Annotated in this window: 54 protein-coding genes and 4 pseudogenes (1 of these 58 running past the window's edge); 24 read left to right on the plus strand and 34 right to left on the minus strand. The window is 63.5% G+C overall.

Annotation, left to right across the window (positions count from 1 at the left end):
• Nucleotides 1-121, plus strand: a pseudogene (locus NKH91_RS19565) (Gfo/Idh/MocA family protein); the annotation flags it as partial.
• 103 nt (nt 122-224) lie between these two features.
• Here the strand turns inward: NKH91_RS19565 and NKH91_RS19570 are convergent.
• A complete protein-coding gene (locus NKH91_RS19570) occupies nt 225-923 on the minus strand; it encodes a TetR/AcrR family transcriptional regulator (RefSeq protein ID WP_352639466.1) in 699 nt (232 codons plus the stop codon).
• 183 nt (nt 924-1,106) lie between these two features.
• On the opposite strand from NKH91_RS19570, the gene NKH91_RS19575 reads away from it, so the two are divergent.
• Together NKH91_RS19575 and NKH91_RS19580 are read left to right on the plus strand one after the other, a co-directional pair.
• Nucleotides 1,107-1,583: a RidA family protein gene (locus tag NKH91_RS19575; RefSeq protein WP_352494445.1), complete on the plus strand. Its 477-nt coding sequence runs from the start codon at nt 1,107-1,109 to the stop codon at nt 1,581-1,583.
• Nucleotides 1,584-1,889: 306 nt separating this feature from the next.
• The gene (locus tag NKH91_RS19580) at nt 1,890-2,321 is read left to right on the plus strand and encodes a DUF6841 family protein (protein WP_023720614.1); all 432 of its coding nucleotides are present in this window, start codon (nt 1,890-1,892) and stop codon (nt 2,319-2,321) included.
• A 24-nt stretch (nt 2,322-2,345) separates the two neighbouring features.
• Here NKH91_RS19580 and NKH91_RS19585 read toward each other — a convergent pair.
• A pseudogene (locus NKH91_RS19585) lies at nt 2,346-2,543 on the minus strand (polar amino acid ABC transporter ATP-binding protein); the annotation flags it as partial.
• Between NKH91_RS19585 and NKH91_RS19590 the strand changes: the two are divergent.
• Both NKH91_RS19590 and NKH91_RS19595 read left to right on the plus strand, forming a co-directional pair.
• A pseudogene (locus NKH91_RS19590) lies at nt 2,517-2,732 on the plus strand (Gfo/Idh/MocA family protein); the annotation flags it as partial. The pseudogenes NKH91_RS19585 and NKH91_RS19590 sit on opposite strands and share 27 nt — an antisense overlap.
• A gap of 302 nt (nt 2,733-3,034) precedes the next feature.
• On the plus strand, nt 3,035-3,457 hold the full coding sequence (locus NKH91_RS19595) for a hypothetical protein (RefSeq protein WP_023720612.1): 423 nt from the start codon (nt 3,035-3,037) through the stop codon (nt 3,455-3,457).
• A 143-nt stretch (nt 3,458-3,600) separates the two neighbouring features.
• Here NKH91_RS19595 and NKH91_RS19600 read toward each other — a convergent pair whose 3' ends face one another.
• The 6 genes from NKH91_RS19600 to NKH91_RS19625 form a co-directional block, all read right to left on the minus strand.
• Nucleotides 3,601-4,329, minus strand: coding sequence for an amino acid ABC transporter ATP-binding protein (locus NKH91_RS19600; RefSeq protein ID WP_376703691.1), 729 nt, complete (start codon nt 4,327-4,329; stop codon nt 3,601-3,603).
• A 29-nt stretch (nt 4,330-4,358) separates the two neighbouring features.
• Entirely contained in the window at nt 4,359-5,033 is a 675-nt protein-coding gene (locus NKH91_RS19605) for an amino acid ABC transporter permease (RefSeq protein WP_023720610.1), read from the minus strand.
• Complete coding sequence (locus NKH91_RS19610; protein ID WP_352844651.1) at nt 5,030-5,701, minus strand: amino acid ABC transporter permease; 672 nt, start codon at nt 5,699-5,701, stop codon at nt 5,030-5,032. Before NKH91_RS19610 ends, NKH91_RS19605 begins: the two co-directional genes overlap by 4 nt.
• 162 nt (nt 5,702-5,863) lie before the next feature.
• Nucleotides 5,864-6,652 (minus strand): ABC transporter substrate-binding protein, encoded by a 789-nt coding sequence (locus NKH91_RS19615; RefSeq protein WP_023720608.1) that lies wholly within the window; start codon nt 6,650-6,652, stop codon nt 5,864-5,866.
• A gap of 110 nt (nt 6,653-6,762) precedes the next feature.
• Nucleotides 6,763-7,926, minus strand: a complete 1,164-nt coding sequence (locus tag NKH91_RS19620) for a saccharopine dehydrogenase family protein (RefSeq protein WP_352844649.1) — start codon at nt 7,924-7,926, stop codon at nt 6,763-6,765.
• Complete coding sequence (locus NKH91_RS19625) at nt 7,923-8,426, minus strand: Lrp/AsnC family transcriptional regulator (protein ID WP_023677254.1); 504 nt, start codon at nt 8,424-8,426, stop codon at nt 7,923-7,925. Before NKH91_RS19625 ends, NKH91_RS19620 begins: the two co-directional genes overlap by 4 nt.
• 385 nt (nt 8,427-8,811) lie before the next feature.
• On the opposite strand from NKH91_RS19625, the gene NKH91_RS19630 reads away from it, so the two are divergent.
• A complete protein-coding gene (locus NKH91_RS19630; RefSeq protein ID WP_352816449.1) occupies nt 8,812-9,666 on the plus strand; it encodes a hypothetical protein in 855 nt (284 codons plus the stop codon).
• 162 nt (nt 9,667-9,828) lie between these two features.
• Here the strand turns inward: NKH91_RS19630 and NKH91_RS19635 are convergent, their stop codons facing one another.
• Both NKH91_RS19635 and NKH91_RS19640 read right to left on the minus strand, forming a co-directional pair.
• The gene (locus NKH91_RS19635; protein ID WP_352844647.1) at nt 9,829-10,632 is read right to left on the minus strand and encodes an acyltransferase family protein; all 804 of its coding nucleotides are present in this window, start codon (nt 10,630-10,632) and stop codon (nt 9,829-9,831) included.
• A gap of 26 nt (nt 10,633-10,658) precedes the next feature.
• Nucleotides 10,659-11,384 carry a 3-keto-5-aminohexanoate cleavage protein gene (locus NKH91_RS19640; protein WP_352494438.1) on the minus strand — a complete coding sequence of 242 codons (726 nt, stop codon included), beginning with the start codon at nt 11,382-11,384 and terminating at the stop codon, nt 10,659-10,661.
• Nucleotides 11,385-11,540: 156 nt separating this feature from the next.
• Between NKH91_RS19640 and NKH91_RS19645 the strand changes: the two genes are divergently transcribed.
• Nucleotides 11,541-12,284 (plus strand): 2OG-Fe(II) oxygenase, encoded by a 744-nt coding sequence (locus tag NKH91_RS19645; protein WP_352481701.1) that lies wholly within the window; start codon nt 11,541-11,543, stop codon nt 12,282-12,284.
• Nucleotides 12,285-12,308: 24 nt separating this feature from the next.
• On the opposite strand, the gene NKH91_RS19650 is transcribed toward NKH91_RS19645, so the two are convergent.
• Nucleotides 12,309-13,664, minus strand: a complete 1,356-nt coding sequence (locus tag NKH91_RS19650) for a sigma-54-dependent transcriptional regulator (RefSeq protein WP_352494437.1) — start codon at nt 13,662-13,664, stop codon at nt 12,309-12,311.
• A gap of 6 nt (nt 13,665-13,670) precedes the next feature.
• The gene (locus tag NKH91_RS19655) at nt 13,671-15,530 is read right to left on the minus strand and encodes a sensor histidine kinase (RefSeq protein ID WP_352589578.1); all 1,860 of its coding nucleotides are present in this window, start codon (nt 15,528-15,530) and stop codon (nt 13,671-13,673) included.
• A 236-nt stretch (nt 15,531-15,766) separates the two neighbouring features.
• Between NKH91_RS19655 and NKH91_RS19660 the strand changes: the two genes are divergently transcribed.
• The 3 genes from NKH91_RS19660 to NKH91_RS19670 all read left to right on the plus strand — a co-directional run bounded on the left by NKH91_RS19660 (nt 15,767) and on the right by NKH91_RS19670 (nt 19,062).
• Nucleotides 15,767-17,098, plus strand: coding sequence for a dicarboxylate/amino acid:cation symporter (locus NKH91_RS19660; RefSeq protein WP_292659748.1), 1,332 nt, complete (start codon nt 15,767-15,769; stop codon nt 17,096-17,098).
• Nucleotides 17,099-17,572: 474 nt separating this feature from the next.
• The gene (locus NKH91_RS19665; protein WP_352494435.1) at nt 17,573-18,637 is read left to right on the plus strand and encodes a glycosyltransferase family 2 protein; all 1,065 of its coding nucleotides are present in this window, start codon (nt 17,573-17,575) and stop codon (nt 18,635-18,637) included.
• 116 nt (nt 18,638-18,753) lie between these two features.
• Nucleotides 18,754-19,062: a HigA family addiction module antitoxin gene (locus NKH91_RS19670; protein WP_031194464.1), complete on the plus strand. Its 309-nt coding sequence runs from the start codon at nt 18,754-18,756 to the stop codon at nt 19,060-19,062.
• Between the two features lie 41 nt (nt 19,063-19,103).
• On the opposite strand, the gene NKH91_RS19675 is transcribed toward NKH91_RS19670, so the two are convergent.
• From NKH91_RS19675 to NKH91_RS19700, 6 genes are all read right to left on the minus strand, one after another.
• Entirely contained in the window at nt 19,104-19,391 is a 288-nt protein-coding gene (locus NKH91_RS19675; protein ID WP_352481695.1) for a DUF982 domain-containing protein, read from the minus strand.
• Nucleotides 19,392-19,481: 90 nt separating this feature from the next.
• Entirely contained in the window at nt 19,482-20,288 is an 807-nt protein-coding gene (locus NKH91_RS19680; RefSeq protein WP_352844644.1) for an ABC transporter permease, read from the minus strand.
• Nucleotides 20,289-20,292: 4 nt separating this feature from the next.
• Nucleotides 20,293-21,126, minus strand: coding sequence for an ABC transporter permease (locus NKH91_RS19685; protein WP_031194462.1), 834 nt, complete (start codon nt 21,124-21,126; stop codon nt 20,293-20,295).
• A gap of 17 nt (nt 21,127-21,143) precedes the next feature.
• Complete coding sequence (locus tag NKH91_RS19690) at nt 21,144-22,259, minus strand: ABC transporter substrate-binding protein (protein WP_352844640.1); 1,116 nt, start codon at nt 22,257-22,259, stop codon at nt 21,144-21,146.
• Between the two features lie 67 nt (nt 22,260-22,326).
• Entirely contained in the window at nt 22,327-23,421 is a 1,095-nt protein-coding gene (locus NKH91_RS19695) for an ABC transporter ATP-binding protein (protein WP_352844638.1), read from the minus strand.
• Between the two features lie 123 nt (nt 23,422-23,544).
• Complete coding sequence (locus tag NKH91_RS19700; RefSeq protein WP_352641004.1) at nt 23,545-24,435, minus strand: LysR substrate-binding domain-containing protein; 891 nt, start codon at nt 24,433-24,435, stop codon at nt 23,545-23,547.
• A gap of 75 nt (nt 24,436-24,510) precedes the next feature.
• Between NKH91_RS19700 and NKH91_RS19705 the strand changes: the two genes are divergently transcribed.
• Together NKH91_RS19705 and NKH91_RS19710 are read left to right on the plus strand one after the other, a co-directional pair.
• Nucleotides 24,511-26,103 (plus strand): zinc-binding metallopeptidase family protein, encoded by a 1,593-nt coding sequence (locus NKH91_RS19705; protein ID WP_352844865.1) that lies wholly within the window; start codon nt 24,511-24,513, stop codon nt 26,101-26,103.
• Nucleotides 26,104-26,136: 33 nt separating this feature from the next.
• Nucleotides 26,137-27,069 (plus strand): dimethylarginine dimethylaminohydrolase family protein, encoded by a 933-nt coding sequence (locus NKH91_RS19710; protein ID WP_023720586.1) that lies wholly within the window; start codon nt 26,137-26,139, stop codon nt 27,067-27,069.
• Nucleotides 27,070-27,149: 80 nt separating this feature from the next.
• Here the strand turns inward: NKH91_RS19710 and NKH91_RS19715 are convergent, their stop codons facing one another.
• Nucleotides 27,150-28,157, minus strand: a complete 1,008-nt coding sequence (locus NKH91_RS19715) for an ornithine cyclodeaminase family protein (protein ID WP_023720585.1) — start codon at nt 28,155-28,157, stop codon at nt 27,150-27,152.
• Between the two features lie 158 nt (nt 28,158-28,315).
• On the opposite strand from NKH91_RS19715, the gene NKH91_RS19720 reads away from it, so the two are divergent.
• On the plus strand, nt 28,316-28,777 hold the full coding sequence (locus NKH91_RS19720; RefSeq protein WP_023720584.1) for an Lrp/AsnC family transcriptional regulator: 462 nt from the start codon (nt 28,316-28,318) through the stop codon (nt 28,775-28,777).
• A gap of 106 nt (nt 28,778-28,883) precedes the next feature.
• Here NKH91_RS19720 and NKH91_RS19725 read toward each other — a convergent pair whose 3' ends face one another.
• Together NKH91_RS19725 and NKH91_RS19730 are read right to left on the minus strand one after the other, a co-directional pair.
• Nucleotides 28,884-29,267: a YybH family protein gene (locus tag NKH91_RS19725; RefSeq protein WP_352844636.1), complete on the minus strand. Its 384-nt coding sequence runs from the start codon at nt 29,265-29,267 to the stop codon at nt 28,884-28,886.
• 160 nt (nt 29,268-29,427) lie between these two features.
• Nucleotides 29,428-30,177: an SDR family NAD(P)-dependent oxidoreductase gene (locus NKH91_RS19730; RefSeq protein WP_352481692.1), complete on the minus strand. Its 750-nt coding sequence runs from the start codon at nt 30,175-30,177 to the stop codon at nt 29,428-29,430.
• Nucleotides 30,178-30,274: 97 nt separating this feature from the next.
• Here NKH91_RS19730 and NKH91_RS19735 point away from each other — a divergent pair, with 97 nt between their 5' ends.
• A complete protein-coding gene (locus NKH91_RS19735; RefSeq protein ID WP_352589594.1) occupies nt 30,275-31,168 on the plus strand; it encodes a LysR family transcriptional regulator in 894 nt (297 codons plus the stop codon).
• A gap of 72 nt (nt 31,169-31,240) precedes the next feature.
• Here NKH91_RS19735 and NKH91_RS19740 read toward each other — a convergent pair whose 3' ends face one another.
• Nucleotides 31,241-31,663, minus strand: a complete 423-nt coding sequence (locus NKH91_RS19740) for a VOC family protein (protein ID WP_023722388.1) — start codon at nt 31,661-31,663, stop codon at nt 31,241-31,243.
• A gap of 217 nt (nt 31,664-31,880) precedes the next feature.
• Between NKH91_RS19740 and NKH91_RS19745 the strand changes: the two genes are divergently transcribed.
• On the plus strand, nt 31,881-33,083 hold the full coding sequence (locus NKH91_RS19745; protein ID WP_352844633.1) for an MFS transporter: 1,203 nt from the start codon (nt 31,881-31,883) through the stop codon (nt 33,081-33,083).
• Nucleotides 33,084-33,170: 87 nt separating this feature from the next.
• Here the strand turns inward: NKH91_RS19745 and NKH91_RS19750 are convergent, their stop codons facing one another.
• Nucleotides 33,171-34,073: a sigma-70 family RNA polymerase sigma factor gene (locus NKH91_RS19750; protein WP_352884850.1), complete on the minus strand. Its 903-nt coding sequence runs from the start codon at nt 34,071-34,073 to the stop codon at nt 33,171-33,173.
• 207 nt (nt 34,074-34,280) lie between these two features.
• Between NKH91_RS19750 and NKH91_RS19755 the strand changes: the two genes are divergently transcribed.
• Entirely contained in the window at nt 34,281-35,687 is a 1,407-nt protein-coding gene (locus tag NKH91_RS19755; RefSeq protein ID WP_352589600.1) for a DHA2 family efflux MFS transporter permease subunit, read from the plus strand.
• 56 nt (nt 35,688-35,743) lie between these two features.
• Here the strand turns inward: NKH91_RS19755 and NKH91_RS19760 are convergent, their stop codons facing one another.
• Nucleotides 35,744-36,043: a P-loop NTPase family protein gene (locus NKH91_RS19760; RefSeq protein ID WP_156948281.1), complete on the minus strand. Its 300-nt coding sequence runs from the start codon at nt 36,041-36,043 to the stop codon at nt 35,744-35,746.
• A gap of 205 nt (nt 36,044-36,248) precedes the next feature.
• Between NKH91_RS19760 and NKH91_RS19765 the strand changes: the two genes are divergently transcribed.
• From NKH91_RS19765 to NKH91_RS19790, 6 genes and pseudogenes are all read left to right on the plus strand, one after another.
• Nucleotides 36,249-37,442: an acyltransferase family protein gene (locus tag NKH91_RS19765; RefSeq protein ID WP_352481688.1), complete on the plus strand. Its 1,194-nt coding sequence runs from the start codon at nt 36,249-36,251 to the stop codon at nt 37,440-37,442.
• A gap of 3 nt (nt 37,443-37,445) precedes the next feature.
• A complete protein-coding gene (locus NKH91_RS19770) occupies nt 37,446-38,549 on the plus strand; it encodes a glycosyltransferase family 2 protein (RefSeq protein WP_023722381.1) in 1,104 nt (367 codons plus the stop codon).
• Nucleotides 38,550-38,612: 63 nt separating this feature from the next.
• Nucleotides 38,613-39,584, plus strand: coding sequence for a glycosyltransferase family 2 protein (locus NKH91_RS19775; RefSeq protein ID WP_031195092.1), 972 nt, complete (start codon nt 38,613-38,615; stop codon nt 39,582-39,584).
• Nucleotides 39,585-39,593: 9 nt separating this feature from the next.
• Nucleotides 39,594-41,378 (plus strand): ABC transporter ATP-binding protein, encoded by a 1,785-nt coding sequence (locus NKH91_RS19780; RefSeq protein ID WP_502899006.1) that lies wholly within the window; start codon nt 39,594-39,596, stop codon nt 41,376-41,378.
• Nucleotides 41,379-42,449: 1,071 nt separating this feature from the next.
• Nucleotides 42,450-42,668: a hypothetical protein gene (locus NKH91_RS19785; RefSeq protein ID WP_051409764.1), complete on the plus strand. Its 219-nt coding sequence runs from the start codon at nt 42,450-42,452 to the stop codon at nt 42,666-42,668.
• Nucleotides 42,669-42,780: 112 nt separating this feature from the next.
• Nucleotides 42,781-42,936 (plus strand): annotated as a pseudogene (locus NKH91_RS19790) (SOS response-associated peptidase); the annotation flags it as partial.
• 326 nt (nt 42,937-43,262) lie between these two features.
• Here the strand turns inward: NKH91_RS19790 and NKH91_RS19795 are convergent.
• The 9 genes from NKH91_RS19795 to NKH91_RS19835 form a co-directional block, all read right to left on the minus strand.
• Nucleotides 43,263-43,412, minus strand: coding sequence for a hypothetical protein (locus tag NKH91_RS19795; RefSeq protein WP_023722376.1), 150 nt, complete (start codon nt 43,410-43,412; stop codon nt 43,263-43,265).
• A 3-nt stretch (nt 43,413-43,415) separates the two neighbouring features.
• A complete protein-coding gene (locus NKH91_RS19800; RefSeq protein WP_023722375.1) occupies nt 43,416-43,745 on the minus strand; it encodes a DUF2934 domain-containing protein in 330 nt (109 codons plus the stop codon).
• Nucleotides 43,746-43,894: 149 nt separating this feature from the next.
• Nucleotides 43,895-44,524 (minus strand): BA14K family protein, encoded by a 630-nt coding sequence (locus tag NKH91_RS19805; RefSeq protein ID WP_023722374.1) that lies wholly within the window; start codon nt 44,522-44,524, stop codon nt 43,895-43,897.
• Nucleotides 44,525-44,698: 174 nt separating this feature from the next.
• Nucleotides 44,699-45,460: an ABC transporter ATP-binding protein gene (locus NKH91_RS19810; protein WP_023722373.1), complete on the minus strand. Its 762-nt coding sequence runs from the start codon at nt 45,458-45,460 to the stop codon at nt 44,699-44,701.
• Nucleotides 45,461-45,492: 32 nt separating this feature from the next.
• Nucleotides 45,493-46,491 (minus strand): ABC transporter substrate-binding protein, encoded by a 999-nt coding sequence (locus NKH91_RS19815; protein WP_023722372.1) that lies wholly within the window; start codon nt 46,489-46,491, stop codon nt 45,493-45,495.
• A 60-nt stretch (nt 46,492-46,551) separates the two neighbouring features.
• Complete coding sequence (locus tag NKH91_RS19820; RefSeq protein ID WP_023722371.1) at nt 46,552-47,400, minus strand: ABC transporter permease; 849 nt, start codon at nt 47,398-47,400, stop codon at nt 46,552-46,554.
• Between the two features lie 40 nt (nt 47,401-47,440).
• Complete coding sequence (locus NKH91_RS19825) at nt 47,441-48,805, minus strand: LLM class flavin-dependent oxidoreductase (RefSeq protein ID WP_352481683.1); 1,365 nt, start codon at nt 48,803-48,805, stop codon at nt 47,441-47,443.
• A gap of 52 nt (nt 48,806-48,857) precedes the next feature.
• Entirely contained in the window at nt 48,858-49,415 is a 558-nt protein-coding gene (msuE, locus tag NKH91_RS19830; RefSeq protein WP_023722369.1) for an FMN reductase, read from the minus strand.
• 735 nt (nt 49,416-50,150) lie between these two features.
• Complete coding sequence (locus NKH91_RS19835; RefSeq protein ID WP_352844631.1) at nt 50,151-51,443, minus strand: Nramp family divalent metal transporter; 1,293 nt, start codon at nt 51,441-51,443, stop codon at nt 50,151-50,153.
• 236 nt (nt 51,444-51,679) lie between these two features.
• Between NKH91_RS19835 and NKH91_RS19840 the strand changes: the two genes are divergently transcribed.
• Nucleotides 51,680-51,985: a hypothetical protein gene (locus NKH91_RS19840; RefSeq protein ID WP_023722367.1), complete on the plus strand. Its 306-nt coding sequence runs from the start codon at nt 51,680-51,682 to the stop codon at nt 51,983-51,985.
• 324 nt (nt 51,986-52,309) lie between these two features.
• Entirely contained in the window at nt 52,310-54,565 is a 2,256-nt protein-coding gene (locus NKH91_RS19845; protein ID WP_352481681.1) for an alpha/beta fold hydrolase, read from the plus strand.
• 120 nt (nt 54,566-54,685) lie between these two features.
• Here the strand turns inward: NKH91_RS19845 and NKH91_RS19850 are convergent, their stop codons facing one another.
• Nucleotides 54,686-55,412, minus strand: the 3' portion of a protein-coding gene (locus NKH91_RS19850) for an aldo/keto reductase (RefSeq protein ID WP_352451452.1). The gene runs 128 nt beyond the window's last position; 727 of the gene's 855 nt are visible here — the last part of the coding sequence; the start codon falls outside the window, past its right edge — the gene reads right to left on this strand; its stop codon occupies nt 54,686-54,688.

Raw genomic sequence — 55,412 nt, forward strand, 5'->3', positions numbered from 1 at the left:
CAACGGCGTCCAGGCCGAACCGTCGTTCCGGCATGCTGCCGAATTGCAGAAGGTCCTCGACCTCGCCGTCGTCTCGGATGAGAAGCGGGCTGAATTGAGCACGCACGCGGATGCGCAATAGGCCTGGGTTCCTCGCGGCGGGGCGGGGGCGGTCAGGGTCAAAACAAAACCGAGTTTGCATCTCGGCCATTCACGGCAGGAAGTCACGACTCTGAAAGCAGAGTTCATTGTCTTGGAGAGAGGCCATCGAGCAGGAAGCCGAGGCCTTTCCGGAAAGCACCATCCCAATCGTTATCCAACAGCAGACGAGAGCGTTCGATCGTCGGATAGCGTTGGCTGAGCCCTGTAAGGCGCTGCTGCGTGTCGGCTCTGCCGTCGTACGAGAGGTCGAAGTTCGCCCGGCTGATGGTGGCGCCCATCACATAGTTCCACAGCGACCATATCGCGACGTTCAAATCTGCGTCCGCCACACCGGCCCTGGACAAGGTCTTGCTCAGCAGTTCAAGGCGACTGAGGATGTTCGCGCCGAGCGCCCGGCGCGGCAACAGCGATGCCGACCAAGGATGGCGCAGCATGCTGGCGCGCCAGTCTTCGAGCATATGGACGACTTCTCCGCGCCAGTCTCGAGGCTCAACCAGTTGCGGCGGTCCGCCATATTCGAGCACCGAATCGAGCGCCAGATCAAAGACATCCTCTTTGTTGTCGACGTGCCAATATAGGCTCATCACGCCCGAGCCGAGGCGATCGGCCAGCCGACGCATCGTCAATCCGTCGACCCCTTGAGCGTCCAGCAGTTCTACCGCGGTCGCCACGATACGTTCCCGCGAGAGAGGCGGTTCACTGCGCGGCTCCTGCACGGGCTGGAGCGACCCGCTTGTCCGCTGAGATCGCGTGCTCCGGGCGCCGCTACGTTTGGCTGCCATCCGTCTTCCTCGCTGTTCGGGCCGTCGATTTTGACCGGCAACGCGACGAATGTCGATCCTGAACGATTGACTCGTACGACGTACTATGCGACTGGCTCGTGCGGCGTACGAGTCGATCGCCGATATCAATCATGCCGGCCGCGAGGGTGTCTTGCTCGCAGTCGGCAGAGCCAAGAGAAAATCATGCCACGCGCCAAGCGCCTGCTTATCGGAGGGTTAATCGTGATGACCATGGGCGTTTCCACTGCCACAGCGAATGATCTCAAGCTGACCATCGTCAATCCACAAAACCTCTATGACCCATCGCCGAATGGCTACAGCACGGCGGTGATCACGCCCCGCGGAGCCCGGCTGGCCTACATCTCCGGACAGGGCGGCCAGGACAGCACGGGAGCCTTGTCGCCCGACTTCGCTGTCCAGGTTGCGCAGGCCTACGCAAATTTGCGCACCGCCCTCGATGCGCTCGGTGCCAGGCCGGATCAGGTCGCCAAGCTCACGGTCTTTGTGGTCGATCACGATATGTCCAAGCTTGGGGTCTTGACCAGGAACGTCAAGGAGATGTTCGGCGAGGCGCTGCCGGCGCAGACTCTAATTCCCGTTCCCAAGCTTGCAATCGACCCGATGCTCTTCGAGGTGGAGGCCGTGGTCGTGCTTGACTAGGGGCGCGGCTATAGCTCCGATCGCCCAAATCGAATGGGTCGAGCGCGCCGCTAGCCGCGCGCTCGCCATCACGAAGGCCGAGCAACAGGGCTTCGCTTGTTGCGTCTGCGGCGACAAGGGTGGCATCGAAGTCGTGCACAATCGGGTCGCACCACGCATTCGTCATCCCAGGGTCTGCGCCGCGTCGCTTCGCTCCTTGCTCCACCCCCGGGACGAAGTCATCATGGCTGAGGCCATTGCGGATGTCGGAGATCGGCGGAGCGTTTCCTGCTCCCACCCAACATAGCCTCACCTGGAGATGAAATGATGGAAACCAGCGTAAGGAAGCTATTCGAGAGATATGAGCGCTTTTTCAACCAGTCCCTCGGCGGCGACATGGACATGGATGAAGTCGCATCGCTGTATGCTTCGGACTTCATAGCGGCTTCGCCCGCCGGGGTCATGACTGGAAAGAACGATGGGCAACTCAAGCAGGTCATGGCGCAAGGCTATGCGCACTATCGCGCGATAGGTACGAAGGAAATGCGGATACGCAACCTCAGGCTCTCGCCGATAGACGAACATCATTGCGTGGCCCATGTCGCCTGGACGGCAACCTATGCCCGCAGGGATCAATCGAAGGTGGCGATAGATTTTGACGTCCACTACCTCGTGCAGAAATTGGACGCGGAGCCGAAGGTTTTCGGCTGGATATCAGACGACGAGCAGGCGCTGTTGAGAAAGCACGGCATCGTCTGAGGTCCGCTTTGTCCTAATGCCCTCCTAATGCCGCAGGATCTTGCTCAGGAAAGCGCGGCTGCGGTCGGTCTTCGGGTTGGAGAAGAACTCGTCCGGGGTGCCGCTCTCGACGATGGCGCCGGCGTCCATGAACACGACGCGCTGGGCGACCTTGCGGGCAAAGCCCATCCCGTGCGTCACCACCATCATGGTCATGCCTTCCTCGGCGAAGACGTCGAGAACGCTAAATGGCAAGTTCTGGACGCCGGAACGGTGCCCACCAACTACCAGCGCTTCATCGATGCAGTCCGCAACGGCGTCCAGGCCGAACCGTCGTTCCGGCATGCTGCCGAATTGCAGAAGGTCCTCGACCTCGCCGTCGTCTCGGATGAGAAGAGGGCCGAATTGAGCACCCACGCCGATATGCAATAGGTTTGGCTTCCTCGCCCCCGCCAAGCGGGGGGAGATGTGGCCGCAAAGCGGCCGGAGAGGGGTCTTTGGCAGCGAGGGCCTTCGCAAGAACGAAATGTCTTTAATGTCGGGACAAGGTCGCACGCAATGACATGGTCAGCGCAATTTCCCCTCTCCGTCTCGGCGACCCGAGTGGTTTGTGAAACTCGCTAGCCGCGAGCGAGACTGAACTAACTCGGAAGGTCAGTTGACTCTTCGCCGCAACGGCCCATCGTTGATTGTTGGCCTGCCTTTCCGACCAACTTTTGAACAGGGAGGAAACAATGGAAGCCGTCAATCGTAGATCCACACTTGCACTCGGTCTTACACTGGCCGCAACGCCTCTGATCGCTTGGGGGACACCAGCAGCCGCCCAGACTTACGGCCCCGATGAGGGCAAGGAGGTCTCACCCGGCGTCAGAGTTGTAGCGCTTGGCGAGCGCAAGTCGGTCATACCAGCCTATGCAACGGTGAAGCTGCGCGATGTTGTCATTCAGCCCGGAGCGAAGACGGCTGACAACATGATGAAGAACGACATGCTCTGCCACATGACTGAGGGAGAACTTTCGGTCGTTCACAACAAACAAAAGTTCACAGTCAAGAAGGGCGATGTTTGGGCCTGCGCTAATGGCGCTACGACAGAAGGCACCCAGAACACGAGCAGTGCGGTCGCGATCATGCGGGTCATCGATTTGATGCCCGCATAAGGGAAGCGGCTGGTGGAAGTGCGGCAATGGCCGCCCTAAGAGGAAGCCCGGCGCGCATCTGTCGTATTAGGGAACGTCCAGCGAAGGGCCGCTTTCCATCCATCTCGGCCATCGACGACAGCCAGCTGAGTTGAGTTTGAACCCTAATGCCGCAGGATCTTGCTCAGGAAGGCGCGGCTGCGGTCGGTCTTTGGGTTGGAGAAGAACTCGTCCGGCGTGCCGCTCTCGACGATGGCGCCTGCGTCCATGAACACGACGCGCTGGGCGACCTTGCGGGCAAAGCCCATCTCGTGCGTCACCACCATCATCGTCATGCCTTCCTCGGCCACCGCAACCATGACGTCGAGGACTTCCGAGATCATCTCGGGGTCGAGCGCCGAGGTCGGCTCGTCGAACAGCATGATCTTGGGGCGCATGCCGAGGCAGCGCGCGATCGCCACGCGCTGCTGCTGGCCGCCTGAGAGCTGCGCCGGATAGGCATCAACCTTGTCGGCGAGGCCGACCTTGGCGAGCAGCTCGCGCCCGGCCTTCTCGGCCTCAGTCCGCGGGATCTTGCGCACATGGATCGGCGCCAGGGTGACGTTCTCGAGCGCCGTCTTGTGCGGATAGAGGTTGAACGACTGGAAGACGAAGCCGATCTCGGTACGCAGTCGCGTCATGTTGGTGGCGGGGTCGCCGAGGCGCTGGCCGTCGACCGTCAGGTCGCCGTCGCGGATCGTCTCCAGCCCGTTGATGCAGCGGATCAAGGTGCTCTTGCCCGAGCCGCTCGGGCCGCAGACGACGACCACTTCGCGCGGCTCGACGCTCAGCGTAATATCCCTCAGCACGTTGAGCTGGCCGAACCATTTGTTGACGCCGCGAAATTCGATCATGCCGGCACCATTCTTGCTGCTGAGGTTCGTCATAGCTGCACCTCGCCATGGGCTGCGCCCATGCGCTGTTCCAGCCGTCGGGCCAGCATGATCAGGGGGTAGCAGACGATGAAATAACCGACGCCGACGAGGAAGAAGACGAGCAGGCCGTTCGGCACACGCTGCACCACCAGCCACCCGACGCGGGTGAGATCGGTGAGCCCGATCGCCGAAACGACCGAGGAATCCTTGATCAGCAGCACATATTGCCCGACCAGCGGCGGCAGCACGATGCGCATCGCTTGCGGCAGCACCACCTGGCGCATGCGCTGCCAGCGCGACAGGCCGGACGCCAGCGCCGCCTCGACCTGGCCGGTCGGCACCGAGCGGATGCCGGCGACGACGATCTCGCAGATGAAGCAGGCGGCCAGATTGGTCAGCGCGATGATGCCGGCGGTGAAGGCGTCGAGCTCGATGCCGAGTTCCGGCAGGATGAAGAAGATCAGGAAAATCTGCACCAGGAACGGAGTGCCGCGGATCAGGTCGACCCAGCCGCCGATCGCGCTGCTGATCAGCCGGTTGCCGCCTGTGCGCAGGATGCCGAGGCCGAAGCCGAGCAAGGTGCCCAGCACCAGGCTGATCAACGACAGCACCACGGTCATGCCGAGGCCGCGCAAGGCGAGGGGATAGCTGCCGGCGATGCTTTGCAGTTGCTGCCAGATCATGTCCGTGCCCCCGCCAGGCCGAGCCAGCGCCCGGAGAGTGCCGCCAGTCCCTTCAGCCCGTAATAGAGCAGCAGGTAGAAGGCGGCGATGGTGATAAAACCTTCGGCCGGCATGAAGCGGTCGGAAGCGAGCAATTGTCCGGCGCGCGTCAGTTCGGCGACCGAGATCAGCGACAACAGCGCGGAATCCTTGACCAGCACGATCGCCTGGCCGAGCAGCGGCGGGATCGCCACCTTAAACGCCTGCGGCAGGATGACGAGGCGCATGCGCTGGACATAGGTCATGCCCGAAGCGACGCCGGCCTCCACCTGGCCGCGCGGGATCGACAGGATGCCGGCGCGGATGATCTCGGCGACATAGGCGCCGCTGTTCAGCGACAGGGCCAGGATGCCGACGACGAGCTCGGGCAGGACGAAGCCGAGCCGCGGCAGGCCGAAATAGAGGAAGTAAAGCTGCGCCAGCAGCGGCGTGGCGCGCACTGCATCGATATAGGCCTTGGCCGGGACGCGGAACAGCCGGCCGCGCTGCAGGTTCATCGCGGCGAGTACGATGCCGACGGCGAGCGCGCCGGCAAAGGAGAGGACAGACAGCCACACGGTCGTGACGAGGCCCTGCCCGAACAGGGGCAGATATTCGACGATGGTGCGGAAGCTGAAGTTTTCGAGCATGGTGAGGCGGTGACTGGTGACTGGTGACTGGTGAATGGCGAGTAGCGAGTAGCGAGTAGCGAGTAGCGAGTAGCGAGTAGCGAGTAGCGAGTAGCGAGTAGCGAGTAGCGAGTAGCGAGTAGCGTTCCCTACTCCCTACTCCCTACTCCCTACTCCCTCTACTCAGTGATCCTTCTTCCAGGCGTCGGAATTGACCCAGTAATCGAGGTTCTTCTGCAGGCGGCCGTCGAGGCTGACCTGGTCGAGGAACAGGTTCATCCAGGTCAGCAGGTCCTGCTCGTCATAGCGCGTGGCGAAGGCCAGTGGCTCCTTCGACAGCATGTCCGGCATGATGATGAAGCTGCCGGCCGGATAAGCGGTTGACTGGCCCTTGACCGCCGAGACGTCGTTGACGCCGCAATCGGCCTGGCCGTTGTTGACGGCGTCGAGCAGCAGCGGGCCGCCGCCCTTGTAGCTCTTGATGTCGGCATCGGGGAAGGCGGCCTTGGCTTCCTTCTCGCCGGTGGCGCCGAGCAGCACCGCGATCTTGGTGCCCTTGGCCTTGCAGTCCTCGGTGGACTTGAAGGCGGTCCCAGCCTTGGTGAAGACGGTGCTGCCCGTGTACATGTAAGGCTTGGTGAAGGCGACCTTCATGCCACGCGCCAGTGTCGGCGTCATGTCGGCAACCAGAAGATCGGCCTTGCCCGACAGCAGCGCCGGGATCAGGCCGTCCCAGTCGAAGTCGAGGAAGGTGATCTTGACGCCCATTTCCTTGGCCATCAGTTCGGCGAGTTCGACCGAACTGCCGGTGCGTTCGCCGGCGGCGCCGACCAGCGAGAAGGGCGGTCCCTGCGTCTGCACGGCGACGCGCAACTCACCGCGCTTGGTAATCTCGTCGAGCGTTCCGGCACTGGCGGCAGCGGTGAGGCCGGCGAGCGCAAGTCCGGCGATGAAAAGCTTGGCAATCTTCATTTGGGCATTCCTCCTTGTTGTCGTTTGTTGTTCCACTTGTTGTTTCACCCCATCGGGGCGCCTTTTGAGCGGCGGCGCCGTTGCCGGCGGCAACCACCGTTCGAAAATCTTCAATCCCAGCTCACCGTTTCGGCGACCTTGATGCCGCGCCTGGCCAGCTCGTCGAGGAAGCGGCCATCGGGCACATGCAGCAGCGGGTTGAGCAGGCCGGGCGTGGCGATCTCGCGCCGTGCCAGCATCTGCGCCACGATACTGGCGGGATAGCCGACGCCAAGGCTCATGCCGAACAGGCCGGAGGCGAGGTCGCGTTCGATGACCAGCTCCGAGGTCACCGTCTTGCGGCGGCCGCCTTCGCTGCCGACAAAGACGTTGCGCATCACGCAAAGGTCCTTTTCGTCGGCGCCATATTGCAGTTGCGGACCGAGCAGCCGGCCGAGGAATTCGCGTGGGCTGACGCCGGTGCCGGGTACCTTGTCCTCGGACAGGAGGCCAAGCTGCTTCAGCGGCGCCCAGAACGCCGACCAGCCGGGCCAGCGCAGCGAATAGCGGCCGGAGCGCTGCAGCCCCTTGGCGGCGGCGAGCATGTCGGCATAATGCGGCGCGTCGCCATTGGGAAAGGCCTCGAGCCGCCCCAGCCCGGCGATCTCGATGTCGTGGATGAAACGATTGTCGTGCTGGCGGGCGGCCGGCACGTCGACCCGTTTGCCGTCCTCGACCAGCACGCTGTCGCGGTTCTGGCTGACCAGAACCATGTCGAAATTCCAGCTCACCTTGTAGCGCAGCGGCTCGACCACCGCCTTCGGCTCGGGAATACCGCCGCAATAGGAATCGATCGCGGTGATGGTGTCGAACTGGCTTGCGGCGCGCGCGTAGAGCACCAGGTCGATGCCGGGGTCGAGCCCGCATTCGGTGACGATCGAGACGCCGGCCTTTTCGGCCTCGGGAGCGAGATCGGCGATGGCCTTGCCGTAATTGGTGGTGACCAGCGGCGTGCGCGTCGCGATCGCCGCCTGCACCGCCTCGCGCATCAGCGGCTGCGGCAACAGGTCGATGACCGCGTCGACGTCCTTCATCACATCGGCCAGCACCCGACCGATCGCGCCCTCCGGCACGACAAAACGCACCCGGGCAAGGTCGGTCAGGCCGCCAAGCCGCGCCGCGCCGTCGGTTGCGGTGTCGAGGCAGACCACTTGCTCGACGCCGTCGCTGGCGACGAGATCGGCGATCGCTGCCCGGCCTTGCAGGCCGAGGCCGCCGAGAACCGCGATCTTCATGCCATTTCCTTTCGCGTCTCGTCCGACCAGCAGCCTTCAGGCAGGCTGACCCATTTGTTGCAGGACGCCATGACGACGAAGGTCTCGCTGCGCACGACTTCGCCCGGCTCACCGGCGCCGGGGATCAGCTCGCTGGTGACGCGGTAGAGATCGGCGACATCGCCGGCCACCGTTACGTCGACGATGATGTCGAAGCGTCCGGTGACGACGGCGGCCGAGTTCACGAAAGGCAGTTCGGAGATGCGCTGCGCCAGTTCACGCGCCCGGCCGCGCCCTTGCGCGTTGATGCCGACGATGGCCGAGATCAGCTCGGGGCGTTCGGTCAGGTTAAGCAGTCCGACGATCTTGAGCAGGTTGCGGTCGAGCAGGTTGCGCAGCCGCATGCGCACCGTCGGCACCGAGATCGCCATCTTCTCCGCGAGGCGGTTGACGCCAAGCTGCGCATCCTGCGACAGCAGCTTGACCAGTCGCCGGTCGGTCTGATCGAGATGTTCCCGCAAACGCTCAGGCTTTCATAAAAGGAAATAAACGGTCGAATTTTCTTTCTGATATGAAAATACCTTATGAGAGATTTTTAACAACGGCAAGAGCCACGTCATCCGCGGTGCCCCTGTGCCTGTCGGCAGTTTCGTCGCAGATGCCACATTTTGTTCTTGCTTTGTGCCGGCAGCTATGCTACTAATTTGGGTATGGTGCTAATCGCGCCGCCGACCCGCCCTCCCGAGGCGGGTTTTTTGTTTTCCGGATACCCTTTGAAGGTTCAGCGCCGCCGGCTTGAGTTGGCGGTACAGCGCCGTTCGGGACGCGCTGTGTTCGAGGGTGAAAGAAGCAAGTGACGCAAGAGGTGCCTGGAATCCATAGCTTAGAAAGGAACGGTAGATCGACATGAAGAAGATTTCTCATCTGTTGGTGCTGACGGCAATCTGCACCATTACCGCCGTTATGCCGCCAGTTGGCGCCGCATATGCCCAGAACGCGCCTTACTGGCGAGCGGACTGGGAGGAGGGGCCTTGCACCGGAGCCTCGTGCTATACCGACTGGTCTTTCGTCCAGGCGGAGAATCCGGCGGAAGCCGATCCCAGCCTGAACGCAATTGTCAGCGGCCTGGTCTCGACCGGGGCAGGGAATGTATCCTCGCACGGTGGCAACAGCTTCGGAAAGTTCGAAACGACGCTGGCTGCCATCAATGCCGGGAAGCCCCACTCCAAAGTCTACAAGGAGTGGCTCTTTGCGGGCGGCCTGGCCAAGAACGACGCTTTCGGACGTCCGCTCCAGGCGATGTCGCCGTCAGGGATCGATGGAACTTATGTCGCGTGGTTTTTCATTCCCTCCGATTACCAATACGCGGGAAACGGCTGGACGAATATCTTCCAGTTCAAGGTGACCGAGCAATCGCCTTTCAAGCAGGATCCAACGTGGTGGGTCAACCTGACCGACAATCCGACTGACGATGTGGTGATGCTGCATGTGGAAAATGCGGCGGCCGGAGTCCACAATCCGGCTAACGATGTTCCCGCCCCGAAGGGCCGCTGGTTTCAGCTGCGCGCGGATCTCTATGAAGGGGTAGGCATCGATTGGTATCTGGATGGGGTGTTTTGGCAATCGTCGTCGAACGCAACCTGGCCGGTCGGGCGAGATTCCGACGGATCAGGTACACCTCAGTCATTCGTGTTTGGGGTGGGTCACTATGGTGGAGTTGGCAAACTCTACACTGATGATGCCTACATGATTGCAAAGTAGCCACTGACACATTGCCGAAGTGCATAAAATAACAAGCTGCTTCGGGTCCAACCGGGCGGCTATTTTTGCACCTAGAGCGCGTCGCATTGAACGGATCCTGCGACGCGCTTTAAGTTTTTGTTTTATGCATGTCGCAAAATCGCTGCGAGGCGCAACCTCAACTTATTGTGCCTTCACCTGATAGGCGGAGAGGCTCATCCGAGATATCGCCAAAAGCGGCTTCTCAATAAAACTATAGCTGGCCAGGGAGACGGCGATGCAAGCGGCGACAAGAACCGTGCCTGCGAGCCATGGTGATACATTGGCGCTTGCAACGACAGGAGCGGTCGCAAGCAGCACGATAGGATGTGTCAGATAGAGAGAGTAGGAAGCATCACCCAACCTTGCCAGCACGCGAGGAGCAAGAAGCCGGAAGTAGCTTTCCAGGCTTATGCAAGCCGCGACAAGGATCAACGCCGGGATTCCCTGAGCAAGGGTTCGCGGCAAGTTGAAGCCAAGGCCCATCACCAGCATGGACACGATGGCGAACACGAGTGCCGAGACACCCAGGACGGCAGGCAAACGCGCCAGCCTGCCGACCAGGTGGCCGAGAGCCATGCCGGCAAGGAACTCAAACAGGATTGGCGTGGTATAGAAAAACAGCACAGTATCGGCGGCGGGTTTGAAGATGATGCGCGCCGCTACGGCGATTGCAAAGACAACGCCGACCATGGCCATTTGCGTCAAGGTGCCAAGACCCATAGTCGCCGCGAACAGAATGTAAAACAGGATTTCCAGATTGAGCGTCCAACCCACGCCAAGCACTGGTTGGACATAACCTGTAACAGAGTCGAGATAGGGAATGAAAAGCAGGTTATTGGTGAGCTGCTCAAGAGACACTGCACGACCGGCAAACAACCAAAGTGCGGCGACCATGACGAAGGTCATAACCCAATAGAACGGAACGACGCGCGTGAAGCGCTGCATCAAAGGAGATTGGCCGTTTCCCCGTCCTAACGGCTGGTCTCGAAGATAGCGACGGCTGCCGCTGTCAGTGCGGCGTTACCGGGTGCTACTGTTCCATCAGGAAGCTCCTTGCCGTCTTCCAGTCCGATGCGCGTCGACCAACGGCGTTCCGCCGCCCGGTGCACGAAAGGCCAGACCGTGGCGTCGGCGCCGTGCAGCAGGATCGCCCGGCGCATCCCGGCGCCGTCGAGCACGGCGGCGATATCGTCACTGACCTCCAGCGCCGCGTCCAGGGGCTGCTCGGAGATTTCGATCAGGATGCGCAGCACCCGTTTGCCATGGTCGAGGCTCACCAGGCGTTCGGCGTCGGCGACGGAGGCAAGCCCCGCCTCGATGCCGATGCCGCGCTGGCGCAGACTCTCCATGACGGCGGGCGCGGCGTCTTCGCTCAGATTGACCGAGGCATAGTCGGGCAGCTCGCTCCAACCGGCGATCGCGGCCAGCGTCCGCTCGTCGTCGTTTTCGATCCAGGCGCCGGTCGACACGCCGATCAGCGTTCCCGGACAGGCACGGCGGAGCGCCATCACAGTCCGGTCCATAGCCGCAGACGCGATGCTTTCGCGGCCGTCGAGTCCGCGCGCATGGACATGCAGCTCGGCCGCACCGGCGGCAATCGAGGCCGCACCGTCGCCCGCCATGGCCTCCGCGTCGAGCGGCAGTCGCGGGTGGAAATCGGCGCTGCGCGCGCCATTGATGCAGGTCTGGACAATCATTGAGATGGCGGTCCCGTTGAAGTGGAACAAGTTTAGCGCACGACAACGAAATCGGAAATCGGATGATATCCATCCCGCGAAGCTCACCCGGCAAGAAACGGGTGGTCTGCGCGCGCTGTCTCACCCATCTCTGGTCGTAGAGAAGGAGGCGAAGCCATGACCATCCATTCGATAGGCGCGAAAGCGGCGATCAAATCGGCGGAGGCGCGCGTCGCCGCCTATGATTGGCCGAAACTCGCCGGCGAGCTGAGCGGCTATGGCTGCGCGGTGATGGAAAAGCTGCTGACGCCGCAGGAGTGCCGGCAGATCGCCGGGCTCTATCCGGACGAGAGCCATTTCCGCAGCCATGTCCACATGGCGCGGCACGGCTTCGGCAAGGGCGAGTACCGCTATTTCCGCTATCCCTTACCCGACTTGATCGGCGGCTTGCGCACCGCGCTCTTTCCGCGCCTGGCCGCGGTCGCCAACGACTGGAACGCGCGCATGGGTATCGCCCAGCGCTATCCCGACGAACACGCCGCATTCCTCGAGCAATGCCACGAGCAGGGCCAAACGCGGCCGACGCCGCTCCTGCTGCAATATGTCCCCGGCGATTTCAACTGCCTGCACCAGGATCTCTACGGCGATCTGGCGTTCCCGCTGCAGGTGGCGATCCTGTTGTCCGAGCCCGGCAAGGATTTCACCGGCGGCGAGTTCGTGCTGACCGAGCAGCGTCCGCGCATGCAAAGCCGCGTCGAGGTGGTGCCGCTGCGCCAGGGCGACGCGGTCGCCTTCGCGGTCCACAATCGTCCGGTCCAGGGCACGCGGGGCAATTACCGGGTCAATCTCAGGCACGGCGTCAGCCGGCTTCGCTCCGGCATGCGCCACACCGTCGGTATCATCTTCCACGACGCCAAGTAGCCGAGCCTCTCGGCCCGGCGGCGATTACCTGGAAAAATCGCTGCGCACGATGCCGTGGCGCTGGAGCTTGTCGTAGAAGGTCTTGCGCGGAATCCCCAGCGCTTCGATCGTGCGCCTGACATCGCCCTCGTTGCGGCCAAGCGCCTCGCGGATGATGTCGGCCTCGTAGCGCTCCAGCCGCTCCGGCAGCTTCATGGCGGCGTTCGATTCAGTTGGGGCAGGGGGTTGTGCTTCGGCGCCTTCCTCCAATCCAAGCACGAACCGCTCGGCGAAATGCGCCAGTTCGCGCACATTGCCCGGCCAGTCATGGTCGCTCAGATGGCGATGTACCGTCGCCGGCACTGCCGGCACCGGACGATGGAAGCGGGCGGCGGCGCGCTCGGCGAAATAGAAGAACAGCAGGGCGACGTCGTCGCGGCGCTCGCGCAGCGGCGGAATGGAGATCGTCACCACGTTGAGCCGATAGTAGAGATCCTCGCGGAAAGCGCCGCGCTGGCGCGGATCACCGAGATCGACCTTGGCGGCGGCGACGACGCGCAGATCCACCGGCCGCACCTCGTTGGTGCCGAGCGGGGTGACCTCGCGCATTTCCAGCACGCGCAGCATCTGCACCTGTGTCGAGACCGGCATGCTTTCGATCTCGTCGAGGAACAGCGTGCCGCCGCTGGCGTGCTCGATGCGGCCGATCCGTTTCTTCTGAGCGCCGGTGAAGGCGCCGGCCTCATGGCCGAACAATTCGCTTTCGATAACGGTCTCCGGCAGCGTGCCGCAATTCAGCGCAACGAAGTTGCCCTTGGCGCGGCGGCTCCAGCGATGCAGAAGGCTTGCCACCACCTCCTTGCCGGAGCCGGTCTCGCCGGTCACCAGCACGTCGACGTCGGTGTCGGCGATCTGGCGTAGCGTGCGGCGCAGCCTGTCCATCGCCGGCGTCTGGCCGATCAGCGGCAGGCCGTCCTGCGCCTCTCCGGCCGCCTCGCGCAAGGCCCGGTTCTCCATCACCAGGCGGCGCTTTTCCGCTGCGCGGCGCACGCTCTGTACCAGCCGGTCGGCGGCGAAGGGCTTTGTGATGAAGTCGTAGGCGCCGTCCTTGATCGCCTTGACGGCCATGGCGATGTCGCCATGGCCGGTGACGAGGATGACGGGAATGTCGGCATCCAGCCGCAGGATGCGGTTGAAAAGCTGCAAGCCGTCGATCTGAGGCATGCGGATGTCCGACACCACGACACCGGTAAAACCGGCGTCGAGCCCGGCCAGCGCCTCAGCCGCCACCGCAAAGGCCGAGACCGAAAAGCCGGCAAGCTCCAGCGTCTGCGCGGTGGCCTTGAGGAGATCGCGGTCGTCGTCGATCAGGATCACCGGCGCGGCATTGTCGTTCGTCATGATGGCTTACGCTGCTTTCATGAGATGGATGGTGAAGCGGGTGCCGCTGTCGTTGCTTGAAACCTCGATGCGGCCGCCATAATCGGCGACGATGTCCTTCGAGATGACGAGGCCAAGGCCGAGGCCTTTTTCCTTGGAGGTGTTGAACGGCGTGAACAGCGACTTGAGAATCCCGGGCGGAATGCCAGGTCCGTTATCGGACACGCCGACCGTCACGCCGTCCGCGGTCTCCTCGACCGATACCTGCACATAAGCGTCGTCGCGGCCGTCGAGTGCTTCGAGCGCGTTCTGGAAGAGGTTGATCAGCACCTGTTCGAGCCGGACCCGATTGCCCATGACTTTGAGGCTCGGCGGCGGCAGGTCGATGGCCAATGCGTCGAGCCGACCGGCAAAGCGGCTTCTCAACAGCATGACCGCGCCCTCGACAACACCACGTAATTCAACAGGCTCGGCGGCGGTGCGGCCCTTGCGGGCAAATGCCTTCAACTCCTCGGTGATTGAGCCGATGCGTTCGGTAAGTGCTGCAATGGCGCCGAGGTTTTCCTCGGCCGGCCCGGTCTGCTTGCGGTCGAGGAAGGTGCGGGCATTGTCGGCATAGGCGCGGATGGTGGCGACCGGCTGGTTGATCTCATGGGCGACACCGGCGGCGACCTGGCCGAGGATGGCGAGGCGGTTGGCCTGGACCAGATCCTGCTGCACGATTTGGAGCTTGGCTTCGGTGCTGCGGTGGCCTGCTATCTCGGCCTGCAGCCGGTCGCGGGCTTGGCTCAGATCCTCGGTGCGTTCGACGACGCGGCGTTCGAGTTCGGTGCGCGCCGCCTGTTCGGCGGCAATCCGCATCTGCGCCGACTGCCGCCGCCACAACAGATACGCGGCCAGGCCGAGCAGCGGGACGACGGCACCCAGTGCCAGAAGCCGCATTTCGCGGACGGCAGCGGCGATCGGCGCTTCGGCCGGGATCAGATAGTCGAGCTGCCATGGGGTCGAAGGGACCGGCGTGGAAAGGCTGAGATACTCCGCCTCACTGCCGCCGGGCGTCACCGCGTGGACGATCGACACATCCGGGCTGAGCGCCTGCCGGTGCATGATCGGCAGCGGAACCAGCGGCGCGTCGCCGAACTGTTGGCTGTCGCGGATCGCGGCTTGCTCAGGTCCGGCCAGCGGCGCGGTTGTCATGAAGCGCCAGGACGGCACGCTGGTGATCAGCACGACGCCGTTCTCGTCGCTGACATAGGCCGGGCGGTTGGCCTCGCGCCAGTCGGCTTCGAGCTGGTCGAACTCCATCTTGACGACGACGACGCCGAGCGGTGCGGCGGCATCGCCGACGCGTCGCGAAATGTAGAGGCCGGGACGCTTGCTGACATTGCCGAGCGCAAAGTACTCGGCGGTTCCGGCCTGCATCGCGCCGGAGAAATAATCGCGAAAACGGTAGTCATTGCCGACGAAGCTGATCGGCTCGCGCCAGTTGCTGGAGGCGATCGCCAGTCCGTCGGTGCCGACGACATAGAGCACCGAGGCCTTGGTGCCGGAGACCAGCCCCTCGAGCTTGCGGTTCAGAACATCGATTGCCGCGGCGTTTTTCTGCGACAGCGCGTCACGCACTTGCTGGTCCGCGGACAAAAGCAGCGGCAGGGCGCGCGGGCTTTCGAGCACGGCGCGCAGCAGCGCGACCTTCAGATTGGCGTCGGTACGCCCCTGCGCCGCCAAGGTCCCGACCTCGGCGGTGCGGCCGTAAAGGCCGGCGCCGTAGAGCGTTGCGGTGAGGATCAGCAGGGCGACGGCCGCAAACACCAGCCAGGCTCGGCGTGCCCGCCTGGCGAGTTGCTCGGGCGTCGAAGACAAGGCACCGGCGGGGCGTTGCAGCATCGCCCATTTGTGCATGAACTCGCACAAAACACAATTCGACCTATGCGGAGATTCGCACTTGTCTGTGTGTCCAGCAGTGCGGACGTTTGTGAATGCTCAACAAAATCAATGATGAAAGGCTCTTCTGCGTATCTGGCACGGCTGTTGCAAACACGAATTCAGCAGTCGCGAGGCTGCTGGTCAAAACAACTGCCCCGGGGAGTCGAGCTTTCGATCGGGGCGCCATGGAGGACGTCATGCAGACAGCAATCGCTGCCGCCGAGCCGCGCGGCAAACTTCCCTTATACCGGCATCTTTATGTGCAGGTGCTGGCGGCGATCGCCGCCGGCGTGCTGCTCGGACATTTCTATCCGGAAACCGGCGAGGCGATGAAGCCGTTCGGCGATGCCTTCATCAAGCTGGTGAAGATGGTGATCGCGCCGGTGATCTTCCTGACGGTGGCGACCGGCATCGCCGGTGTTTCCGACCTGCAGAAGGTCGGCCGCGTCGCCGGCAAGGCGATGATCTATTTCCTGGTGTTCTCGACGCTGGCGCTTGTCGTCGGCCTGGTCGTCTCCAATGTCGTCCAGCCCGGCGCCGGCATGCACATCAATCCGGCCACGCTCGATACCACCAAGGTGACGGCCTATGCCGAGAAGGCGCACGACACAACCATCGTCGGCTTCCTGATGAACATCATCCCCGACACCATCACCGGCGCCTTCGCGCAGGGCGACATCCTGCAGGTGTTGTTCTTCTCGGTGCTGTTCGGTGTCGCCCTGGCACTGGTCGGCGATCGCGGCCGTCCGGTCGTCGATTTCCTGCAGGCACTGACCACGCCGATCTTCCGCCTCGTCGCCATCCTGATGAAGGCCGCACCGATCGGCGCCTTCGGCGCCATGGCCTTCACAATCGGCAAATACGGCATCGGCTCGATCGCCAACCTCGCCATGCTGATCGGCACATTCTACCTGACCGCGCTGCTGTTCGTGCTGGTGGTGCTCGGCGCGGTTGCCCGCTACAATGGCTTCTCGATCCTGGCGCTGATCCGCTACATCAAGGAAGAGCTGCTGCTGGTGCTCGGCACCTCGTCCTCGGAAGCGGCATTGCCGGGCCTCATGGCCAAGATGGAGCGCGCCGGCTGCAACCGCTCGGTGGTCGGCCTGGTCATCCCGACCGGCTATTCCTTCAATCTGGACGGCACCAACATCTACATGACGCTGGCGGCGCTGTTCATCGCGCAGGCGACCGACACGCCACTCACCTACGGCGACCAGATCCTGTTGCTCGCCGTCGCCATGCTGAGCTCCAAGGGTGCCGCCGGCATCACCGGCGCCGGCTTCATCACGCTGGCGGCAACGCTTTCGGTCGTCCCCACCGTGCCGGTCGCCGGCATGGCGCTGATCCTCGGCGTCGACCGCTTCATGTCGGAATGCCGGGCGCTGACCAACTTCATCGGCAATGCGGTGGCGACAGTGGTGGTGGCACGCTGGGAGGGAGAACTCGACCAGACCAAGTTTGCCGCCGCCATGGCCGGCGACTTGCCGGAGGAAGTCGACCTGTCGCTGCCGGGTTTGCAGGCCGCCTGACTGTCTAGGCCACGTGACCATAAGCCCCGGAGGCGGTTCGCCGGCTCTGGGGCAAAAGCACCGGCCCGTCGCGGCATGCCGCCTGTAACGCAACCTGAAGTGGCCCTATTTTCGATGCGGGGCTTGTTCCAGCCGCATTTGAAGGCCAGTATCCGCCATGCCTTCAAGGCACCCGTCCGCTTCACTCCCGACCTGATCGCGAGGCGAGACATTTCCGTCGGGCTCGGTTGCGACATCACCTTGGCCGAACCGTCTGGGCTTTTGCTGCCGCCGACCCCCTGACCATGGCAGCAGCCCTCGAAGGCAATGGCGGCCTCAGTACGAAGTCGCAAAGCGAAACGTGACCCGTCTCCTGATAGAAAGCGCAGGCTTTCTCCCAGGGAACTCGTTGCGCGCCAAGAGGGCGCTTGAAGAGGGGGGCAGGCCCATGAGCGGGCCTTTGCCGAACCAAAGCAAGATGCGAGGTCAAACGCGATGCAGACTGTCCCGAGAATTCCGGTATCCATCATCATCCCGAACTACAACTACGCGCGGTTCCTCAAACGCAGCATCGACAGCGCCCTCGAGCAGGACTACGCGGATGTCGAAGTCATCGTCGTCGACGATGCATCGCAGGACAATTCCACGACAATCATGGAATCGTATCGCGACGAGATCCTCGCATGTCCGCGAGCGCAAAATGGCGGACACGCCGCGGCATTCAACACTGGCTTTGCAGCGAGCTCGGGCAAGATCGTCCTGTTCCTCGACGCCGACGATTATCTTTATCCGACCGCCGTCTCCACCATCGTCGACACCTGGGACGAGGCAACCGCCCAGGTCCAGTCCAGACTGCATATCGTCGACGAAGGGCAACGCATCAAGGATGTCTTTCCGCCGCCCGAACTGCCTTTCGACAGCGGCGATGTCATGCCGAAACTCCTGCACAAGGGCCGCTACCAGACCACCGTGACCAGCGGGCTGGCGTTCGACCGCGCAACGCTGGAGTCGATCATGCCCATACCGGAGCCGGAGTTCCGCCAGGGCGCCGATGGCTATCTTGCCACGCTGGCGCCGATGTACGGGCACGTCCAATCGATCGACGAATGCCTCGGCGCCTACCGGATCCACGGCGCCAACCATTCGGTCTTCGGCGAAAAGCTCGCCGAGCGGGCACGCTGGCGGGTAACCCACGATTTCCGCCGCATGCAGGCACTGTCGGACCAGGCCTCCGGGATCGGCCTGACCATCGTGCCGTCGGATGCCGTCCGCCACGATCCGGTCCACCTGGAAGAGCGGCTGGCGTCGCTCTGCGCCGACAGAGACCGACACCCCGTGGCCGACGATTCCCGGCTGGCGCTCGGGGCGGCCGGCGCCGTCGCCAGCCTCGAAATGACCGCATCCCTGCGGCGGCGCGCAATCCTTGCCGCCTGGTTCCTGTCGGTCGGGGTGTTGCCGCGGAAAATGGCAACGGCGGTGCTGTCGTGGAAGCTTGATGCGTCGTCGAGGCCGGCATTTTTGAGCCGCCTGTCCAAGAGAATCCGCCATGCCATGGGTTAGCGGATAGCGGCACTGTGACACAGCTCCGCCAGGTTTTCGGGAGGTCTGGCAACCCGGGTAGATTTCGAACAATATCACTATGGCACGTGGCGACCCAACCGAAGGATAACCAGGCCATGACCTGTTATAAGCCGATGCGTCCGATGGAGCGCTGCCCATCCCACCCTGGGGCGCTGCTCGACGACATTATCCCGGCAACCGGAAAGACCAAGGTGGAAATCGCCAATCTGCTCGGAATCTCGCGCCAGCAGCTTTACGACATCATCCGCGAAAAGAAGCCGGTGTCGCCGGCTGTCGCGGCGCGTCTTGGAAAGATGTTCGGCGACGGCGCCGCGATCTGGCTCAGGATGCAGGCCGCTTACGATGCGTGGCACGCGGAGCGCGAGGTTGACGTCAGTGCCATTCCAAGGCTGCATGCTGCCTGAGATGCAATAGATCGGCCGAACCACCGAGGCTCACAAATCGATCACGGTCCCGCCTGCCTGGACCGGTCCTGCGGTTCAACGGCTCGCTCGACCAGGACATGCGCTTCCCGCGCGGCCTCGATGAACGCGTCCCTGGCGGCTTCGGTCCAGCGGTCGTCGCTCATAGCGCGGCGGCATGTGCGCCGTGCCAAGCCGTGTTTGGCGCTGCCAGCGTCGCGCCAGTGGGCTTCCAGCAATTCGACAGCCTGCCGTGCGTTGGAAATGTTGCGGATATCTCCCACGATGCCGACCGCAACCGCAACCGGCTTGGAAAACCATCCTTGATTCATGGCGAAGCCTTCGACGTGTTGAACTACCTATAACGAAAATCGTGGCGCAAGGTTTCATTCGCGCCAGTCACCGCGGCAGTGAGGCGGCCCTCACTGCGCCGCGCGCAGCCTGACCACGACGCTGCGCGCCACAAGCACCAGCACCGTGATGACGATCAGGATCACCGAGAGTGCGGCGATCGCCGGGTCGATGTTGTCGCGCAGGCCCATCCACATCAAGCGCGGCAGCGTGATGGCGTTGACCGAGGTGATGAACAGGGTGACGCCGATCTCTTCCCAGGACAGCACGAAGGACAACAACGCCGCGGTGACGATGCCGAACTTGATGTTGGGCATGATGATGCGGGTGGCGCGCTCCCACACGGTGGCGCCGAGGCCGCGCGCGGCAAGATCGATGCGGCGGTCGAGCTGGCTGAGCGACACCAGGATCAGCACCGTGGCGAAGGGCACCGTCATCACCGCATGCGCCATGGCGACACCCAGCCAGGTGTCATAGCCGAAGAACGACGAGAAACCCGAGATCGAGGTCAGCAGGAAATAGAGCGTGATTGCCGAGACCACCGGCGGTACCACCATCGGCAGCAGCACGAAGCCGACCAATGCTGCGGTGAAGCGCGGCTGGAACATCCAGACGCCGAGGCCGAAGCACAGCGCGAGCACGGTGGAAAAGGCGCTGCTGACGACGCCGATCCTGATCGAGAGCAGGGTCGAGTTGATCCAGCGCGGATCCTCGATCAACGCCCGGTAATGGCGCAGCGACAATTCGCCCGACGGCATCGCCAGCATGCGGCTCGGCGTCAGCGACACCGGAATGACGGCGAGCAGCGGCAACAGCAGAAACAGCGCGACCAGGGCGGCGAGGACCAGCGAGACGGGACCGGGGCGATAGGTCGGCATCGCGCTACACCAACTGCTTTGGTCTGATATAGCGGAACAGCAGCGCCATCAGCGCGCCGACGAACAGCACCAGCACCACGCTGATCGCAGCGCCCAGGCCCCAGTCCGGGCTCTGGAAGATACGGAGGTAGATCAACTCGGCGATCATCACGCTGCGGCCGCCGCCGAGGATCGCCGGCGTCACGAAGAAGCCGAGCGAAAAGACGAAGACGATCAGCGCCGAGCCGATGATGCCGGAGCGGGTCATCGGCACGAACACCGACCAGAAGGTGCGCATGCGGCTGGAGCCGAGGCCGCGCGCCGCCAGCAGCACGCGGTCGTCGAGACTGCGCATCGAAGAGGCCAGCGGAAACACGGCGAAGGGGATGAGGAAATGCGTCATGCCGACGATGACGCCGAACTCGTTGCGCACCAGCGCCAGCGGCTCCGAGATGAAGCCGACCGCCTGCAGCCAGGTGTTGATCAGGCCGCGATTGGACAAAAGCGCCACCCAGCCGAAGGCGCGGGTCAGCACCGAGATCCAGAACGGCACCAGGATGCAGAATTCGGCCACGACGCGCTGCACCGGCGTGCCGCGCACCCAGACGACGGTGATGGCGTAGGCGGCGGCAACCGAAACGATCGTCACGATCGCGGCGATGCGCAGCGTGCGGATGAAGACCGACTGCACCAACTGATCCGTGAGCAGTGCATTGTACTGCCCCAGCCCCGGCGTGGGCAGCGTAAAACTCCATTTGACCACGCCAAGGAATGGCCAGGCGTAGGCCAGCACAAGAAAGAGGAGCAGCGGCGCCATCAACAGCGCCGCGCCCATCCTGTCGGAGAGGTATGCTCTCATCCGGTTATCCCGGCTTGTCAGGCGGAGATGATCTTCGTGTATTCGTCGAGTGCTGCCCCATAGTTCTTGGCGTACCAATCCATGTCGAGCGGGATCTGCTTTTTCATGTTCTCGGGATCGACCGGGTTGATGCGCTTCTTGTCGGCGGGGATCAGCGCATCGGTGGCCGGATTGGCCGGACCCTGGCCGAGCTTGTCGAACATGATGAGTTCCTTCTCCGGGTCCTGGGTGCTGGCGATGAACTTCATCGCCGCGTCCTTGCCGCCGGGATTGCCCTTGAGCACGGCGAGCGCGCCGGGCGAGATCAGGCCCTGGTCCCAGATGAACTTGATCTTGCCGCCGGAATCCTGCTCGATGAGCGAAGCCCGGGTCGACCAGACGATCGCCATCGAGGCCTCGCCATTGAGCAGCACGCTCTGGCTTTCGGCGCCGCCACCCCAATAGGCGACGACGTTTTCCTTGAAGGCAGCGATCTTCTCATGCGCGCGCTTGAGGTCGAGCGGATAGAGCGAGGCCGGCGCGATGCCGTCGGCAAGCAGGACCGCTTCCCAGCTCGACACGCCCCATTTGTAGAGCGAGCGCTTGCCGGGGAATTTTGCCACGTCGAAGAAGTCGGCCATGCCGGTCGGTGCCTGGCTGCCGTATTTCTCGGCATCGTAGGCGATGACGTAGGAGAAGAAATAGGTCGAGGCGGCGTGTTCCCAACCGAACCCCTCGCGCATCTTCTTCTTGTCGACGATCGTATAGTCGATCGGCTCGAGCATGCCCTGCGCGCCGAGCGTGATGGCCGAGAACGGATCGACGTCGACCAGGTCCCAGGTCGGGGCGCCGCTCTTGAACTGCGCCGCGATTGCGCCTTCGGTCGGGCCGGAGCCATCCATCTTAACGACGATGCCGGTCTCCTTGGTGAAGGCCTGGCCGTAAGCCGCGTCATAGGCGGTGATGGCGTCGCCGCCCCAGTTGACCAGCACCAGTTCCTTCGCCGCGGCAAAGGCGCCGGTCGAGCGCAGCAGCATCGGCGTGCCGGCCAGCACCAGCGCGGCCAGCTGCGTGAACTGCCGGCGCGAGATCTCTCCGCGCACGGCCCTGGCGGACAGCGCCTCGATGGAATGTTTCTTGGTTTGGTTTGTCATGTCAGTTCCCCTTTTTTGTCGTTGGTATTTCCTGAAAGTCAGCTTGGCGAATTCGCCACGCCGATCGTCATTGTCCTCCATCCGGAAGGAGGAAACCTTTCTCCGCCGGCCAGGTCAGCCAGACGGAATTGCCTTGGCTGAGCGCGGAAGCGGCAACCTCGTTCGGCACCGAGACCGTCATCTTGGCGCCTTGGCGCGTCGTCAGATCGAGCCGCGTTGCAGCGCCGAGATAGGTCGAGGCGACGGCAGTCGCGGCAATGCCGTTCTCGCCTGCGGCGGCTTCGCGGGCGATCGACATGTATTCGGGCCGGATCGCCAGGATGGCGTCGCCCCGGACCTTCTCGGCCTTGCAGCGCATGCTGATCGCGCGGTCTTCGCAGAGGCCCGTCGAGCCATTGTCGGCCGGGCGCACGCCCTTCAGCGGCAGCATGTTGATCTCGCCCAGGAACTCGGCGACGAAGCGGTTGTCCGGCCGATCATAGACCTCGTCCGGCGCGCCGACCTGCAGCAGTTTGCCATGGTTGAAGATGGCGACGCGAGACGACAACGCCAGCGCCTCGCTCTGATCATGGGTGACGAAGACGAAGGTGGTGCCGGTCTCCTGGTGCAACCGCTTCATCTCGGCCTGCATCTGGCCGCGCAGGCCCTTGTCGAGTGCCGAAAACGGCTCATCGAGCAAAAGTACGCCCGGCTCGAACACCAGCGCCCGCGCCAACGCCACGCGCTGCTGCTGGCCGCCGGACAATTGCGACGGCAGTTTCTTCTCGTGGCCCTCGAGCCCGACGCGCTCGATCATTTCGCCGACGCGGCGTTTGATCTCGGCCGCCGGTTTCTTGCGCACCTTGAGCGGGAAGGCGATGTTGGCCTCGACGCTCATATGCGGGAACAATGCGTAGCCCTGGAAAACCATGCCGGCGGCACGCTGCTCGGCCGGCCGCTCGGTGATGTCGACGCCGTCGCTGTAAAGGCGGCCGTCAGTCGGCTGAATGAAGCCGGCAAGGATCATCAGGAAGGTGGTCTTGCCGGAACCGGAGGGGCCGAGCAGGGTGAGGAACTCGCCACGGCCGATATCGAGCGTCAGATCATCCAGCGCACGGAACGAGCCGAAGCTCTTGCCGATCCCGATTGCCTTGATCTCTGCGGCCCGGCCGGGTTGCTGCATCCTGCCCTTTCCTTAGCGTAGGCGAAATCGTAGGCAGGGCGGCGGCTCACCGCAACCGAATAGTTTTCGCCTGATCGGCAAATTTGATTCATCTATGCGCCAATCTCCTCCTCAAGGGGGAGATTAGCGCTCCTTGTTCTCCGACAGCTTCGACCTCAGCCATCGCCCAAACGCCTCCAGCACCGGATGCGCTGCCTTGGCGTGCTCGGAGACCAGAAAATACGAGCGCGGCGAATTGATCGCTATGTCGAAGGGGCGGACCAGCCGGCCTTCGCTCAGCGCCCGGCGACTGGTCAGCTCGTCGCCCATGGCGATGCCCTGGCCGGCAATCGCCGCCGAAAAGACCAGGTTCATGTCGGAAAAGAAGATGCCGCCTTCCGGGTCGGGGTTCTCGACCTTGGACAGGGCCAGCCAGCGCGCCCAGTCCTCGGTGTCACCGAGATGCAGGAGATTGGCGCGCAGCACGTCTGCCGGCTTGGAGAAGCCGCCGATCTTGTTGAGCAGCGTCGGGCTGCACAGCGGCGTGAAGGAGATTTCGCACAATGGTTCGACCACGCGGTTCGGCCAGTTGCCGACGCCGAAGGCGATGAAGGCGTCGGCCTCGGCATTGCTGACGTCGTCGAGGCGCCGCGGCGTCAGGATGCGCAGTGCGACATCGGGGTACATCTGCCGGAACTCGCCGATATGGGTGCACAGGAACAGCGAGGCGAAACCCGGCGTACAACTGACACTGAACGAGCCGCCGATGCCGGTGCCGGCATGGCGTGTCACCGCGTCGCCTAGCACCGTCAGCGCCTTGCGCACGTCGCTGGCATAGCGTTGGCCGCGTGGCGTCAGCGCCACGCCCTTGCCGATGCGCGCGAGAAGGTCGAACCCGAGATCGCGTTCGAGCAGGCGCAATTGATGACTGACCGCACTGCGGGTCAGATGCAGTTCGTCGGCGGCGCGCCAGACGCTGCCGTGGCGGGCAAAACTGTCGAGCGCGCGCAGCGCCTGCGTCGAGGGAATTCTCAAGAGGTGAACCGAATTTGCATGAGCCGGGAAAACATATCACTTTTTGGCGAGGCGCTTCACTGCTTTCTTTCCGCCATGGAGAAACCGGTGACCTCGGCGCAAGCGACCGCGCTTGCCTGTCTGGACGACATCCAGCCGTCGCTGTCGGCGTGGACGCGGACCATCTTCGACTTCGGCGAGACCGCTTGGCGCGAATACCAGTCGGCCGCCTGGTATGTCGAGCGCCTGAAGCACGAAGGCTTTACCGTTGAAGAGGGCTCTGGCGGCATGCCGACCGCCTTCTGCGCCCACTGGACCAACGGGACCGGCCCGACAATCGGCATGTATGCCGAGTACGACGCGGTGCCTGGCAATTGCCAGGATGCGGCGACGGTGAAGCGACCGCGTCCGGGCCTCGGCGAACAGGCCGGCGGCCACACCGATCCGCATTCCGGGCTCGGCATTGCCAGCCTCGGCGGGCTGCTGGCGACCAAGGCGGCGATGCAGCGCCACGGCATATCGGGCACGCTGCGCTTCACCGGAGAGCCGGCGGAGAAGGTGAGGGGATCGAAGCCGATCCATGCCGCGAAGGGCTATTACGATGGGCTGGCGGGCATGATCTCCTTCCATCCTTTTTACATGCTGCCGCTGTGCAACACGGCGCGCTGGGACACGCATTGCGGTGCGGCCTATGCGATGATCTACCGCTTCATCTGCGACGAGCCGGAACATTGGGCGAGGGCGGCAGGCAACGCGGCGCCGATCCCGCAGGCGCATTCGGCGGTCCGGGCGCCGGGCGCCAACGACGCGCTCATGATGATGTACATGGCCTCGAAGGCGCTACGCGATTCCGTGCTGCCGCATCAGGGCGGCTGGTCGATCAGCGAGGCGATCCTGACGGCGGGGCAGGCGACCGCCGACAATCTGCCGGCCGGGCTGGCCGAGATCCAGTACATGATCCGCGTGCCGACGCTGGCGATGGCCGAGCAGGTCACCGCCGTGCTTGACCGCAATGCGGAAGCCGTCGCGGTGATGGGCGGCTGCCGCTATGAGCGGCACTGGGTGTCGAAGTCGCGGCCGGGGCTCGCCAATCACGTAATGGCTGGCATTGCCTTCGACGCGCTGGCGGCGGTCGGGCCGCCGCGCTGGGACGAGACGGCTAAGGCGATCGCCCGCGAAATCCAGATCAATGCCGGCGGGGTGGCGAGCGAGGAACCATTCATCGACGAATTGGAGCGGCTGATTGCACCACAGGCGGCCGAGGCGATCCTGCGCCGCGACCTGGCGCCGTCGCAGGTGAATTCGACGTCCGACGACTACACCGACATGTCATGGCATACGCCGACGGCGCGGTTCTATGTCGCTCGCCCGGCATTGCGCTCGGAGAACGGTCACGCCTTTCCGTCCTGGGCGATGAATGCGCTGGGCGGCATTTCTGCCACCATCGACCCGATGGTCATCTGCGCCGCAAAGACGGTCGCGCTGGCAGCACTTCGCCTGTTGGAAGACGAGGCCGCGCGCGACGCGGCGATGGACGAATTCGTCGCCCGCACCGGTGGCGGCATCGGCGGCTCGAACTGGATCGCGCCGCTCTGCGACTACGAGCCGCCAATTGGATTTCGCTGGCCGGAATACATCACCACCCCGCGCGGACGGGACTGGTGGATACCGAGCAACCAAGCCGCATGACTCAACCAAGCCGCCCCTTCACGAGGAGAACCCATGACCGTCCATGACCGCATCGTCACCGAGCCGTTTTCGCTGCAGCGCCGCAACCCGGCCGGCGGCACCAAGAAGCTGACCGCCTGGGGCTTCGCCAACGAGACCGACGTGCTGACCGACGTGCTGCTCGGCTCGCCCAATTTCCTGCGCCATCTCTCGACCAGCTCGCTATCGCGAAAACATCTGCGCGAGGCGCCTTGCAATGTCCAGATCGCGCAGGCGCAGCACAAGGACCTTGTCGCCGCCTATGAGCATTTCGGCGTCAACATCCACTGGCATGAGCCGACGCCGGAACTGCCGATGCAGGTCTATTCACGCGATTCCAGCGTGATGACGCCATATGGCGTCATCATCACCGCGATGGCCAACTGGTGGCGGCGCGGCGAGAACTACGCGGCGATCCGCACCTATGAGAAGCTCGGCATCCCGATCTATGACATGGTCACCGCCGGCACATTCGAAGGCGGCGACTTCAACGTCATCGAGGACGGCGTGGTGCTGATCGGGTGCGGCGGCGCCCGCACGCAGGAGGAGGGCGCCCGCCAGGTGCAGGCCTGGTTCGACAAGGAGGGCTGGGAGACCCGCATCGCGTTCATCGACGAATATTACGTCCATATCGACCTGATGGTGGTGCCGATCGCCGAGAAGCTGACCGCCGTCTGCCTCGCCTGCACGGAGCCGGGCATCGTCGACTGGCTGAAGGGCAAGGGCCACGAGATCATCGACGTGCCGTTCCAGGACACGATGGCGCTCGGCTGCAACTTCATGTCGCTGGGCAAGGACAGGGTGATCGCGCCGACGTCCAGCCAGGCGCTGATCGGCCAGCTCAAGGCACGCGGCTTCGAGGTCGCGGCCATCGATATGAGCGAGATCTCGAAGACCGGCGGCGGCATCCACTGCATGGCACAGGCGCTGAAGCGCGAGCCGGCCTGAGGGGCCGGCCTTTAGCCCCAACGCTCCCACGAAAGCGCCATTGTCAGCAACGTCGAACCCGCCTGGCTCGCGGCACGCGCCTACAGCACGATGAGCTTTCCCTTGCGCAGACGCTTGGCGCAACGATAGGCGAGGTCGGCGGCGACCATGTCTTCCATCGCAATGCCCATCGCCTTGTAGGTGGTGATCTGTTGATTCGAAACGCGACCCGGCGCGCGGTCGAGCAGCATGGCGCCAAGCTCGGTGCCGAAATCCGGGTCGAAGCCGGCAAGCTCGCAAGAACCGACCGGGGTCGGTTTGAACGCATCCTTGGTTTCGACAAAAAGACTGGATTTGCCGATGAGCTCGATCGGCATTTCTCCGCCGGGCGGCGCCACCCCGACCGACGAGACATGCGTGCCCGGCTGGACCCAGCCTGCGTCGATCACCGGCTGGTAGGAGTGGGTCGCCAGGCACACCACGTCCGAACTGCGCACTGCCGCCTCGAGGTCGGCGACCGCCACCACCGACGGATGCAGCCGGGCAAGCGCTGCCGCATCGTCGAAGCTCTTCGAAGCGACCCGGATTTCGGCAAAGTCGCGCACCAGCGGCAACAGATGCAGGTGCTGGTTGGCCTGCACGCCGGCGCCGATCACTGTCGCTATCCTGGCATCCCGGCGGGCAAGCGCGCGCACCGACAGCACGGCGGAGCCGGAGGTTCGCACCGCGGTTATGAAGGTGCCGTCCATGATGCAGACCGGCAGGCCGGACAGCGGATCGAACAGGCTGATGGTGGCGAGATGGCTGGGCAGGTTCTTGGCCAGGTTGCCTTCGAAGACATTGACGATCTTGACGGTCAGGTTCATGTCCTCCATCCAGGCCGGCATGGCGAGGCTGTAGCCGGCTCCGGGGATGTCGAGCTGTGGTCGGGGTGGATTGACGACCTTACCTTGTGACAGCGCCTTGAAGCCGTCTTCCAGAACGTCGAGAAGCTGGCTGAGGTCGATGCACGCCATCACGTCGGCTTCGCTCAGCACCAGGATCTCGGTCGCTCCCTTGCTGATTTCCGCCGCACTCTTGCCGGCTGGGCTGCACGCTTCCTTGGTCATCCTGCACTCCTGTGTTCGTCGAAATCGGCTCACCACATCTGCTTTGAGTGGGTGAGGGAAGCGCAGGCTATTGCGAGGTTTTATGTGATGAAATACGTTGATTTTGGCATCTGTGCGTGAATTAAGCACACAAATCCCTGAGATAGAGTGGATTGTGAATGGACGATCTCGACCAGATAGACCGCAGCCTGCTCCGGCTGCTGCAGGAGGATGGGCGCCGGACGACGCTTGATCTTGCCGGGCGTGTCGGGCTGTCGCCGACCGGAACCAGCCAGCGGGTGAAGCGCCTGTTCCGCGACGGGTTCATCACCGCGGTCAGGGCTATGCTCGATCCGCGCAAGGTCGGCAGGGGAACGCTGGTGTTCATCGAGGTCAGGCTTGACCACACGGCGCCGCATGTCTTTGACCGCTTCGCCGAAGCCGTGGCGAAAGCTCCGGAGGTTCTGGAGTGCCATATGGTGGTTGGCGGTTTCGATTATCTGGTCAAGGCGCGGATCGCTGAAATGGCGGTGTTCCAGGATTTCCTGCAGCGGGTCATCCTGCCTCTGCCCGGCGTGCGCGAAACGCACACTTTCGCCTCCATCGCCGATGTCAAGCCGAACGCCCTCTTGCCGGTGTAATCAGATGGAGGAGGGGAATGCTGTTCAGGGCGACGTTGAACGCATCTTCGCCACCTTGTCGCTCCCCCTAGCGCGCCTCCTGGTGCAGAGATGCCGGAGACCGGCTCTAGCCTTGCAGGGTCAGCAGGTTAGCGTCGCGCGCGAGCCGCCACTCACCATCTGGCTCCTTGCGGAGGAGCGTCAGCGCATATCCCGATCGATGGACCGGCTCGCCATTCGGCGGGGTCGCGGTCATGTCGATGCGGCTGCGGATGAAGGCCCAATTGCCGAGAAGCTGTAGTTCCACGATATCGCTCGTGCCGTCGATATGAACGCCGGCCGTCTCCTGCGCGGCCGCCGCGAAGATCTCCTTGTCGAAGGGTTCCCGGCCGGGAACCATGAAGATCGCATCGTCCGTCATCAAGCTGAGGACAGTCGCGATGTCTCCACGCTTACTCGCATCCATCCACATCTCGACCAGCTTTCGGATTGCTGTTTCGTCGCCCGTCATCCGTTACCTCCCTGGCATCTCGCCGTCATCGATAGCGCACGGCGCTCCTCCGTCGCTGAAACATAGGGCTTAGATCGCTGTCGTCATCGATTGCGGTGGTCCTCGACGTCGCGCGGCGTGGGGCATGGTCCGCGAAACGGCAGGTCCTGGCCCTCGATGCCTATCGCCAGCCACCCGAGGCGGTGATGCGCTCGCCGGTCAGCCATGACGCCTCGTCGGAAGCGAGGTACACCGCGACGCGGGCGACGTCATCGGGCAGGCCGAAGCGACCGAGCGGGGTCATGGCGATAATCTGCTTCTCGAATTCGCTGCCGACGATGCCGATGCGCGCGAGGCCTTCGGTATCGATGCCGCCGGGCGCGATCGCGTTGACGCGGATGTTGCGTGCGCCGAGCTCCCGCGACATCGACAGCGTGATCGTGTCCACCGCTCCCTTGGTGGCGGCGTAGACGAGCGAGTTCGGCTGCGGATTGCGGCTGGCAACCGAGCTTATGTTGATGATGCTGCCGCCGCCCGGGCCAAAATGGCTCACTGCTGCTTGCGTGGTCAGAATGATGCCCAACACATTGGTGTCGAACTGACGGTGGAACTCGGCCTCGGTAACCGCTTCCAGCGGCTCGAACGCGAAGACGCCGGCATTGTTGACCAGGATGTCGAGCCCGCCAAACTCCGATTTCGCCGCCTCGAACAGGCGGCGCACGTCGGCCGCTTGCGACACGTCGCCCTGGACGGTGACGGCGCGGCCGCCACGGTCCTCGATCTCGGCGACGACGCGGTCGGCGCCTTCCTGTGACGAGGCGTAGTTGACGACCACCGCGGCGCCGGCCGTGGCAAGACCCTTGGCGATGGCAGCGCCGATACCCTTGGAGGCGCCGGTGACGATGGCGACCTTGCCGTTCAGCTTGCTCATCAAATCTCTCCTTTGTCGATGATGAGCGGTATTTAATGATGATCAAAAATCGTATTAGGATCATCATGATCCATTCTTTCGTGCCTGGAATTCCGGAATGACCACCATCCTCGAAAAGACCGCCGGTCTCGTCGCCTTCGTCCGCACGGTCGATGCCGGCTCGTTCCATGCCGCCAGCCGGCTGGTCGGCTCCAGCCCATCGGCGGTGTCGAAAAGCGTGGCGCGGCTCGAGCGGCGGCTGGGCGTCAGGCTGATCAAGCGCTCGACGCGCCGGCTCGGGCTGACCAGTGAGGGCATCGCTTATTACGAGCGCGTGGCGCCGCTGCTCAGGGCGCTGGACGATGCCGAAGACATCGTCCAGCTGGCCGATACAGCGCGCGGCCTGCTGCGCGTCACAGCGCCGGTCGAACTCGGCCGCGGCCTGATCGCGGCATGGGCGCAGGCGTTCCTTTCGCGGCATGGCGCAGTCAAACTAGAGCTCAGCGTCACCGACCGCCACGCCGACCTGATCCGCGAAGGCTATGACGTTGCGGTGCGCATGGGGCAGCTCTCGGACACCGGGCTCATCGCGCGCAAGATCGCCAATCTGCCGATCGTGCTGGTGGCCTCACCGGCCTATGTCGAGCGGCGCGGCCGTCCGGCATCGGTCGAGGATTTACCGAACCACGAATTCGTCCGCTACCAGATGGCCGGCCGGCCCTATCCCGTCACTTTTGCCGACGGTACGATGATCGTGCCGGACGGACGGCTCGATACCGATGATGGTGGTGCCATCCGCAATGCGGCACTTGCCGGCGCCGGCATCGCGCATCTGATGCGGTTTGCCGTGCAGGACGATCTCGACACGGGCCGCCTGGTCCGCATCCTGCCCGAGGTGGCGATGCCGACCATGCCGGTGTACATCGTCCATGCGTATGGGCGACAGCTACCCGTCCGGGCGCGGCTGTTCGTCGACTTCCTGGCGGGCCGGATGGCGGCGCTGATGCGATAGCGCAGGGCGGAATGACCTCCGCAGCCGATCCGACGCCGTCGCAAGCAAGATTCTTGCCCCATCACCCGATCTTCAGAACGCAATCTTCACTGACTCGGCGCTGCGGTTGGCCGGGCCGTGGTGGACGGCCTCGATATTGTTGCCGTCGGGATCGAGCAGGAAGGCGGCGTAGTAGCCGGGATGGTAGTGCTGCCGCTCGCCCGGTGCGCCATTGTCCGTGCCGCCGCCATCGAGGCCGGCCCTGTAGAAGGCGTCGACCATGGCGCGGTCCTTTGCCTGGAAGGCAAGGTGGTGGCGCCCCGTCAGCTTTCCCTGGGCTGCCGGGCTGTCGGGGCTGGAGATGAACAGCTCGTCGGCCCAGAAATAATCCTCGGCGCTGCCGCCGATCGGAATATCGAGCACCTTGAAAACCGCCTCGTAAAAGCGCCGGCTGGCCTTGAGATCCCTGACCACCAACTGGATGTGGTCGATGAGACGGCCGCGATGAAGTTCCATACCTGATAGCTCCTTATCGCCAGGCTGGAAATCTAGCTCAGCACTGTGCACGGTCAATGCAATGGAGCAATTGAGCGGCGCAATTTCTTGACTGGATAAAAAATGCAACCGGATTGTCGGATTCAAAACGTCTCCAACGTCCTTCGGACGCAAGCGGCTCGGCGAAGCTCGAAAAGGTCGTGCCGTATCAACGCTTCCGGCATGGGAGAAAAGTGAAATGAGCCTTCCCTATCGTTGGGTTATCGTCGCGGCTGGCGCGCTGATGACCTGTGTCGCCCTCGGGGCGATGTTCTCGCTGGCGATCTTCCTCGAACCGATGGCGCTCGACACACAATGGTCGCGCGCCGGCATATCGAGTGCGATGACGCTGAACTTCCTGGTAATGGGCCTCGGCGGCTTCGCCTGGGGCGCCATTTACGACCGCTTCGGCGCTCGCATCGTCGTCATGACCGGCGCCGTATTGCTTGGCCTGGCGCTGGTCCTGGCCAGCCGCACCGGCTCGCTGCTCGTTTTCCAGCTGACCTATGGCGTGCTCGTCGGCCTCGCGGCAAGCGCCTTCTTCGCGCCGATGATCGCGCTGACCTCCGCCTGGTTCGACACGAACCGCAGCCTCGCGGTCTCGCTGGTCTCGGCCGGCATGGGCGTAGCGCCAATGACCATCTCGCCCTTCGCGCGCTGGCTGATTTCGGCCTATGACTGGCGCACGGCGATGTTCGATATCGGCATAATCGCGTGGGTGCTGCTACTGCCGGCCGCGCTTCTGGTGCGCCAGCCGCCCCAGCCCGCTGCCGACGGCGCTGCCCCAACCGTTGCCGCCGAGGGTGCCGGCATGACGGTTCCGCAGGCGCTGCGCTCGCCGCAATTCATCGTGTTGGGACTGACCTTCTTTGCCTGCTGCGCAGCGCATTCGGGGCCGATCTTCCATATGGTGAGCTATGCGATGCTGTGCGGCATAGCGCCGATGGCGGCGGTCAGCATCTACAGCATCGAGGGCCTGGCAGGGCTCGGTGGCCGGCTGCTTTACGGCGTGCTTGCCGATCGGCTGGGCGTCAAGCCGGTGCTGATCACCGGGCTGGCCATACAGGCGGTGGTCATCGCCGCCTATCTGGCGGTCAGCGAGCTTGGTCAATTCTACACGCTCGCCGTCATCTTCGGCGCCACCTATGGCGGTGTCATGCCGCTCTATGCGGTGCTGGCGCGCGAATATTTCGGCCAGCGCATCCTCGGCACGGTGTTCGGTGCCGTAACCATGCTGTCCAGCCTCGGCATGGCTTTCGGCCCGCTCGCCGGCGGCATGGTGTTCGATGCCTATGCCAGCTATTCCTGGCTGTTCATCGGCTCGGCCCTTGTCGGGCTTGGCGCGATGGCGATTGCGATCGCCTTCCCGCCGCTGCCGCGCCGGGAGTTGCAACCGGCTTAAAGCCGGATCAGCAGAAAAGGGCGGCCGCTTGAATGGCAAGCGGCCGCGATCTGGCAGTGCTTGTTCGGCATTATGAAAAGCGAATTGCTATGCTCGCAGAGGCACCACCTCGGCGCCATCAAGCGTGTAGCGCGCATAGCGGAAATCGCGAATTCTCGCCAATCTGTCGCCCGTCCATTCCAGCAGGATAAAGTATCTTGGCCCTCCGGCCGAGTCATCCGGATCGATGACAAGTATGGCTGGGTGCCGATCCACCAGGCCTGGAAGCAGCCGCCAATCGTGGATACCCGCGTAATTGTGGAAGTACCGGCCCACTTTCGTGCGGCCGCTCGCCCGGAGCCGGTTGACGAGGTCAAGCCGCACGTCCTCGGCCAGCATGTCGCGGATCGTATCGAAGTCGCGGGCGTTGAACCGCTCCACATAGGCTGCCAGACGCGCCCGCTCGGGCTCGGCCAACACCGGCACAGGCCGATCGTCAGGCTCGCCGGCGACTTCGCGCAGGCGCAGACGGCCGCGATGCAGTGCGGCTTTCACCGCCGGAACGCTGCTGTCAATAATGTTGCCGATCTCTTCGATCGTATAGCCGAGCACATCCATGAGGATGACGCTGCTACGCTGCGCCGCGGGGAGGCGCATGAAGGTCTGCAGGCTTGCGGCTGCAGTGTGTCGACCCTCGGCCGACATGCCGGGGTGAGGTATCATGTCGATATCCTCGATGGCATGCGCGGCATCCACCCTGGCGCGACGGCGCAGGTGGTCGAGCGCCGCATTGTGCGCGATGCGGAACAGCCAGCCCTCGACATTGGCTATCGGTCCGGTCCCTGGGAACGCCTCGAGCGCCTTGACCGTAGCTTCCTGGACGACATCCTCGGCATCGATCACCGAACCGGTCATGCGGGCACAATAGCGGTGCAGTTTCGGCCGCAATTCGCCGAGCAGCCGGTCAAATGGCTCCCGTCCTTCTGGCGTGCCGGATGCGGATCCGGTCATCGCACAAGGATCGATTTCATTCCGTATCTCCCAGGGCAGGCGCGCCCGCCATCAGGCGCAGCGTCTTATAGACGCTCGACGATGGCAAAAGGATTCGGTCGAAAAAAACTTTCTTTAGCTGGAATCCTTTGGTGGTGCCTCCGCGTCTCTGGATCATGGGACCGCGAGACTGGTGGGCCATCTGTTCAAGCCGGAGGCGCCATAATCATGAGCAAGCAAAGTGCGGGATCAACGAAGGTCTGGGTTCTCGCCCTCACGTCGATAGGCTCCTTGATGGTCGTTCTCGATGCGATGGTCGTGGCGACCGCATTGAGCACGATGCGGGTCGAACTCGATGCCTCGCTGGAGACGCTGCAATGGACGATGAACGCCTATAATTTGAGCTTTGCCGTCCTGCTCATGACCGGGGCTGCGCTCGGTGACCGGTTCGGTCGCCGCCGTACGCTCGTTGCCGGATTGGCGTTGTTCGTCGCAGCGTCGGTTGCCTGCGCGCTCGCTGGAAATGCCGGATTGCTGATTGCGGCCCGTGCGGTTCAGGGCGCGGGTGCTGCAATGGTCATGCCGCTGGCCATGGCGCTGCTGAGCGTCGCTTTTCCCCCGGAGGAACGAGGCAAGGCGCTGGGTATCTTCAGCAGCATCACCGGCCTGGCCCTGATCATCGGTCCGATGGCGGGCGGTGCGATCTCCGAAGGCCTCTCCTGGCACTGGATCTTCTGGCTCAATGTTCCGGTCGGCATCGTTCTCATCCCGCTGGTGCTGCGTCGGATTCCGGAGAGTTACGGGCCGGGCACGGCTATCGATGTCCTCGGCGTCGTGCTGGTGACTGCGGCGGCATTTGGAGTGGTCTGGGGTCTGATGCGCGGCAACATCGTCGGCTGGAGCAGCTCTGAAGTGCTGTCGGCGCTGACGGCCGGGCTGGTTCTGGCCATCGCATTCGTCCTTTGGCAGCTGCGTACCCGTGAGCCCATGCTGCCTTTGCGGTTCTTTCAGGCGCGCGCATTCTCCTCGGGCGTAGGGGCGAACTTCCTGCTCTGCGCCGCCATGTACGGCCTCGTATTCCTGCTGCCGCAGTTTCTGCAGTTTGCCCAGAGCCGTGGGCCGCTCGGGGCCGGCATGGGATTGCTGCCCTGGACCGCCACGCTTTTCGTGGTCGCACCGATCGCCGGCAGCCTGATCAACCGCGTCGGCGAGCGCTGGCTTGTCGTGGCCGGATTGATCCTGCAAGCGGCTGGAATGGCCTGGCTGGCGCAGATCGCAGCACCTGATCTGCCCTACATCCAGCTAGTCGCGCCCCTGATCATTACCGGTGCCGGCGTGTCGATGGCCATGCCTGCCGCGCAGAATGCGGTCCTCAATGCGGTCGCGCGGCCGGAGGTCGGCAAGGCTGCCGGCACGTTCAATACATTCCGCTTTCTGGGCGGCGTATCCGGGATCGCGATCGCCGGTGCGGTGTTCGCCGGCACTGGAAGCTTCTCGTCCACCGACGCGTTCAGCGATGGCTTCACCGCGGCAATCGACGTCTCCGCGCTGCTCTCGCTCGCCGGCGCGCTCGTCGGAATGGGGCTTCCGGAGCGTCGCACAGTGGCGCTCGCGAATGCCGGCAAGGAGGCGTAATTGTCGCTCGGAGGCGGGAAGCTCGCGCGAAGCGGGTCCCCGCTTCAAAACGCCTTCTACTGCCCGGCGGATGCGAGGGTGCCGCTCGCCATGAGGCCCCACAACTGGTCGGCGCTCAAGTGCCTGGCGGATCCGTCATAGGCCACGCGTCCGAGGCTGAGAACCACGATCCTGTCGGCCAGCGCCCGCACCGTGGCGAGATCGTGTGTGACGAGGCTGACGCCAGTGCCGCTGGCGGCGATCGAACGGATCAGCTTCACGCGTTCCGTGATGGCGGCGAACATGCTGCATCGCAGCACCCTGCCGCCGATATCGGCGGGCCAAGGCAGCGCGCGAAAATCGTCAAAAATGGACAATTCGGGCTGGTTCCCGCTGTTTTTTGGCTTTTATTAGCCGCGCCTCACGTTCCTGTTTCAAATATGTCAACTTTTTGTGTTGCGTTGCACAATGGTGGCGCCTTATCCTGCGTGAGGGGGGCGCTTCCGATTGGAAATGCGCCGTGAACGACGCCGCTATGTTGACCGATTGGCAGTTTCGCCGTCCCGCCGGCGCACGCCGCTAATGGGAAATGCGCGCGACACCCAATTGGACGCGCTGAGGGCCATCGCCGTGACGATGGTGCTGTACGCACACTTCTTCGCGGCCGGAGGATCCTCGTTCTGGGGCCATATCGGCGTACGTCTGTTCTTCGTGCTGAGCGGCTTTCTGATTACCCGCCTGCTGCTCGAAGCCCGCTCGGCCGCCGAATTCGAAACCGGACCGGCGCTGAGATCCTTCTATATCAGGCGGGCGCTGCGGATATTCCCGCCCTATTTCGCCGTGCTGGGTTTCGTCTGGCTTACGGACATGGAGCAGTCGAGAGGATCGCTGGCCTGGCACGCGCTCTATCTGTCGAATTTCTGGTACGCAGCGCAGAATGAATGGACGCCCTGGCTGCTCTGCCATTTCTGGAGCCTGAGCATCGAGGAGCAGTTCTATATCGCCTGGCCGTTGATCGTGCTGCTGGCGCCGCGCCGGCGCCTCGAAGCGATCTGTATCGCCGTTATCGGGCTGTCGCTGGCCTACCGGTTTTATTGGCCGATCGCGGGAACACCCGGTTTGTCGCGCGACCTGCTGCCGCCGGCGTCGATGGACGCGCTGGCGTCAGGGGCGCTGCTTGCCGCTTACCGGTCAAGATCCGCTGGCCTGCCGCAATGGCTTCGAGCTGGCTGGCCGTGGCTCGCCGCGGCGTTTTTCGTTCTGCAGTGGTTTGCGCCGGCGCCGGCAAATCCGCTGCAGGAATGGGGCCTCTGGCTGCTGTTGCAGATCCTGCCTCTCGTGCCGCTGGTGGTCATCGTTGCAAGCTGTTCGACAGGCGTTGGTGGCTATATCGGAAAAGGTCTCGAACTGCCGCCGCTGCTTGGCCTTGGCCGCATCAGCTACGGCGTTTATCTCTACCATCCGATAGTGCTGTCGCTCGTCGTCAAATCGCAGCCCTGGATTCCGCTCAACGTCTCGGAACAAGGGCCGGGACGGTTCCTGGTGGCGGGAACGGTGACGCTCATGCTGGCGTCGGTTTCATGGCTGCTTTTCGAGAAGCCGCTCAACAGCCTAAAGCGCCACTTCCCCTATGTTGCCCGGAGAGGCCGAGCCGGCTTCCCGACAGGCATCGATACGACCAACAGCGGTTGGCTCGCGGCAGGAGCATATCCGAGCAGGCCGCTTGATGGCGCATCGCGCTTGCCACGCAAGTTGCAACGAAGCGGTCGGGGCTGACCAATGGCTGCTCCCTTAGTCTCCGTTCTGCTGCCGACCTACAATGCGGGACCTTATCTTGCCGCTGCGCTGGGTAGCATCCTGCGCCAGGATTACGATCGTCTGGAGGTCATCGCCATCGATGATGGCTCGACCGACAACTCACTGCAGATCCTACAGAAATACCGCCAGGCCGACAATCGCATCTCGATCATCTCACGCGAAAACCGTGGCCTGATTGCAACTTTGAACGAAGGCCTGGCCATGGCCCGCGGCGATCTGGTCGCCAGGATGGACGCCGACGATGTCGCCTATCCCCGGCGCCTGTCGCGACAGGTCGCGCTGTTCAACCAGCAGCCTGATCTCGCGCTGTGCGGCGCGGGTTTCGACACCTTGCTCGGCAACCGCATCGTCAGGGGTTCGCCCGATCCGATATTCCAGGACAATAGCCTGCGCATCTTGTCGATGTTCTTCACGATCTGCATGCATTCCACGGTCGTCTACAACAGGAAGGTCATCGAAGAGAGCGTTCTATTTTATAACGAAAGGTACAAGCACGCCGAAGACTTCGACCTGTTCAGGCGGCTGACCGACCGCTACCCGGCGGCCATGATCCCCGAAAGCCTGATCGCCTATCGTATCCATGACGACAGCGTGACCAACAGGCACAAGCGCGAAATGCGCAGGACGCATTTGAAGATCGTCGCCGAGAACCTCGAGCGCGAGGGGCTCGCGGAAGAGACGCAAGACCTCCGCGACATCGGTGAGGTCCTGTCGATGGGCACGGTTCGCCGTGCCGCCGAGTGGATCCTTGCGCTGGAAGAAAGGATTGCCGCGCTGCCGGCCGAGGCGAGGCCGAGCTACCAGGCCGGCACGCTGAACCTGTTCTACTTCCTCTATCAGCTCATATCGGGAGAAAGACAGCCGTTGCTGATGCACGAATTCCTGACGCGGACCGCGAAATGGAAGCTCATCCGGCGCCGCGAGCAGTACGTGTTTCGCACCGGTGCCTTCGCGCCGCGCTTCAGTCTCGCCTCGATGTCGGTCACCAGGCAGGTGGATGCCCTGTCGCGGTATCTGCAATCCGTGCCGGCCGCGGCGGTTTTGCCTTCGAACCAGTTGAGCTAGCAACGCATGTTCGTCAAATCGCACCAGCTCCAGCAGCGCGGCCACTCGACGGTGCCGGCGGCCATGTCGCCGCGGCCGCAGCATGGACCGGCGCCGGCGGTCAGCTTCATCGTCTGCACACGCGACCGCGTCGCCGTGCTCGAGCCCTGTATCAGGTCGATCCAGGCCGCGTGTCGTGCCCATGCCGACTTTGCCGCCGAGCTGGTGGTTGTCGACAACGGCTCGACCGACAGCACCGCCAAACGGCTGGCCAGCATCGCCGAACTGTCGGACATCCCGTTCACCGCTATTCGCGAACCACGACCTGGACTGGCGGCCGCGCGCAACGCCGGGCTGGAGCGGGCGCGGGGCCGCGTGCTCGTCTTCGTCGACGACGATTGCGCAGTCCACAAGGATTATCTGCACGATCTGCAACGGCACTATTCGGCCGGCGAACGGGTCATCCGTGGTGGCCGCGTCGAGATCGGCGATCCCCGCGACCTGCCGTTCACCATCAAGCGGTCGCCGGTGCGCGCGCGGCTTACGCCGGATGTCCATCCCGGTGGCTTCGTGCTTGGCTGCAACATGACGATGCACCGTGATGTTGCAGCCCGCATCGGCCGTTTCGACGAACGCTTCGGCGCCGGCGGCCCGCTGCGCTCGGCCGAGGATACGGACTATCTCGTGCGGGCGGTGCTGCTTGGGATTCCGGTCGAATATGTGCCCGACATGACGATTTACCACCATCATGGTCGGCGCGATCGCAAGGCCATAGAAAAGCTGCACCGCGACTACAGCATGGGCAATGGCGGGCTTTGCCTGAAACATATCCGGCACGCGCCGTGGCTGCTTCGCCATTTCTACTGGTCCATGAGGGCGGCCTTGCGCGAACTGAGGAAAGGCCCTCTGTTCGACCGTGAACTCAAGCTGTCGCACTGGCCGATCATCGGCATGAACTTGCTCGGCGCGGCCAAGTTCGCGGTGCTTTCGCTGGTGAAATCGCCGCAGCCGGCGCAAATGCGACAGGAGCAACAGGCAAATGCCGAGGCGAGGTGATCCGCAATCATGCGATTGATGCCGCCCAGCCTGCCGATGCTGCGCCGCGCGCTCGGGCAAAAGCAGTTGCGCCTGCTTCCGGCCGTGGTGGTGCTCGGGCTGCTCAGTGCGGCGCTTGAGGGGTTCGGCATCGGCCTGATCATCCCGTTGCTGAACATAATCATGGGGCAGGGGCAGACCGGCATGGCTGGCTTTTCCGCCGTCTTCCAGCATGTCGGATCCAGCCTGAGCGAGCGCGACCGGCTGATCGTCATATCCGTCGCCATCCTCGGCTCGATCGTGCTCAAGAACCTGTTCGCCTACGCCAATACGCTGCTGACCACCTTCATCTACGGCAAGGCAAGCCATTCGATCCGCAGCGCGCTGTCGGAGCAGCTGCTGCGGGTGGGCTACCCGTTCTTCCTGCAGCAAAGCCCTGGACGGCTGCTCAACATCATCTCCAACGAATCCTGGCGGGCCTCGGATGCCATCCAGATCACGCTGGGGGCAATCGTCAACGCATCGGCCGCGATCATCCTGCTGACCTTCCTGCTGCTCCTGTCGTGGCAGATGACGCTGCTGGTCACGCTGGGCCTGGCGCTGGTGCAGGTCGCGCACGCCATGCTGTCGGCCAATCTGAAGGCGCCGAGCCGCAGCGTCGCCTCCCGCAACAGCCAGCTCGCATCACAGATGCTGCATCTGGTGCATGCCGGACGGCTGATCCGCATCTTCGGCCAGGAGCAACGCGAGAAGGCGGCATTCGACCAGGCATCGGATGCAGTGCGCCGGGCGGCGTTCGTGCTTTTGACGCGTCAGGGAGCGTTGCCGCCGCTGACCGAGGTTCTGCACGCCATGCTGTTCCTGGCGGTGGTGATCGGCGCCTGGTTCGCCAATGTCAGCTTCCCGCTGATCGTCGCCTTCGTCATCCTGCTCTACAGGCTGCAGCCCTACATGCGGTCGCTGCAAATGGCCTCGAGCCAGTTGCAGGGCCTGAGCGGATCGCTTGAAGAGGTGACGTGGATGCTGGACCCATCCGGTAAGCCCGAGCCGCCGCAAGGTGACGCGGCGTTCCCCGGGCTCAGCCAAGGCATCAAGTTCGAGGACGTCACCTTTACCTATTCTGGTTCGGAACAGCGCGCGGTGGTGCTGCATGCGGCGAATTTCGACATCCGCAGCGGCCGCTCGACCGCGCTGATCGGCCGCTCTGGCGCCGGCAAGACGACGATCGTCAATCTCCTGTGCCGCTTCGTCGAACCGGATAGCGGCAGGATCCTCGTCGATGGATCGCCTCTGGACCGCATCGACCCCAGCCAATGGCGAAAGCACATCGCGCTCGCCAGCCAGGAGCTGGAGCTGGTCGACGGCACGATTTTCGACAACATTATCTACGGCCAGGACGCGGCCTCGGCCGATGACGCCGAGCGCGCGGCAAAACTGGCCGAAGCGCATGGCTTCATCGAGCAACTGCCGCAAGGCTACAGGACCGTCGTCGGCTACCGCGGCGTCAACCTCTCGGCGGGACAGCGGCAGCGGATCGCGCTGGCCAGAGCCCTGGTGCGCGATCCCGATATCCTCATCCTCGACGAAGCCACCAATGCGGTGGACGGGCTGTCGGAAGCGGCGATCGTCGAGACGCTGAAGTCGCGCGCCGGCCGCCGCACCACCATCGTCATCAGCCACCATCGCAGCACCATCTCGTTCTGCGACGACGTGGTGATCCTGAGCCACGGCCGCGTGAAAAAGCAGGCGCCCTTCGCGGCGCTCGCGACGCTCAGCATGGACGAGCTTTACCAGCACGAGGCGCTGGAGGGCTGAGGGCGCCCCCCGCTGCGTGCGCGCGCTGGGAGGTCGTCTCGGATGTCAAGCCAGGTCAAGCATCTCAGGGCGAGGAGCCCTCCGCCATGCCTCTCTGCAGGATTTCTGGGATGATGAGTGATCCCGAGCTTACCCGCTTTCGATCTGGAGCGTACACAACCAAGGGTCCGCCTGCCAAATCCATCAATGGCAGGCGGACCCTAATCAGCGCTGAAGGGACTGATTCTGCGCCGATCTCTCCTCGAGGAGGTGACGCCATCAAGACGGGCGCAGTTGTTCCCGGCGCCGGCCGTACACGAGACCATTGCGCAGGCAGGTCAGACTTAGGTCCTATAAACGGGCATCGCTGGCTGGAGTGAACATCGGGTTTGCTCGGTGGTAGCGAAACTTCGGCCGGAGGTCGACGCAGCCATTGGGTTCCGGGGCATGGCTCGGCGCTGATCATAGGCGGCGATCGATCCCCGCACGCCTGATGGAGGGGCGCTTGCATTCCTGCGGAATGCCCATCCACCGGCGCCAAGTGAAGTTCTCCAAGCGGTACGGGCTCAGCGGTCGTCAAGCTGTTGCTAATATGCAGCACAGGCAGCGCTCTATGAACAGCGTCGCTTGGAACCGCTACCTCCGACCAACCGTTAGTGTCACAATGACGAACCAAAAAGTGAGGCTGACGATGGACCCGCTGCAAAACAACACGTTGGAGATCTGGTGTCTTGCGGCTGTTCCGCTGTCACTGCTCCTTACGGTGTTATTAGCCGGATTTATTCTTTAGCTGACCCAACGAGGCCGGCTTTGCGGACCGGGCCAGGAAGATGAAAATGACGGCCATTAGGCACGGTAGGGTCGCGGACACCCCGTGGCACCAGGCCGTGGCTGCCTTTTCCAACGTGCCCCCATAATCGGCTCTTTCGAGCGGTCCGGCTCGCGGCGATTGCTCGCGGCGCCGTGGCGAGGGCGAGCATCCGAGCTCGTACGTTTTTTACACAATCTCTGATTGGTGGACTCGCCCGACGCCATCGACGTTAATTTTGCGTTAGCGACAGGAGGGGGAAGATCGCTAACGGGAGGAAGAAAATGAAAGAAAACTACGATCTGACGATCGACTACGACGACGTGCCTTACGACAACAAGCCTTACGATCTAGCCACATTCGCAAGGAAGCACGGGCTCAACATTCGAGCGGCCGAGCTTCTTCTTTTCGCCAAAGGCCCGTCTCGAGCGGCCTGCGATGCCGCGGCGAGGGCTTTTCTGGCGGCAGTCGCCGCACAAGCTATGAGACAATCGGCGCGGTAGGTCTCACAAAGCCATTGCTGACACGGCCTGCCGTGTCAGCAACCTAACGGACAGCGCTGGAAATTCCGGGCCGTTTCCAACAAGATGCCTAAGCATCCGGGAACGGCCTGAAATGTGCAATCTTTACAATATCACGACCAGCCAGGAGGCCATTCGCCAGTGGACCCGCGCCTTGCGCGATATCCTCGGCAATCTCGAACCCTCCATCGACATCTATCCCAACCAGCCAGGCCCTGTGGTGCGCAACACGCCGGACGGCGAACGCGAATTCAATTCGCCCGTGACATTTTTGTTCCCGTTTTGTTCAATTTGACCAGAAACTAGTGGAGGCATCGCCCACATTGCAAGCGAACGCTTCGTCACTGAAAGGTTTATGCCGCTTGCGCGAAGTGCATCAGGTACGGTTCTGAACAATTTGCATACCGTGCTAAAATCCGCGGGCGACCGCGATGGGCGTCGCTACCTGCTTCTGGACGCACCATGTTCTCGTAAACTGTCCGGCGCAGAGATGCGTGGCCGCCGTCTTCGCAGGCTCAGGTTCCGTCAGGCATCCGGCGCGGCTGCCTGGCAAGCGACAACACGCCCAACGCCGCCTCAATGCTTCTTGAAATACTGCACCTCACGTTCGTGCTTCTCCGCAGCCTCGCGGCTGTCAAACGTCCCGAGATTGCGGCGCTTGCCGGTCTTTTCGTCCTTCTTGCGCGAATAGAGGCGGTATTTTCCGTCTTTGAGTTTTCTGATCATCTGTCACTCCCCGAGCCGCTGCTTCCCCTTGAGGTTGCGCGCGGCTTGTTCGATCGCCGCCCGGTCGTTGCCCAGCCTGTCGATCAGCTCCTGTGCCTGTTCGCCCGATATGCCGGTGCGCACCGCCAGGGCCTCCACCGTCAAGACGTCGGAACTCGCGAACTCGCGGGTTTCCGGCAGGGCATCGCCTGCCGTCAGCGGCAGGGCTGCCTCCCTGTCGATCTCGGCCTCGGCCCGGTGCCAGTGCCGCTCGGGATCGCCATGGATCCCGCCTTCGCGTTCCCAGATCTGGTATGCGCGCTCACGAATCTTGTCGTCCCGTTCGTCGCCCATCTTAATTCCTCCTTTGCCTGTCGGATGAACGCCGCGCCGATCCGAACGATCCAAAAAAATTTGCGTGATCGTTGGTTAGCCGCTCGAGGGTGGGATCGCACAAGACACCATGCCCTTCGGTCCGCTAGCCCGCCATCCGGCGCGCCAGCCTACTCGCACTGCCGACGTGGCCCGCCGGAATACGGTTGATAGCTGTTGTCCTCCGGCCGGTACGAGCGGTAGCGGCTGAAGCAGTATTGGACGTGGTCGGATGAGAACTCGGCGCCGCCGGGTTCATCCGGTGGCGGGTAGCCCTCCACTGACGACGTATCGCTCGCCTCGACGTAGCTGCCGTCATCGGCGGCGTCGAGATAGGGCGATATGCAGGGGCGCTGTTGGCCGCTGTAGGATGTGTAGCGGTTGTCGCCTGGCCTGTAGGAGCGGTAGCGGCTGGCGCACCATTCGACATGGGCGGCGGGCAGCGTCTGCTGCTCTTCCACCGCCGGCTTGATGGAGCCGGTGGTGTCGGGTGTCGAAGCTGCGGCGGTGTCGGCGGGTTTCGAGCTGCGATCAACTTCCGAGGTGCGAACGGGAACCGGGCGGGCCGGGAGGCGCTCGAGGCGCTGCGAGGCCGGGTTTACCGGGCGCGGATCCTTGGCCCACAGTTCGGCGACGCTGGAGACCGGGGCGGGCGGCCGCACCGGCTTGGCTATCAATAGCCAGGTGGCGAATGCGAGGCCGCTGGCGAATACGGCGAGCGTCAGGACGAAGCCGCCAAAGATTGCGAACAAAGCTTTCATGCCGCGCTCCTTCGCCTCCCGGTTAAGGAAATGCGGGGGCGGGGAATCCGGTTCCAGGAAAGAGCGCGGGGGGAGAGGATTTCAAAAAAGGAAGACCCCTCTCCGTCTCGGCTTCGCCGAGCCACCTCTCCCCGCTTTGCGGGGCGAGGAACCCAAGATCGCGTAGGGGGCCTTTCAGTGCAGGCCGAATTCGCGCAGCAGTTCTTCGCGGTAGCGTACGAAGCGGCTTTCGCTGCGCTCGCGCGGGCGGGGCAGGTCGATGTCGATCAGCCGCGCCGCGCCGCCTTTCTCCTTGGGCAGGATCAGCACCCTGTCGGCCAGGTAGATCGCTTCCTCGAGGTCGTGCGTCACCATCACCATGGTGACGTTCTCCTCGCTCCAAATGCGCGCCAGTTCCTCCTGCATGCCGATCTTGGTCATCGCGTCAAGCGCGCCCAGCGGCTCGTCGAGCAGCAGGATTTCGGGCTGCACGGTCAAGGCGCGGGCGATGCCGACGCGCTGCGCCATGCCGCCCGACAGCTGCCTCGGGAAAGCATCGCCGAATTCGGCGAGGCCGACGAGCGCGATATAGAAGCGCGCCCGTTCCTCGGCCTCGGCCTTCGGCACGCCGCGCACTTCGAGGCCGAAGGCGACATTGCCGAGCACGGTCAGCCAGGGCAGCAGGCGCGGTTCCTGGAAGATCACCGCGCGCTCGGCGCCGACGCCGTGCACCGGCTTGCCGTCGATGGCGACGCCGCCGCTGTCGGCGGCCTCCAGCCCGGCAAGAATGCGCAGCAGCGTGGTCTTGCCAGATCCGCTGGCGCCGACGATGACCAGGCATTCGCCCGAGCGGATGTCGAGGTTGAGGGTCCTCAGCACGGCAAGCGAGCGCCCGCCGATGCTGAACGATTTGGACAGGTCGCGTATGCTGACCTCACCGCCGCTTGTGCTGCTCATCGCGCTCGTCTCCCAGCTGCCGGTTGGCCTTGTCAGTTGGTCTTGGTTTCGCCGGGCCGGTAGAGGATGTCTGTTGCCTTCAGCTTACCCTTTGGCAGGCGACCGTCGCGCTCGAGCACGCTGACCCAGAAGTCGATGTCGCGGTCCGTCGCCTTGGCCCCCTGGCGCAGCCCGAAGCCGGTCCAGTAGCGCGCCAGCTCGCCGTTTTCGCCGCGCTTGTCGAGGATTGTCGCGAGCACCTTGCGCGCTTCGTCGGGGTTCTGCAGCGACCAGTCGGAGGCGCGCGCCGATTGCTCGACGAAATTGCGGGCGGCGTCGGGATGCGCGGCGATGAAGTCGCGCCTGAGCACGACGAAGCCGCCGGCCAGTTCGCCCAGCACGTCGGTGTCGTTGAACACGCCACGCACGCCGCCATTGTCGACCAGCGCGCCGGCAAAGGTCGCCTGCCAGTAGCCGAGCGCCGCGATGTCGACCTGGCGGGAGCGCAAGGTCTGTTCGAGTTGCGGTCCGGGCACGACGACGAGATTGGCGGCGTCCGGCGACAGGCCGACGCTGTGCAGCGCCTCGCGCACGGTGTAGTCGAGATGGGCGCCGAGCGTGTTGACGGCGATTGTCTTGCCGGCAATGTCGGCGATCGATTTGATCGGGCTGTCGTCGAGCACGTAGAAGACGCTTCGCACCTTGCCGTTGATGCCGTTGCTCGGATAGGCGGCGACGAAGTCGTTGCCGCCGGAGATCGAATTGATCACGGCGGCGGTTGCGGCCGAGCCGATATCGACGCTCCCGGAGGCCAGCGCAAACAGCGATTCCGGGCCGCCGCCGGAATAGCCGACATTCTCGACCTCGATACCGAGGCCTTTGAAATAGCCGAGCTCGCCGGCAAGCTCATGCGGAGAGATGCTGCCGCGGCTGGCGAGGGAGCGGAACTTGACGGGTGCCGCTTCGGCAAAGGCGAGGCGCGGCAGGCCGGCGGCGAGAAGGCCGGCGGCAAAGGGCGCGCCGGCAAGCAGGGAACGGCGAGTGATTTTCATGGTCCGGTCTTCCTTGGTTCTGGCCTGGCTTGGCCTGGTTGGGAGATGGCGAAGGGGTGGTCAGTCGACGGCATTGCTCCAGCGGCAGAGCCGCCGCTGCAGGCTGACCAGCGCCTGGTTGGCGATCAGGCCGAGGCCGGCGAGGATGACGATTGCCGCAAACATCAGCGGGATCTGGAAATTGTACTGCGCGTTCATCACCTGGAAGCCGATGCCCTTATTGGCGCCGATCATTTCGGAAGCGATCAACAGCAGCAGCGCCGTGGTGGCGCTGAGCCTCAGCCCAACGAAGATCGAGGGCACGGCACCGGGCAGCACGACGCGGCGGAAGACGGTGAGCTGCCTGGCGCCATAGACGCGGGCCATCTCCAGCAGTTTCGGATCGACCTGCTTGACGCCGCCGATGGTGTTGAGCAGCAGCGGGAACAGCGTCGCCCAGAAGATGACGAACACCTTGGAGGCTTCGCCGAGCCCAAGCAGCAGGATGAATACGGGATAGAGCGCCAGCGCCGAGGTCTGGCGGAAGACCTGCAGGATGGGATCGAGCGCGGTCTCGACCGCGCGCACCTGGCCCATGAACAGGCCAAGCGGGATGGCGACCAGCACGGCGGCCGCGAAGGCGAGACCGGCGCGCTGCAGGCTGATGGCGATGTCACCGAGCAGAGTGCCGCCGGCCAACCCCTTCCAAAGTGCCGCGACAATCATGTCGATCGGCGGCAGCACGGCCGTGTTGACCCACCCGGCGCTGCTCGACACTTGCCAGATTGCGAGGAAAGCGATGAGGGCGCCGTAGCGCGACAGGAAGCGGATGCCTGCCCGGCCGCCGAGGCGCAGGAAGTCCGTGCCCAGGCTTGTCGTGCCGTCACGCGTGCCGAGGCTGGCGGCCTGTTCGATGTGCTGCAAGGTCATCGTCTTGCCTCTCGCTTCGAGGGTAGTGGGCTTCTCGGGATTATTCGGCGGCCAGCACGGCCGAGCGGGCGGCGGTCCACGGGTTTTCAGGCCGCCTGAGGCCGAGGTTCTCGCGCAGCGTCCTGCCTTCATAGGCGGTGCGGAACAGGCCGCGGCGCTGCAGTTCGGGGATCACCAGCTCGACGAAGTCGTCGAGCCCGCCGGGCAGCCAGGGCGGCAGGATGTTGAAGCCGTCGGCGGCTTCGTTGCCGAACCATTCCTCCAACTGGTCGGCGACCTGCACTGCGCTGCCGATGACGGTGTAATGGCCGCGGGCCGTCGCCACCCATTGGTAGAGCTGGCGGATGGTGAAGTTGTGCTCGTCGGCAATCTGGCGGATCAGCGCCTGGCGGCTCTTCATGCCTTCGGTTTCCTTGCTCGGCGGCAGCGGGCCGTCGAGCGGATAGCCCCTGATGTCGAGCGTCTGGCCTGCCAGCCCGTTGAGCAGGGCGACGCCGTCTTCGGGCAGGATGAGATCGTTCAGCTGCTGGTATTTGGCGCGCGCTTCTTCTTCGGTACGGCCGACGAAGGGTGCTACGCCGGGCATGATCAGCACCTGCTCGGGATCGCGGCCGACGGCCGCCACGCGGGCCTTGATGTCGCGGTAGAATTCCTGCGCCGACGCCAGGTTCTGATGGGCGGTGAAGATGACTTCCGCCGAGTGGGCGGCGAGCTTGCGGCCGTCCTCCGATTGCCCCGCCTGCACCACCACCGGGTGCCCCTGCACAGGGCGCGGCACGTTGAGCGGACCCTTGACGCTGAAATGCGCGCCCTTGTGGTCGATGTCGTGGAGCTTGTCCTTGTCGTAGAAGCGCCCCGATTTCTTGTCGCGGATGAAGGCATCGTCCTCCCAGCTGTCCCACAGCGCCTTGACCGTCTCGACATGCTCATGCGCGCGGGTATAGCGCTCGGCGTGGGCAGGCTGGGTATCACGATTGAAATTGCGCGCGGTTTCGTCGCCGGCCGAGGTGACGACGTTCCAGCCGGCGCGGCCATTCGACAGATGATCGAGCGAGGCGAATTTGCGGGCGAGCGTGTAGGGCTCCTCGTAGGTGGTCGAGGCGGTGGCGATGAAGCCGAGATGCGTGGTGAGCGGCGCCAGCGCTGCAAACAGCGTCACTGGCTCGAAGCCGGCGATCTTGGCATTGCCGCCTTCGCGGGCGCCGAGCCCGACCGTCAGATTGTCGGCGAGGAAATAGGCGTCGAACAGGCCGCGCTCGGCGGTCAGGGCAAGCTGCTTGTGGAACTCGAAATTGGTGGCACCGTCGGCCGGCGCCTCGGGGTGACGCCAGGCGGCGATATGCTGTCCGCCGCCGGGCAGGAAAGCGCCCAGTTTGATCTGCCTGGATTTCTTGGATCTGGTCATCGCGGCGTGCTCCTGGATTGGTCGGGGAGGGGATCTCGGGTCAGTAGTGCGTTCAGGCGGCAAGGCCGACGCGATAGGGCACTCCGGTTACCCGGCATGCCTCGGCGACCGCCTGCCGGGCGCGGGCATGGATCGCGTCCGACACCAGCACGCCATTGGCAAAGTCCTTGTCGGAGGCGTAGATCGCGGTCGGCACGGTCAGCGCCTCGAAGAAGCCGAACAGCGGCCGCAGCTGGTGCTCGACGATCAGCGAATGGCGCTCGCCGCCGCCGGTCGCGGCGAGGATGACGGGCTTGCCCCTCAGCGATGACGGGTCGAGCAGGTCGAAGAAATGCTTGAAAAGCCCGGTATAACTGCCTTTGAAAGTGGGCGAGCCGGCCACCAGGATGTCGGCGCCCAGCAGCCGTTCGACGATGTTGCGCGCCGCCGGGTCGAGGTCGCCGAGGCGCCTTGCCTGCGGCAGGGACGCGCCGAGATCCTCGATGTCGAAGACGGCCGAGGCTGCGCCGATGCTTTCGGCGGCCTGCCCGACAATGTGGCTGACGAACGCCTTGGTCTTCGATGGCCGGGTCAAGTTGCCCGACAGCCCCACCACGAGCTTTTTCGACATTCCTGGCTCCCTCTCAAGCGCTCTATTTTAAGATCTTGGGTCTAGCGATCTATTTTAAGTCTAGAGATTTTGTAGAATTAAAAGAGCGAGAAAATTTCAAAAGCAGGGCGATGAGCGAACTGAGTTTGCTGCACATCGCCCGTAATTGGTTCATTCAACGCGCCGTACCGCGCTGAAAGATCGCTGCAGCGCCTGCAGCCGCGATAGCGTAGCGCGTCGGACAGAGCGCATGAACAGCCGGCCGGACATATCAGGCAAGTCGCCCTCGGGCGCTCCGGCGCGACGTCGGGGAACCATGTCCTGATGCCACGATCCTGGATGGCCTGGCGGCCCTCGGAGAGGACGCGGCGCGGGCACAGGCCAAGGTGCTGGCGTGGGCTCCGCGGCATGTGGCGAGTCAGGCCAATTTGATTCAAATCCGGCTGTGGATATTTGCTTTTGGGTAAATCGAGGCGGTCATCTTGCCGGCCGGCGGGCAACAGGGAGAAGCCTATGACAAGCGACTTTGCCGCCGCACACCTCCACCTCGAACGAGCCTGCCATTATTTGAGCGGCGAGGACGAGACGAGCCGCACGGCTCGTGCGGCTCTGGATCTCCTGATCGATGCAATTGTCGCGGCGCAATACAAGCGGCCCACGGGCGACGTTGTGGAATTTCCAAGACCGGCAAAGCTGGGACAATCCGCAAGCGGGAACGGGTAATCCAACCGGCGGCATCCCTTTGCTTCCGCCTGATCACATGAACCAGGTTGCCACCAGGCCGATCGTCGCCGAGAAAATAGCGGCGGTCGTTGCCCAACCGAGTATGTTGGTGCTGCGGCTGTTCACCTGGTCGCCCATGATCCTGCGGTTGTTCGTCATCAGCATGATGAGCAGCAGCAAGGGCGGCGTCGAGAAGCCTTGAACGATGCCGGACCAGACCAGCGCCTTCATCGGATTGAAGCCAAGGAAGTTGAGGCCGGCGGCGATCGCGGTAAAAAATCCGATGGCGAGATAAAATTTGGGCGCCTCTCGAGCCCGGGCGTGCAGGCTGTTTTTCCAGCCGATGGCTTGCGCCACATCATAGGCAGCGCCGGTGGTCATGACAGGAACCGCGAGGAAACCGACGCCAATCACGCCTGCGGCGAACAGAACGCCTGCGGCCTGGCCGGCGAGCGGCCGCAGCGCCTCCGCCGCCTGCGCGGCCGTGTCGATATCGTGGTGGCCCGCCTTGTAGAGCGTAGCACCCGTCGACAGGATGATGAAATACATGATGAGATTTGAAAACATCATGCCGATGAGGATGTCCCGGCGAGAGCGACGGAGTTCGCTGTCGGTGGCGCCCTTCCTTTCCCTGAGCGTTGTCCGCCCCTGGGCAATCTCCTCCTCGACCTCCTCATTGGACTGCCACGTGTAGAGATAGGCGGACAGCGTCGTGCCGATGATGGCGACCAGGATCGACAGGAACTCACGGTTGAATTCGATCCTGGGGAGCAGCGTCCCGCGCAGCACCGCCGCGGCGTCCGGCTTGGCCAGAATGGCGGCACCGACATAGGCGAGCAGCGCCAGCGCCAGCCAGCGAAAGATGTTGCGGATCAAAGTATAGGAGCCGAAGACCTGGAGGGCGAAGATGAGGGCGGCGACGAACAGCACGATCAGCGGAATGGGAAGCGGCACGAATATGTTGATCGCCGCGGCCATTCCACCGAGATCCGCCGCTGCCTCGATGGTGTTGCCGACGAGCACACCCAAAAGCACCGACCAGAGCAGCCACCGCGGGTAAAAGTCCTTGATGACGTGGAACAATCCGCGCCCCGATACCTGGCCGAGCTTCGACGACAGGTAGACGACCGCGTACATCATCGGCAACGTCACCGGAGCCGTCCAAAGCAGGTCGGGTCCGAAACGGGCGCCGGCGCTGGCATAGGTGCCTATCGCGGAACAATCGTCGTCGGCCGCCCCTGTTATCAGGCCGAGGCCGAGCGCGCGGCCTATGCCGCCTTTACCCTCCTCCGGTGGGGTGGAACGATCGGAACCGGCCTGCCTCATTGCGATCGGACCGGGTTGGGAACGAAGGGCGCGGCCTGCCATGCAACAATGCTAACGATCGGTCGGCGCGCTGGTCTCATTTTGCTTCCTTCAACAACTTGCCCAAACCCGGCGCGCCATGACTTGTTCCTCGACGACGGGGCAGGGATTTTGCCTCAGGCAAAAAAGTTCGGGTTGACCGCTTCCGAACGCGAAGCGACTATCCGCGCGAGGCGAAGATCGCAGGAGGAAGTGCAATGGACGAGCCCGATCAGTGGCGCCACATGTCGAGCGCGCCAAGGGACGGCAGCAGAATCCTTGTCACGGTTCGGCCTTCCGAACAGGGGCCGGCCGAGGTCGACATGGCTTACTGGGCCCGCGCCGATCAGTTCGGCAGCGAAGGCTGGCGCGCTTCCGATTCGTCTCCAGGACGCATCGTCGAATATGCCGAACCCGAACTGAAGTGCTGGATGCCGCTGCCGTCGGCCAATCTCAGCAAAGGCTCAATGCCGAGCCCGTGGGAAGGCGAAGATGTGCCGCTGGTGGATGGCTCGGGGATATGAAAGGGCCGGATGCCCAGGACCTCCAAGAGCCGATATCCACGGCCACCCGCATTCGCCAAAAGTGCGCGCAAGCTGACCGCGGCGGTCCGGAAATCGAACCCCTGGATCATTGACGCCCGGCGGGCCCGCTGGTTCTCAAGATAGCGCGCGAGCGCAATGTCGTGGCGCAGTGGCCCGCCGCGCGGCTGCGGGTCCTGCCTTGAATCATCATGCCAGATGGGCCATTCCGTCGGGGGTAGCACAGCGTCCTCCTGAGATACCAGTCTCCCGACACTTGTCTTCCCTGCGTCGTGAGAAACGCGGTGGAGCCAGCGTGAAGGATTCGTGAAAAACACCAGGCCGGGCGAAATGACGGTTGAAATAGAGGCAAGTACAGGAAAGGATCGCAAAGAAGCTGTGGCTGTGGCGGATCCGATGGCGCACCCTCATCTCTGTCTGTTAGGCGGCTTTGACTTTGCCGGAGGAGCGGTGGCCCCGGTTTTCAGCCGCAAGGCTCGCGCCATGCTGGCTTATCTCGCCCTGCAATCCGGACACTCCCAATCGCGCGAGAAGCTCGCCGCGCTTTTGTGGGGCGGCAACAGCCAAACCCAGGCCCGAATGAACCTTCGACAGGCCCTATCCGCCATAAGGAAAGGAATGGGCGCATCCGATGGCGAAAGGTTTCTGAGCGACGGCGACAGCATTACGCTCAATCTCGACGATCTTGATTTCGACGTCGCGCGGTTCGAGTCGCTGGCCGCCGGCTCCGACCCGGAGCAACTCGAGCAAGCGCTCGTCGTCTATCGTGGCGACCTCCTGGACGGGTTCGGCCTGAAGGAGGAGCCGTTCGAAGATTGGCTCAGAGTGGAGCGCGAGCGATTGAGGGCAATCGCAACCATCGTGCTGGAGAAGCTCGTCGCGCACTATTCGGCAACGAATGATCTTCCATCATGCCTGCGGGCGGCGGTGCGCCTGCTGGCTTTGGAGCCCTTACGGGAGGATATCCACCGAGCCCTGATGCGGACCTATGCCGCCCAGGGCCGCTTTAACCTCGCGCTGAAACAGTATGAGCGCTGCCGTGATGTGCTGCAACTGCAGCTCCGCTTGCAGCCCGAGCCGGAGACCCGGCAACTCTATGATGACCTGCGGACGCGCCGCGTGACGCCGCAAGCCGCTACCCGGATAGCCGCCTCGGTGTCGCCTTCCCAGACACCGCCAACGTCGGCAGCCCGAACAGGTGAGCGGCCGGCGTCCCGGGCCGAGCCGATGCGTCCCGCGACCCACTATGTCAAATCGGCCGGAATCAACATCGCCTATCAGGTAACCGGCGACGGGCCGGTCGACCTGATCTATGTGCCTGGGTGGGTCTCCAACCTCGACCTTGCCTGGTCATCGCCGCGGCTGGCGCATATGCTCCAGCGTCTCGGTTCCTTTGCCCGCCTGATCCGTATGGACAAGCGAGGCACCGGACTGTCCGATCGCAATGTTGGTTTGCCAACGCTGGAAGAGCGGATGGAAGACATGCGAGCGGTGTTGGATGCGGTCGGATCAAAGCGAACGGTTCTGTTCGGCAGCTCCGAAGGGGGGCCTATGTGCATGCTTTTCGCGGCGACCTATCCCGAACGAACAGCGGCTGTCGTGCTCAACGGAACCTATGCCAGCGGCCGATGGTCGCCGGATTATCCATGGGCAAGGACAAGCGAGCAGGTAGAAGAAGATCTGACCGCCGTCGAGAGACAGTGGGGGGAGCCGGCGGACATGAGCAACGCCGCGCCCAGCCTGATGAACGACAGTTTCGAGAGAGAATGGTTCGCCGCCTATCTTAGGAATTCAGCCTCGCCTGCCGACGCGGTCGCGCTCTGGCGCTGGGGCACTGAAATCGATGTTCGCGCCCTTCTCCCAACCGTTCACGTCCCGACACTGATCGTGCAGACGGCGGGCGACCGCTGGGTAAAACCGGAAGAGGGGCGCTACCTGGCAACGCATATCGAAGGCGCCAGATACATTGAGCTTGCCGGCCGTGATCACGTAATCTGGGGGGAGAATTCCGATCGTTTGGTCGACGAGATCCAGGCTTTTGTCACCGGCTCGCTGCCGGCAACGTCGAGCGAGCGCGTGCTTGTGACGGTGCTGCACATGGAAATCGTCGGGTTGCCGCCGGCTCCCGTCAACGCTAGCGACCGGGCGCGGCGCGATCTGATGCAGCGACACGACGACGAGATACGCAACGAATTGCATCTTGCTAACGGTCAGGAAATCAGCCGCACCGGAAACGGGTTTCTCGCGGTATTTCTGCGACCAACGCGGGCGATCCAATGTGCAATCGCGGTCCGTCGTCGAATGAAGAGGTTAGACCTTCAGGTTCGCGCGGCAGTCCATATTGGCGAATGCGAAAGGCGCGGAGACGACTTCACCGGTGTTGCAATTCAACTGGCATCACATCTGCTCGACGTTGCCGGACCGGGCGAGATCATCGCGTCGCGCACGGTTCGTGATCTCGTGGCCGGTTCCGGCCTGGCTTTTGAAGAGCATGGCGAGATGGAGCTTGCAGGTGTTCCCGGCAGCCTGCAGCTTTTTTCCGTCAGTGAACCGGCTGCCTGAGGTCCCGCTGGGTTGGGATATGAGCCGGAGAGTTCAATAGGCCGGCGGGACAGCGCCCCCCTCTGTCCTGCCGGACATCTCCCCCACAAGGGGGGAGATCGGCAGCTTCACTGTCGGCCCTCAGAACAGGAATGCGGCTGTAGCGGGGTTTGGGCCGGTGCGGCCGTCGGGCGAATCCATGCCCCGGATAAGCTCGAGGTCTTTCGCTTCCAGCTCGAAATCGAAGACGTCGAAATTGGCGGCGATGCGGTCTTGGTGGATCGACTTTGGAATGACGATCAGCCCTTCCTGAAGATGCCACCTGACGATCGTCTGCGCCACCGACTTGCCGTGTTTCCTGGCAATGCTTTCAAGCGTCGGATCGCTCAACAGCCGGCCGCTGCCCAGCGGGCTCCAGCTCTCGATGCGGATGTTGTGCCTGTCATGAAATTCGCGTTTGTCACGCTGCTGGAAGCGGGGGTGGAGCTCGATCTGGTTGACGGTAGGCGTGACGCCGGTCTCGCCGATGATCCGTTCGAGATGGTCCTGGTTGAAGTTCGAAACGCCGATCGACTTTATGCGGCCTGATTGCCTGAGTTCGATCAGCGTCTTCCAGGCTTCGACATATCTGTCCTGGCTGGGCACCGGCCAGTGGATCAGGAACAGGTCGATCTGTTCGATGCCGAGCTTGCTCATCGTCTCGTCGAAGGCGCGCAAGGCGGCGTCGCGCTGATGGGCGCCGTTGCGCAGTTTCGAGGTAATGAACAACTCGCTTCTCGGCACGCCGGCCGAGCGGATCGCCTGCCCGACACCTTCCTCGTTCTGATAGCCTTCGGCGGTATCGATCAGCCTGTAGCCGGCCTCGATC

Origin of the sequence: Mesorhizobium sp. M0894 (genome assembly GCF_040319725.1) — a bacterium.
GTDB lineage: Bacteria > Pseudomonadota > Alphaproteobacteria > Rhizobiales > Rhizobiaceae > Mesorhizobium.

Bases quoted from the DNA above. Each gene is read 5' to 3' on its own strand.
- NKH91_RS19840 (WP_023722367.1), top strand. From the start codon at position 51,680: ATGGACGAGCCCGATCAGTGGCGCCACATGTCGAGCGCGCCAAGGGAC.
- NKH91_RS19710 (WP_023720586.1), top strand. From the start codon at position 26,137: ATGACCGTCCATGACCGCATCGTCACCGAGCCGTTTTCGCTGCAGCGC.
- NKH91_RS19660 (WP_292659748.1), top strand. From the start codon at position 15,767: ATGCAGACAGCAATCGCTGCCGCCGAGCCGCGCGGCAAACTTCCCTTA.
- NKH91_RS19810 (WP_023722373.1), bottom strand. From the start codon at position 45,460: ATGAGCAGCACAAGCGGCGGTGAGGTCAGCATACGCGACCTGTCCAAA.
- NKH91_RS19665 (WP_352494435.1), top strand. From the start codon at position 17,573: ATGCAGACTGTCCCGAGAATTCCGGTATCCATCATCATCCCGAACTAC.
- NKH91_RS19820 (WP_023722371.1), bottom strand. From the start codon at position 47,400: ATGACCTTGCAGCACATCGAACAGGCCGCCAGCCTCGGCACGCGTGAC.
- NKH91_RS19725 (WP_352844636.1), bottom strand. From the start codon at position 29,267: ATGACGGGCGACGAAACAGCAATCCGAAAGCTGGTCGAGATGTGGATG.
- NKH91_RS19605 (WP_023720610.1), bottom strand. From the start codon at position 5,033: ATGATCTGGCAGCAACTGCAAAGCATCGCCGGCAGCTATCCCCTCGCC.
- NKH91_RS19650 (WP_352494437.1), bottom strand. From the start codon at position 13,664: ATGACGAACGACAATGCCGCGCCGGTGATCCTGATCGACGACGACCGC.
- NKH91_RS19795 (WP_023722376.1), bottom strand. From the start codon at position 43,412: ATGATCAGAAAACTCAAAGACGGAAAATACCGCCTCTATTCGCGCAAG.
- NKH91_RS19780 (WP_502899006.1), top strand. From the start codon at position 39,594: ATGCGATTGATGCCGCCCAGCCTGCCGATGCTGCGCCGCGCGCTCGGG.
- NKH91_RS19835 (WP_352844631.1), bottom strand. From the start codon at position 51,443: ATGAGGCAGGCCGGTTCCGATCGTTCCACCCCACCGGAGGAGGGTAAA.
- NKH91_RS19690 (WP_352844640.1), bottom strand. From the start codon at position 22,259: ATGACAAACCAAACCAAGAAACATTCCATCGAGGCGCTGTCCGCCAGG.
- NKH91_RS19785 (WP_051409764.1), top strand. From the start codon at position 42,450: ATGAAAGAAAACTACGATCTGACGATCGACTACGACGACGTGCCTTAC.
- NKH91_RS19775 (WP_031195092.1), top strand. From the start codon at position 38,613: ATGTCGCCGCGGCCGCAGCATGGACCGGCGCCGGCGGTCAGCTTCATC.
- NKH91_RS19675 (WP_352481695.1), bottom strand. From the start codon at position 19,391: ATGAATCAAGGATGGTTTTCCAAGCCGGTTGCGGTTGCGGTCGGCATC.
- NKH91_RS19615 (WP_023720608.1), bottom strand. From the start codon at position 6,652: ATGAAGATTGCCAAGCTTTTCATCGCCGGACTTGCGCTCGCCGGCCTC.
- NKH91_RS19750 (WP_352884850.1), bottom strand. From the start codon at position 34,073: ATGACCGGATCCGCATCCGGCACGCCAGAAGGACGGGAGCCATTTGAC.
- NKH91_RS19730 (WP_352481692.1), bottom strand. From the start codon at position 30,177: ATGAGCAAGCTGAACGGCAAGGTCGCCATCGTCACCGGCGCCTCCAAG.
- NKH91_RS19825 (WP_352481683.1), bottom strand. From the start codon at position 48,805: ATGACCAGATCCAAGAAATCCAGGCAGATCAAACTGGGCGCTTTCCTG.
- NKH91_RS19745 (WP_352844633.1), top strand. From the start codon at position 31,881: ATGAGCCTTCCCTATCGTTGGGTTATCGTCGCGGCTGGCGCGCTGATG.
- NKH91_RS19570 (WP_352639466.1), bottom strand. From the start codon at position 923: ATGGCAGCCAAACGTAGCGGCGCCCGGAGCACGCGATCTCAGCGGACA.
- NKH91_RS19765 (WP_352481688.1), top strand. From the start codon at position 36,249: ATGGGAAATGCGCGCGACACCCAATTGGACGCGCTGAGGGCCATCGCC.
- NKH91_RS19680 (WP_352844644.1), bottom strand. From the start codon at position 20,288: ATGCCGACCTATCGCCCCGGTCCCGTCTCGCTGGTCCTCGCCGCCCTG.
- NKH91_RS19655 (WP_352589578.1), bottom strand. From the start codon at position 15,530: ATGCTGCAACGCCCCGCCGGTGCCTTGTCTTCGACGCCCGAGCAACTC.
- NKH91_RS19635 (WP_352844647.1), bottom strand. From the start codon at position 10,632: ATGCAGCGCTTCACGCGCGTCGTTCCGTTCTATTGGGTTATGACCTTC.
- NKH91_RS19620 (WP_352844649.1), bottom strand. From the start codon at position 7,926: ATGAAGATCGCGGTTCTCGGCGGCCTCGGCCTGCAAGGCCGGGCAGCG.
- NKH91_RS19600 (WP_376703691.1), bottom strand. From the start codon at position 4,329: ATGATCGAATTTCGCGGCGTCAACAAATGGTTCGGCCAGCTCAACGTG.
- NKH91_RS19740 (WP_023722388.1), bottom strand. From the start codon at position 31,663: ATGGAACTTCATCGCGGCCGTCTCATCGACCACATCCAGTTGGTGGTC.
- NKH91_RS19580 (WP_023720614.1), top strand. From the start codon at position 1,890: ATGGAAACCAGCGTAAGGAAGCTATTCGAGAGATATGAGCGCTTTTTC.
- NKH91_RS19770 (WP_023722381.1), top strand. From the start codon at position 37,446: ATGGCTGCTCCCTTAGTCTCCGTTCTGCTGCCGACCTACAATGCGGGA.
- NKH91_RS19575 (WP_352494445.1), top strand. From the start codon at position 1,107: ATGCCACGCGCCAAGCGCCTGCTTATCGGAGGGTTAATCGTGATGACC.
- NKH91_RS19735 (WP_352589594.1), top strand. From the start codon at position 30,275: ATGACCACCATCCTCGAAAAGACCGCCGGTCTCGTCGCCTTCGTCCGC.
- NKH91_RS19630 (WP_352816449.1), top strand. From the start codon at position 8,812: ATGAAGAAGATTTCTCATCTGTTGGTGCTGACGGCAATCTGCACCATT.
- NKH91_RS19815 (WP_023722372.1), bottom strand. From the start codon at position 46,491: ATGAAAATCACTCGCCGTTCCCTGCTTGCCGGCGCGCCCTTTGCCGCC.
- NKH91_RS19705 (WP_352844865.1), top strand. From the start codon at position 24,511: ATGGAGAAACCGGTGACCTCGGCGCAAGCGACCGCGCTTGCCTGTCTG.
- NKH91_RS19610 (WP_352844651.1), bottom strand. From the start codon at position 5,701: ATGCTCGAAAACTTCAGCTTCCGCACCATCGTCGAATATCTGCCCCTG.
- NKH91_RS19640 (WP_352494438.1), bottom strand. From the start codon at position 11,384: ATGATTGTCCAGACCTGCATCAATGGCGCGCGCAGCGCCGATTTCCAC.
- NKH91_RS19670 (WP_031194464.1), top strand. From the start codon at position 18,754: ATGACCTGTTATAAGCCGATGCGTCCGATGGAGCGCTGCCCATCCCAC.
- NKH91_RS19800 (WP_023722375.1), bottom strand. From the start codon at position 43,745: ATGGGCGACGAACGGGACGACAAGATTCGTGAGCGCGCATACCAGATC.
- msuE (WP_023722369.1), bottom strand. From the start codon at position 49,415: ATGTCGAAAAAGCTCGTGGTGGGGCTGTCGGGCAACTTGACCCGGCCA.
- NKH91_RS19695 (WP_352844638.1), bottom strand. From the start codon at position 23,421: ATGCAGCAACCCGGCCGGGCCGCAGAGATCAAGGCAATCGGGATCGGC.
- NKH91_RS19720 (WP_023720584.1), top strand. From the start codon at position 28,316: ATGGACGATCTCGACCAGATAGACCGCAGCCTGCTCCGGCTGCTGCAG.
- NKH91_RS19715 (WP_023720585.1), bottom strand. From the start codon at position 28,157: ATGACCAAGGAAGCGTGCAGCCCAGCCGGCAAGAGTGCGGCGGAAATC.
- NKH91_RS19685 (WP_031194462.1), bottom strand. From the start codon at position 21,126: ATGAGAGCATACCTCTCCGACAGGATGGGCGCGGCGCTGTTGATGGCG.
- NKH91_RS19645 (WP_352481701.1), top strand. From the start codon at position 11,541: ATGACCATCCATTCGATAGGCGCGAAAGCGGCGATCAAATCGGCGGAG.
- NKH91_RS19755 (WP_352589600.1), top strand. From the start codon at position 34,281: ATGAGCAAGCAAAGTGCGGGATCAACGAAGGTCTGGGTTCTCGCCCTC.
- NKH91_RS19805 (WP_023722374.1), bottom strand. From the start codon at position 44,524: ATGAAAGCTTTGTTCGCAATCTTTGGCGGCTTCGTCCTGACGCTCGCC.
- NKH91_RS19595 (WP_023720612.1), top strand. From the start codon at position 3,035: ATGGAAGCCGTCAATCGTAGATCCACACTTGCACTCGGTCTTACACTG.